The organism is Shewanella sp. 1CM18E (assembly GCF_023161665.1).
Classification (GTDB): domain Bacteria; phylum Pseudomonadota; class Gammaproteobacteria; order Enterobacterales; family Shewanellaceae; genus Shewanella.
Window position 1 is genome coordinate 74,016 of sequence record NZ_JALNTW010000007.1, and the last position, 57,671, is coordinate 131,686.

Annotated in this window: 39 protein-coding genes and 3 tRNA genes (1 of these 42 only partly in view); 13 read left to right on the top strand and 29 right to left on the bottom strand. The window is 42.3% G+C overall.

The annotated features are described in order from the left end of the window. Position 1 precedes the first annotated feature (1 nt). The 5 genes from MSG37_RS11215 to MSG37_RS11235 form a co-directional block, all read right to left on the bottom strand. A tRNA-Met gene (locus MSG37_RS11215) sits at positions 2–75 on the bottom strand. A gap of 38 nt (positions 76–113) precedes the next feature. Then, positions 114–190 (bottom strand) — tRNA-Val (locus MSG37_RS11220). A gap of 13 nt (positions 191–203) precedes the next feature. Continuing rightward, positions 204–280 (bottom strand) — tRNA-Met (locus MSG37_RS11225). 527 nt (positions 281–807) lie between these two features. After that, complete coding sequence (locus MSG37_RS11230; RefSeq protein ID WP_248470755.1) at positions 808–2,076, bottom strand: MFS transporter; 1,269 nt, start codon at positions 2,074–2,076, stop codon at positions 808–810. A 398-nt stretch (positions 2,077–2,474) separates the two neighbouring features. Continuing rightward, positions 2,475–2,972, bottom strand: coding sequence for a VF530 family DNA-binding protein (locus tag MSG37_RS11235; protein WP_248470756.1), 498 nt, complete (start codon positions 2,970–2,972; stop codon positions 2,475–2,477). Positions 2,973–3,374: 402 nt separating this feature from the next. Here MSG37_RS11235 and MSG37_RS11240 point away from each other — a divergent pair, with 402 nt between their 5' ends. Next, positions 3,375–3,899 carry a D-lyxose/D-mannose family sugar isomerase gene (locus tag MSG37_RS11240; protein ID WP_248470757.1) on the top strand — a complete coding sequence of 175 codons (525 nt, stop codon included), beginning with the start codon at positions 3,375–3,377 and terminating at the stop codon, positions 3,897–3,899. Positions 3,900–4,037: 138 nt separating this feature from the next. Here MSG37_RS11240 and MSG37_RS11245 read toward each other — a convergent pair whose 3' ends face one another. From MSG37_RS11245 to MSG37_RS11265, 5 genes are all read right to left on the bottom strand, one after another. Next, on the bottom strand, positions 4,038–5,039 hold the full coding sequence (locus MSG37_RS11245) for a substrate-binding domain-containing protein (protein ID WP_248470758.1): 1,002 nt from the start codon (positions 5,037–5,039) through the stop codon (positions 4,038–4,040). Positions 5,040–5,141: 102 nt separating this feature from the next. After that, positions 5,142–6,179 carry an ABC transporter permease gene (locus MSG37_RS11250; RefSeq protein ID WP_248470759.1) on the bottom strand — a complete coding sequence of 346 codons (1,038 nt, stop codon included), beginning with the start codon at positions 6,177–6,179 and terminating at the stop codon, positions 5,142–5,144. A gap of 9 nt (positions 6,180–6,188) precedes the next feature. After that, on the bottom strand, positions 6,189–7,673 hold the full coding sequence (locus MSG37_RS11255; protein WP_248470760.1) for a sugar ABC transporter ATP-binding protein: 1,485 nt from the start codon (positions 7,671–7,673) through the stop codon (positions 6,189–6,191). Further along, complete coding sequence (xylB, locus tag MSG37_RS11260; protein ID WP_248470761.1) at positions 7,673–9,169, bottom strand: xylulokinase; 1,497 nt, start codon at positions 9,167–9,169, stop codon at positions 7,673–7,675. The genes MSG37_RS11255 and xylB overlap by 1 nt, the downstream gene beginning before the upstream one ends. 3 nt (positions 9,170–9,172) lie before the next feature. Continuing rightward, complete coding sequence (locus MSG37_RS11265; protein WP_248470762.1) at positions 9,173–10,207, bottom strand: NAD(P)-dependent alcohol dehydrogenase; 1,035 nt, start codon at positions 10,205–10,207, stop codon at positions 9,173–9,175. A 333-nt stretch (positions 10,208–10,540) separates the two neighbouring features. Between MSG37_RS11265 and MSG37_RS11270 the strand changes: the two genes are divergently transcribed. Together MSG37_RS11270 and MSG37_RS11275 are read left to right on the top strand one after the other, a co-directional pair. Beyond that, positions 10,541–11,530 carry a LacI family DNA-binding transcriptional regulator gene (locus MSG37_RS11270; RefSeq protein WP_248470763.1) on the top strand — a complete coding sequence of 330 codons (990 nt, stop codon included), beginning with the start codon at positions 10,541–10,543 and terminating at the stop codon, positions 11,528–11,530. Between the two features lie 244 nt (positions 11,531–11,774). Continuing rightward, positions 11,775–13,379 carry an ABC-F family ATPase gene (locus MSG37_RS11275; RefSeq protein WP_248470764.1) on the top strand — a complete coding sequence of 535 codons (1,605 nt, stop codon included), beginning with the start codon at positions 11,775–11,777 and terminating at the stop codon, positions 13,377–13,379. Between the two features lie 86 nt (positions 13,380–13,465). Here MSG37_RS11275 and MSG37_RS11280 read toward each other — a convergent pair whose 3' ends face one another. Together MSG37_RS11280 and MSG37_RS11285 are read right to left on the bottom strand one after the other, a co-directional pair. Beyond that, positions 13,466–14,116: a CatB-related O-acetyltransferase gene (locus MSG37_RS11280; protein WP_248470765.1), complete on the bottom strand. Its 651-nt coding sequence runs from the start codon at positions 14,114–14,116 to the stop codon at positions 13,466–13,468. Between the two features lie 454 nt (positions 14,117–14,570). After that, positions 14,571–17,657: a UvrD-helicase domain-containing protein gene (locus MSG37_RS11285; protein WP_248470766.1), complete on the bottom strand. Its 3,087-nt coding sequence runs from the start codon at positions 17,655–17,657 to the stop codon at positions 14,571–14,573. A 366-nt stretch (positions 17,658–18,023) separates the two neighbouring features. On the opposite strand from MSG37_RS11285, the gene MSG37_RS11290 reads away from it, so the two are divergent. Together MSG37_RS11290 and MSG37_RS11295 are read left to right on the top strand one after the other, a co-directional pair. Further along, on the top strand, positions 18,024–18,368 hold the full coding sequence (locus MSG37_RS11290; protein WP_248470767.1) for a hypothetical protein: 345 nt from the start codon (positions 18,024–18,026) through the stop codon (positions 18,366–18,368). A gap of 662 nt (positions 18,369–19,030) precedes the next feature. After that, positions 19,031–20,113, top strand: a complete 1,083-nt coding sequence (locus tag MSG37_RS11295; protein ID WP_248470768.1) for an AI-2E family transporter — start codon at positions 19,031–19,033, stop codon at positions 20,111–20,113. A gap of 100 nt (positions 20,114–20,213) precedes the next feature. On the opposite strand, the gene MSG37_RS11300 is transcribed toward MSG37_RS11295, so the two are convergent. Further along, positions 20,214–20,648 (bottom strand): DUF1090 domain-containing protein, encoded by a 435-nt coding sequence (locus MSG37_RS11300; protein WP_248470769.1) that lies wholly within the window; start codon positions 20,646–20,648, stop codon positions 20,214–20,216. A 241-nt stretch (positions 20,649–20,889) separates the two neighbouring features. Between MSG37_RS11300 and MSG37_RS11305 the strand changes: the two genes are divergently transcribed. Beyond that, positions 20,890–22,461, top strand: coding sequence for a glutathione synthetase (locus MSG37_RS11305; RefSeq protein ID WP_248470770.1), 1,572 nt, complete (start codon positions 20,890–20,892; stop codon positions 22,459–22,461). Between the two features lie 165 nt (positions 22,462–22,626). Here the strand turns inward: MSG37_RS11305 and MSG37_RS11310 are convergent, their stop codons facing one another. The 12 genes from MSG37_RS11310 to MSG37_RS11365 all read right to left on the bottom strand — a co-directional run bounded on the left by MSG37_RS11310 (position 22,627) and on the right by MSG37_RS11365 (position 40,114). Continuing rightward, a complete protein-coding gene (locus MSG37_RS11310; protein WP_248470771.1) occupies positions 22,627–23,226 on the bottom strand; it encodes a hypothetical protein in 600 nt (199 codons plus the stop codon). Between the two features lie 258 nt (positions 23,227–23,484). Further along, positions 23,485–24,684, bottom strand: coding sequence for an HNH endonuclease signature motif containing protein (locus MSG37_RS11315; protein ID WP_248470772.1), 1,200 nt, complete (start codon positions 24,682–24,684; stop codon positions 23,485–23,487). After that, the gene (locus MSG37_RS11320) at positions 24,681–25,454 is read right to left on the bottom strand and encodes a class I SAM-dependent methyltransferase (RefSeq protein WP_248470773.1); all 774 of its coding nucleotides are present in this window, start codon (positions 25,452–25,454) and stop codon (positions 24,681–24,683) included. Before MSG37_RS11320 ends, MSG37_RS11315 begins: the two co-directional genes overlap by 4 nt. Before the next feature lie 275 nt (positions 25,455–25,729). Then, on the bottom strand, positions 25,730–26,962 hold the full coding sequence (gene prpF, locus MSG37_RS11325) for a 2-methylaconitate cis-trans isomerase PrpF (protein ID WP_248470774.1): 1,233 nt from the start codon (positions 26,960–26,962) through the stop codon (positions 25,730–25,732). Positions 26,963–27,310: 348 nt separating this feature from the next. After that, a complete protein-coding gene (gene acnD / locus MSG37_RS11330) occupies positions 27,311–29,935 on the bottom strand; it encodes a Fe/S-dependent 2-methylisocitrate dehydratase AcnD (protein ID WP_248470775.1) in 2,625 nt (874 codons plus the stop codon). Between the two features lie 208 nt (positions 29,936–30,143). After that, positions 30,144–31,283 carry a 2-methylcitrate synthase gene (gene prpC / locus MSG37_RS11335; RefSeq protein ID WP_248470776.1) on the bottom strand — a complete coding sequence of 380 codons (1,140 nt, stop codon included), beginning with the start codon at positions 31,281–31,283 and terminating at the stop codon, positions 30,144–30,146. Positions 31,284–31,464: 181 nt separating this feature from the next. After that, entirely contained in the window at positions 31,465–32,343 is an 879-nt protein-coding gene (gene prpB, locus MSG37_RS11340; RefSeq protein WP_248470777.1) for a methylisocitrate lyase, read from the bottom strand. 149 nt (positions 32,344–32,492) lie between these two features. Further along, positions 32,493–33,161 (bottom strand): GntR family transcriptional regulator, encoded by a 669-nt coding sequence (locus tag MSG37_RS11345; RefSeq protein ID WP_108946655.1) that lies wholly within the window; start codon positions 33,159–33,161, stop codon positions 32,493–32,495. Between the two features lie 273 nt (positions 33,162–33,434). Continuing rightward, positions 33,435–34,919, bottom strand: coding sequence for an efflux transporter outer membrane subunit (locus tag MSG37_RS11350; RefSeq protein WP_248470778.1), 1,485 nt, complete (start codon positions 34,917–34,919; stop codon positions 33,435–33,437). Next, a complete protein-coding gene (locus MSG37_RS11355) occupies positions 34,916–38,011 on the bottom strand; it encodes an efflux RND transporter permease subunit (protein WP_248470779.1) in 3,096 nt (1,031 codons plus the stop codon). The genes MSG37_RS11350 and MSG37_RS11355 overlap by 4 nt, the downstream gene beginning before the upstream one ends. Before the next feature lie 10 nt (positions 38,012–38,021). Continuing rightward, the gene (locus MSG37_RS11360; RefSeq protein WP_248470780.1) at positions 38,022–39,134 is read right to left on the bottom strand and encodes an efflux RND transporter periplasmic adaptor subunit; all 1,113 of its coding nucleotides are present in this window, start codon (positions 39,132–39,134) and stop codon (positions 38,022–38,024) included. Between the two features lie 89 nt (positions 39,135–39,223). Then, positions 39,224–40,114 carry a LysR family transcriptional regulator gene (locus tag MSG37_RS11365; protein ID WP_248470781.1) on the bottom strand — a complete coding sequence of 297 codons (891 nt, stop codon included), beginning with the start codon at positions 40,112–40,114 and terminating at the stop codon, positions 39,224–39,226. Positions 40,115–40,536: 422 nt separating this feature from the next. On the opposite strand from MSG37_RS11365, the gene MSG37_RS11370 reads away from it, so the two are divergent. The 4 genes from MSG37_RS11370 (at position 40,537) to MSG37_RS11385 (ending at position 48,625) form a co-directional block, all read left to right on the top strand. Beyond that, a complete protein-coding gene (locus MSG37_RS11370; protein ID WP_248470782.1) occupies positions 40,537–42,774 on the top strand; it encodes a multiheme c-type cytochrome in 2,238 nt (745 codons plus the stop codon). An 883-nt stretch (positions 42,775–43,657) separates the two neighbouring features. Beyond that, on the top strand, positions 43,658–44,437 hold the full coding sequence (locus MSG37_RS11375; protein ID WP_248470783.1) for an XRE family transcriptional regulator: 780 nt from the start codon (positions 43,658–43,660) through the stop codon (positions 44,435–44,437). Beyond that, a complete protein-coding gene (locus MSG37_RS11380) occupies positions 44,434–45,648 on the top strand; it encodes an EAL domain-containing protein (protein WP_248470784.1) in 1,215 nt (404 codons plus the stop codon). Before MSG37_RS11375 ends, MSG37_RS11380 begins: the two co-directional genes overlap by 4 nt. A gap of 250 nt (positions 45,649–45,898) precedes the next feature. Further along, on the top strand, positions 45,899–48,625 hold the full coding sequence (locus MSG37_RS11385; RefSeq protein ID WP_248470785.1) for a bifunctional acetate--CoA ligase family protein/GNAT family N-acetyltransferase: 2,727 nt from the start codon (positions 45,899–45,901) through the stop codon (positions 48,623–48,625). A 173-nt stretch (positions 48,626–48,798) separates the two neighbouring features. Here MSG37_RS11385 and MSG37_RS11390 read toward each other — a convergent pair whose 3' ends face one another. The 4 genes from MSG37_RS11390 to dmeF all read right to left on the bottom strand — a co-directional run bounded on the left by MSG37_RS11390 (position 48,799) and on the right by dmeF (position 53,520). Continuing rightward, positions 48,799–49,851 (bottom strand): GGDEF domain-containing protein, encoded by a 1,053-nt coding sequence (locus MSG37_RS11390; RefSeq protein WP_248470875.1) that lies wholly within the window; start codon positions 49,849–49,851, stop codon positions 48,799–48,801. A 100-nt stretch (positions 49,852–49,951) separates the two neighbouring features. Then, positions 49,952–51,583 (bottom strand): phosphoethanolamine--lipid A transferase, encoded by a 1,632-nt coding sequence (locus tag MSG37_RS11395; protein ID WP_248470786.1) that lies wholly within the window; start codon positions 51,581–51,583, stop codon positions 49,952–49,954. 524 nt (positions 51,584–52,107) lie between these two features. Further along, positions 52,108–52,527 (bottom strand): MarR family transcriptional regulator, encoded by a 420-nt coding sequence (locus tag MSG37_RS11400; protein ID WP_248470787.1) that lies wholly within the window; start codon positions 52,525–52,527, stop codon positions 52,108–52,110. Positions 52,528–52,554: 27 nt separating this feature from the next. After that, entirely contained in the window at positions 52,555–53,520 is a 966-nt protein-coding gene (gene dmeF / locus MSG37_RS11405; protein WP_248470788.1) for a CDF family Co(II)/Ni(II) efflux transporter DmeF, read from the bottom strand. A 451-nt stretch (positions 53,521–53,971) separates the two neighbouring features. On the opposite strand from dmeF, the gene eco reads away from it, so the two are divergent. The 3 genes from eco to MSG37_RS11420 all read left to right on the top strand — a co-directional run. Continuing rightward, positions 53,972–54,541 (top strand): serine protease inhibitor ecotin, encoded by a 570-nt coding sequence (gene eco / locus MSG37_RS11410; protein WP_248470789.1) that lies wholly within the window; start codon positions 53,972–53,974, stop codon positions 54,539–54,541. Between the two features lie 460 nt (positions 54,542–55,001). Beyond that, positions 55,002–56,936, top strand: a complete 1,935-nt coding sequence (locus MSG37_RS11415) for a PrkA family serine protein kinase (protein WP_248470790.1) — start codon at positions 55,002–55,004, stop codon at positions 56,934–56,936. A gap of 48 nt (positions 56,937–56,984) precedes the next feature. Next, positions 56,985–57,671 carry the 5' portion of a YeaH/YhbH family protein gene (locus MSG37_RS11420; RefSeq protein WP_248470791.1) on the top strand. It continues 582 nt past the right edge of the window, so 687 of the gene's 1,269 nt are visible here — the first part of the coding sequence; the start codon lies at positions 56,985–56,987; its stop codon lies off the right edge, out of view.

The window sequence follows — 57,671 nt, forward strand, 5'->3', positions numbered from 1 at the left end:
GTTGCGGGAGCTGGATTTGAACCAACGACCTTCGGGTTATGAGCCCGACGAGCTACCAAACTGCTCCATCCCGCGACAGGATAATAGATTTTTAGATTCTTCTATAAAAGAATTGGTACAACCGAGTGGATTCGAACCACCGACCCCTACCATGTCAAGGTAGTGCTCTAACCAACTGAGCTACGGTTGTATCGTACATGAACTGGTTGCGGGAGCTGGATTTGAACCAACGACCTTCGGGTTATGAGCCCGACGAGCTACCAAACTGCTCCATCCCGCGACTGTGTTCTTGCTGTTCGTTTGGCTGTTGCCTTGGAACGAGCGCTATAGTATGGCGATAGCGTCTATGTTGCAAGTAAAAAAACACAAATAGCTGCCAAGCGGTGATTTGATGGCCAACTTGCGTGGTGTTTAGGCATTTTATCGCATTTTTTAAGTAAAACAATTACAAACAAGAATGTTTTAAGGCAAATTTTAACCAAGAATCTAGGCGGTCAAAGTTAGACGAGCCTATTTTTACTCGTCATAACAGTGTAATTTCGTTATCCCGTTTGATTTATATTACATACCTGCTTACGAAAACACCGTTTATATACACTTAAACACCGATGGATCCCTTTTAAATTATTCGTGATGCTTTTGGAGTACTGTCAAAATCCATCAAACTGCGCTTTATTGGCTATTGATAGGAGCCTTATTTAATAGCTATTGTGATCGCCAGGTAAATACGTAACTAAACTCTATTACGCCCTGCAACTAAAAAGCCACCCTAAGGTGGCTCAAATATTCTAATAAAGCATTTAAAGACTAAATCGATGTAATAGGTTTATCAACTAACGGTAACTCACTATTCTTATTCGCTTCACTATTATCTTTAGAAAGCTTAACTTCCGAGACCGGCCTATCATCAATCGGTAAATGTAGTAACGCTGCGATAAAGGCTAGTACTACGGTTGACCACCAAATTGGCTCGTAACTACCGTAATGGTCATAAATTCGTCCACCAACCCAAGCGCCAAGGAAGCTACCCACTTGATGGGTAAAGAACACTAAGCCATAAAGTGTAGATAGATAGCGGGCGCCAAAAATCTGCCTCACTAAACCAGAAGTCAAAGGCACTGTACCTAGCCAACAAAAACCAATCGCAGCGCCAAATATAGCAGCGGTATTGTCAGTCACAGGCAATGTAACAAAGGCTGCAATAACTGCGGTCCTCACCAAATAAAGCGCGCTCATTACATAACGCTTGCTAAACCTGTCGCCCATCACGCCCCAAAAGTATGAGCCAAAGATATTAAATATACCGACATAGGCTAGAGCTAATGCTGCGGTCGAAGCATCTAAATGTTTATCAGCAAGATAACTCGGTAAGTGAGTTGCAATAAACATCACATGAAAGCCACACACAAAGAACCCCATATGAATTAACCAATAATTACGATTAGTACACGCCTCTGTCAGTGCCTGCTTTAATGTTTGATCGTCTAATTGCTCTTTATTGTCCTCATTACTTTTAGCTGTTTTCATAAACGAAGCAAAAGCGAACATAAAGCAACACAGTAGTGCAAATACCTGCAACGCCGTTTGCCAATCAAAGTGGCTTAATAAGCTTTGTGCGCCAGGGATCACTGCGAACATACCGAACGAACCTGCAGCTGTAGTTAAACCAAATGCTTTAGCCGTGTGCTCAACCGGAACCACTTTGGCCACGGCCCCTAACACAACAACATAACTTGTCGCACTTAAGCCCAAACCAATTAGCATACTAATAGAAATATAAAACATCTCTGAACTGGTCGAGATTGAAGTTAATAACAACCCCAGTCCGTAAGCCAAAGCACCAAACATAATGACTTTTTTCGAGCCAAACCTATCGGCAGCCATGCCGGTAAAAGGCTGGAAAACACCAAACAGTAAATTTTGCAGCGCGATAGCAAGGCTGAAAAACTCACGGCCAGCATCGAAGCTCATTGAAATCGGCATCATAAAGATCCCAAAAGATTGGCGGATCCCAAGGCTAATAATTAAAATCCCAATACCTAGCCAAACCAAAATAGGAAAACGAAAGATACTCATAGTTGCACTCCTCTATGTAGCGCTTCGGTGCTAGATTGATGCTCGTCGCTGTGTTGGTTTGCTAAATCGTTTTTGGGTATTTGGTGACAGCCAACTTCCGCGCCATTATCGCTGAATGCATTGAGCAAAGGTGGATAGTTATTTACTAACAACAAAGTCAACATTAACGCAGTGGTCATGCGGAGTAGCTGTGCAGATATGGATTGAGAGCGCATCGTTTTACAAGGTTACTTAAAAAGGAAGCGCATGCTACTGATTAGTCGACCATGAAACAAATGAATAAATAGAATCAATACTATGCACTAGATGCATATATTAACTTACAAGAAAGCAGGCAATAAAAAAGGACCTATTAGGTCCTTCAATCAAGCAATTACAACGTTTGCATTAAATAAAGATTACTTACCCCAAGGGTTTGTAGGATCTTGTGACGCTGCAGGACGCTTTGGTCCATTACGACGGTTTTGAGCATAACCATCTTGTGCTCTTGGCTTATCGTTACCAAAACGTGGACGTGCACCGCTCTTTTTCATCGCTTTGTAATTAGCTTCAGCTTTAGCTCGCATCTCTTCTACAAGCTCAACCGTTAGTTTCTCAGGCTTACGTGGCACAATACCATCGGCGTAACCGCGCTCACGCGGCTTAAGTTCCATTTGCGCAGCCGTGCCCTTTGGCATGCGCTTAAAGCGATAAAGATAAAATGCTTCAACACGTTCTCTAGCCCACTCGGTTTTCTTTAAAAACTTAATGCAACCAGCCATATTGGGATTAAGGTTAAAACATTCCAATTTTAGCGCAGCGTAAAGCACTTTATAGTCATAAAACTTCACCAGTTCTGTTAGCAAAGTTTCTAAGTTTAAGCCGTGGAGTGGATTATTCTGTTGGTGTTCAATCATGGGGAGTCCAAATATCGCAGAACATGTGCAAACACATGCATCTATAAAAAATATTCAATCAATGAATACTTAGACTGCTCAGCGAGCAGCGCAAAACAATGGGCTAATAATAACAAGAAATTGCACATATCACCCATAAAATCGTCTGGCTTGTTTGAATTTTTACAAAATGCGTTTGTTTGCATTGTAAATGCACAACATAATTTGCCTATCAAGCGACGAAAGCAGTAAGTGATTTCAGCTGAATATCTAGGCTAAATGGTAGTGATTCAACACCATAATCAGTCAAGCTAGCGCATCCTTGTGACCGACTCTTCATTGTTATTAAGCATATATTTAAATTTCTTATACGCCATATTATCTTATGCGCGTACAAGCTATTGCATATAAAGAGAATCAAGTATGGTAAAGGTCAACGACCAAGTATTGGAATTGTTAGGGCTATCAGGGATTTTTCTCACAAAAGTGGAGACAGAAAACCTTGAAGTTACTGATTTTGGTTTAAATGACTTTCATCATACCGGGTTGATTATACATACCTATATCAATACAGAACGTTGCTGCGCAAAAGAACTCATTATGCTGCCAGATCAGATCTGTCCAGAGCATACTCATCCAACAGTTGGTCAAAGGCTAGGTAAAGAAGAAACTTTCCGCTGTCGTTACGGTAAAGTGAGTATTTTCATTGAAGGTAGCATCACTGCAAACCCGAGCGTTACCCTGCCTAAAGACATCGAGCATTACACCGTTTTTCACGAAGTCATTTTAGAAAAAGGTCAACAATTAACGTTAACACCTAACTCTAAGCATTGGTTTAAAGCACATAGTGACGGGGCTGTAGTGTCTGAGTTTTCTACCAATTCAAATGATGCAGCCGACCTATTTACTAACAAAGCCATTAATCGCGCTAGTCGAGTACAATTATAAATCACGTACAATTGTAAATACGCGTCGTCTACACTGGTAATATAAGATAAAAAAACGGGCGTAACTCACTACGCCCGTTTGCCATTTTATGACTCGCGCTAACAATACTGCTAGCTAAGCCTATACAACTATCAAAGGCTATTTACGCATTTCAAGTAACTGGTCAACATTCTGCTTGTTAACAACAGTCCATGGAATGTCGTAACGCTTAGACAAGCCATTATTCCAATTTAACTTATCAGCATATTGCTGCCATACACCTGATGCAGGCTTGTATTGCTCCCCAATCACATGACGCAATGCCACATCGATAGAGCCCTGCATTTGACCATTCGCATCTTGTAAAATTGAGGTCATTTTATCGCTTTTAACAGCGTGAAGTGCATCGGTTACGCCGTCAATACCGGCAATAACGTAGTTATCAACTGTGTCACCAGAGCCTTCAATCGCTTCAATCGCTCCTAATGCCATTTCATCGTTTTGACCAATAACACCACTAATACGGCCTTGATGCTTCATCAACCAGTTTTCCATCAAAGTCATGCCTTCAGCACGTGACCAGTTAGCGGTTTTACGCTCAAGTACTTTAACTGCGCCTTCAGGACATTCTGCAATGGCTTTTTCATTGCCTTGACCACGTTGGATCTCCCCAGAACCACCTTTTGGTCCTTCAAGAATAACCACACTGCCCTTACAACCAATTTGCTCCATTACATACTTGGCTTCTAAGTAACCGCCTTCAACGTCATCTGAAACCACTTCAGCAGTCATTTGATCGGTATTTAAACGTGCATTGGTTACGATAACAGGGATGCCAGCTTCATTTGCCATATCCACTACATCGATATTGGCGTCAAAATCCATCGGGTTAATAATAATCGCATCATGATTGGTACGAATCGCAGTTTCTGCCTGGTTGTTCTGTACTAACGCATCATAGCGGCCGTCATACATAGTGATTTTCACTTCACCAGACTTCACTAACGGATGGTTATAAGCAGCTTGCTCCATTAGCTGTACAAACTCAGCCTTCATGCCATACATTAACACCGCAATTTTAATATCATCTTTAGCAAAAACCGAGCCAGACGACAGAGCTAACGTAGCGCCGAGTAATGTAGAGATCATGGTTTTTTTCATTTCAATCATACCTTTTGTTTTTAATGCGTTACCTTGGTAACGCGATTAGTGTTAAGCACCGATGTTAGTAATCGTTTTAAGTGGTGCTTAAACCGGTTTAAATTAACGAGATTGCTTTCTAGATGGGTCAAGCATTACCGCCGCCACAATCAGTAAGCCTTTAATAATTTGTTGGTAGTAAGACTGCACGCCTAATAAATCCAGACCATTATTCATCACCCCAATGATCAACACGCCAAATAAGGTACCTGTAAGAGTGCCAAGTCCACCAGCCATAGAAGTACCACCAATGACTACTGCAGCAATGGCGTCAAGCTCATAACCAAAACCAGCACTGGTTTGAGCAGAGCCTGTACGAGCAGTTAGGATCAAACCAGCAATAGCCGCCATCACGCCACATAAGGTGTAAACGGCAACTTTCACTTTATGCACGTCAATGCCTGATGTCTGCGCCGACTTTTCATTACCACCAACCGCAAATACATAACGACCAAACACAGTTTTATTAAGCAGGAACCAAGCAGCAATAAAGATCACCGCAAAAATCACCACAGGAGTAGGAATACCAAAGGTGTAGCTATTGCCTAAGGCTCTAAAGCCTCTATCAAGGGAGGAAACAGGGTTGCCATCAGTAGTTAGCATTGTCATACCGCGGGCAACAGACAACATACCCATGGTGACGATAAACGCCTGTAGACGGAATTTAGAAATGATATAACCGTTTAAGAAACCGCATATTGCACCAATACAGATAGCAACCATAAGTGGTAATAGAATTGGAGAGTCAAAACTACCAATAAGCATGGCTTCAGAGTTGGTAACAAATCGCGCGGCAACAATACCTGCAAGAGCGAGTACCGAACCGACAGACAAATCGACACCAGCTACAATAATCACAAACGTCATACCCACGGCTAAAATGCCGTTAATCGAGACCTGACGTAAAACTGACAACAAATTGCCTTGAGTTAAAAAGTAATTACTGTCCCACATACCATTGTGGATACAGATCTCACCTAATACGGCAATGGTCGCGCAAATAAACAAAAACGCAAACACGATGCCGTACTTATGTAAAAGCGGTTTTAAACGGTTAACAGGTAATCTCAAACTTTTATCTGTTGCTACAGATGTATTCATTTTTCTATCCTAAGAAGCAAGACTTAATAACAGTTGTTGGGTAGCGTCAGCCTGTGATAACTCACTGACAATTTGCCCATTTTTAAACACAATAATGCGGTCACTCATGCCGATAATTTCAGGCAATTCAGAAGACACCATAATGATCCCCTTTCCTTGCAACGCCTGCTCAGACATGTACTTATAGATCTCTTTTTTGGCACCCACGTCGATACCACGAGTCGGCTCATCAAGCATAAGCAGTTGAGGGTTAGTCAATGACCAGCGTCCAAGCACCACCTTTTGTTGGTTACCGCCAGAAAGGTTGCCAACGATTTGCTCTTTATTGGGTGTTTTAATCTTAAATAGGTCAATCATTGCATCAATTCTCTGTTTCTCTTGTTTTTCATTCACAACAAAAGAAGCCGAGCATTGTTCAAGTGAAGAGATTGAAATGTTGTCGCCAACAGAACTGCTCAATACTAAACCTGATGATTTTCTATCTTCGGTAACATAAGCCATACCGGACTTAATCGCCTGACGGGTCTTAATCTGGCTAAACTCTTTATCATCAAAATAGATGGTGCCATGGCTAAATTCATCAACACCAAAAATCGCATTAAGCACTTCAGAACGACCGGAACCGACTAGACCGTAAATCCCGAGGATCTCGCCTTTGTTGACTGAAAATGAAATATCATTGAATTTTTTTGATGTGAGATTTTTAATTTCTAAAAGAGTTTGTTCACTAGGCTGATTAAACTTTGAAAACTCTTCGTTTATCTGGCCACCAATGATCTGCTCAATCAACTCATCACGCGTAATATCTGTGATCAAACCTTCGCTGATATAAGTGCCGTCTCTAAATACGGTGTAATTACTGCAGTTTTCAAAGATTTCAGATAAACGATGTGACACATATACAATCCCCTTACCTTTGGCAGCTAAGGATTTAATCGCCTTAAATAGCTTCTTTGAGTCCTCTTCACCAATCGCTGATGTCGGCTCATCGAGAAATACGATATCGGCATTGGAGTGCGACAGTGCTTTTGCAATCTCTACCAATTGTTGATGGGCAACACTTAACGTGTGCAGCATGGCATTAACCGGAATATCAAACTCCAGCTCATCCATTAGTGCCTGCGCTCGTTGGTTCAAGGTTTTAAAGTCCACGATACCAAAACGATTACGCGGCTCTTGGCCAAGATAAATGTTTTCCGCAACAGTAAGGTTTGGAATCATGCTCAGCTCTTGCTGAACAATAGTGATCCCGGCATCTAGCGCCTCTTTTGCATTGGCGAACACTTTAGGTTCGCCATTGACCATAATGCTGCCTTCATCTGGCTGTAAAAAGCCCATTACGATACTTAAAAAGGTACTTTTTCCCGCGCCATTACCACCACATAATGCGTGGATCTCACCAGCATTAAGAGTAAAGTTAATATGCTTAAGTGCTTTAACTTCACCAAAAGATTTCTTTACCGATTTGACCGACAATAAAGCTGGAGAGCTCATTAACACTCCCCCTGTAATTGCGGATATTGACTGTTTAGCGTTGACACATATCTTTGATACGCTAATTGGTACGCTGTAACGTTATTCGCTATGGGTAGAGTGCGGCTAGTTTCATCCAGCACAACGAGATCATCAATGGCATCAAAGCTAATTGCGCCGTTTAGCGCCCAGCTAGCTTGAATAGCTGCGCCCAGAGCTGCTGCTTCTTCGACCTCTGGGCAAATCACTTCACAGTTCATCGCATCGGCAACCATTTGTCGCCAATTAGCGGATTTTGCACCGCCGCCAATCAGTCTGATCTGCTCAATACTGATCCCAGCATCACGCAGTAACTCTAAACCGTATTTCAGGCCGAAAGTCGCACCTTCAACCACAGAGCGTACAAGATTGTCACGAGTAAAGTTGGCGGCATCTAAACCATGGATTGACGCTTTGCCATCAGGTAATGCTGGTACGCGTTCACCGTTAAAGAACTGCAAGAAGCTGATATTACCCGCGCCAATTTCAGAAGCGTCAAGAGACTGATTAAACTCAGTCAAATCCATATTGAGTAGGTCTTGCACTAAGCTAGTGGCAGAGGTCACATTCATGGTGCAAATAAGCGGCATCCAACCATTAGAGCTTGAGCAGAAGTTGGCAATACTAGGATGCTTTAACTTAACCGGTACGTCAGAAAAGGTGTAAATCGTGCCAGACGTGCCAAGTGACATGGTAATGATGCCATTTTGAACATTACCAGTGCCGATAGCGCCCATCATGTTGTCGCCACCACCACAAGACACCACAACGTTATCGCTAAGGCCTAAACGCGCCTTAGCAGCACCACTAACAAAACCAGCCGGTGTACTTGCATTGTTTAACTTTGGTAACGCCTTAAACAGCGCGCCACTTGGGTCGATAAGCTTACAAACTTCTTCATCCCAGCAACGCTTTCGCACATTGAACAAGCCCGTTCCAGAGGCATCGCCATATTCAGCGCTATACTCGCCCGTTAACCAGAAATTCAGGTAATCATGCGGTAACAAAATATGGGCGATTCGAGCAAAGTTTTCCGGCTCATTTTGCTTCATCCAAAGAATTTTAGATGCGGTATAACCGGTTTCAATTCTAAGTCCTAGCAGCTCAATACACGCCTCAGCGCCGCCTAACATCTCTAGCAATTGCGCATTTTGCGCTGCAGTTTCAGTATCGCACCAAAGCTTAGCTGGGCGGATCACTTCACCACTTGCATCTAATGCCACTAAGCCGTGTTGCTGACCTGACACCCCAATAGCAGCAATGCTTTTAGGATCGATGTTAGCCGCAGTTACAGCACTTTCAAACGCTGTCACCATGGCATCTACCCACCAAACAGGCTGCTGCTCACGGCGACCATTTGACGCCGAGATCAAATCGTGTGGCGCTGAGCATTCTGCCAATACTGTTGCGGTGCTCAAATCCAACAAAATGACTTTAGTACCTTGTGTGCCACAATCGACACCCGCGACAATACTCATCGCTTACTCCATCTCAATCATGATCTTCACATCAGAAGGGTTCGCTTCTAATGCTCGAGCATAAGCGGCGAGCGAGTCGGCAAACTTATAGGTTTTACTAATAAGCGGCTTAACGTTTAACTTGCCCGACGAAATTAAATTAATCGTTTTTGGGTACATGTTGGCGTAACGGAAAATCGTCTTAAAGGTGATCTCTTTTACCTGAGCAGCAACAATATCGAATTTCACTGGCTCTACTGGCATCCCGACTAACACGACAGTGCTATTTGGCGCTGCATGCTGACAAATTCCCGTGATTACCGCTTCAACGCCGCAACATTCAAATACTACGTTTACGCCGCGGCCACCGGTTTTAGCTGCAACGATAGCTGCAACGTCTTGTTTTAAGCTGTTTACAACAGTGATCCCTTGATATTCATTAACAGTCGCCAGCTTTTCATCGACAACATCAACAACAATCACTTCAGCGCAGCCACTGGCTAATGCCGATAACGCACACATAACGCCAATCGTACCCGCGCCATAAACTAGGCCAATATCACCAGGCTTAATCTGTGCTTTTGTCGCAGCTTGCATACCAATCGCTAAAGGCTCAACCATTGCGCCCTCTGCATAACTCATATGCTCAGGAATTTTAAAAGTGAACGCTGCTGGATGAACCACATATTCAGAGCAGCAACCGTCATATGGTGGGGTAGCCCAAAACTGAACGTCTGGATCCAGGTTATAAATGCCTTCCATAGTTTCTGCAGACTGAGGCTGTGGTACACCTGGCTCCATACATACTCTGTCGCCCACATTCAGATGCTTAACATTGCTACCAACTGAAGTAACAATACCTGCGGCCTCGTGGCCTAAAATCATTGGTTTTTCTACAACAAAATGACCAATGCGACCATGGGTTAAATAATGCACATCTGAACCACAGATCCCCACAGCTTGAATTTTGATCTTAACGTCATTCGCGCCAACATGTTCTGGAGTGGCAACTTCTTTTAAAACCAGTTCATTGACCTGTTCAAGTACCAAAGCTTTCATGTAATGCTTCCCTTTTGATATTTTAATGTTATCGATGTCATTAACACTTTCCATTAAGATAATCTTTTGCGGCAATGACGACTGCGTTTAAACTCACAAAATCTGCGGGATACAGCTATAACAATGCAAATAACTGTTTTCATAATTAAAAACAATCAGGGAGTGCTAATACTTAAAAGTGTAACTTTATGACATCGATAACATTTTATTACTGTTATAATGACAAAAACTCAAATATGATTGTTAACAGATCATTAGATAACCAACTAAGGCGTTTGCTCGTTTCACCGCTCAGTTATTCAATCAAGCGGTAACCACAGCCCAGAGAATAAGATGAAAAAAATTAAGCTAGCAGACATAGCTAAAGTTGCTAATGTGTCATCAATTACCGTGAGTAGAGCCCTATCAACACCTGAGAAAGTCAAACCTGAAACTTGTGAGAAGATCCAAAAGATAGCTAAGGAGATGGGTTATATCCCCAACTTTATGGCTAAAGGATTAAAGTCACGCTCGCAAACGATTGGTGTGATCGTGCCAACTATTATCAACCCGTTTTTTGCCAGCGCAGTAAAGTCCATCATCCGCAGCGCCAATAAAACCGGTTATAACTGCTTATTCTTCAGCTCCGACGAATCGCAAGAAATGGAGCAAAATGCAGTTAATACCCTAATGAGCTATAACATTGACGGTATTATCATTGCGGTGATCTCAGAAGATGAGCATTACACTCCTGATTACTTTGCCACTTTAAAGAAGTTATCTATTCCTGTGGTGTTATTAGACAGACACATAGAAGCACCACATGTCTGCGGCGTGTATTTAGATAACGTTGACTCAGGTTACAAGTTAGGTAAAGAAGTCATATCAAAACAATATCAACGTGTATTGATAGCATCAGGCTCAGCAAACTCAAAAGTTGCCAACTCAAGGCTTGCAGGGCTTAAGATGGCTGCAGAAGAAGCCAATTCAAACGTTCAAATCGATGTGATAAAAGCTGACTTTAATACCGAACTCGCTAAAGAGTTAGTAGAGCAATATCTTGCCGAACTAAAGCCCGATGCCATTATCGGCTTGAATAACCAAATCACCTTAGGCGCGCTAGAAGCCAGTGTGCAACACAACTACCGCCTAGGAACAGATATCCATTTTTATAGTATTGATGAAATCAAAACCGCAACTCACTTTGGGATTGCGATCCCTTGTATTAGGCATGATGTTGAAGAATTTGGTTACCACGCCGTAACCCAACTTATACGCGCTATTGAGACTGAAGACTGTGACAAGCTGTCTGACATCATCATTAGAGGCACTGTAATTAAATAATCGCTATTTCACATTAACGCCTGCACGGACCAATAATCATTGTTGCCCTACCCTATAAAAGCGTTGCTCGCGATGAAAACAAGGCCAATCAAATAAATAAGCCTTGATTCATCGCATGATTGCTCGACATCTAAGCACTGACCTCTGTATAATCCGCCGCTGTTTTGCCTCTCGAACAGGATTGCCTTTGGCAGTCTGTTAGCGTCTTGGCTTTCACTCTTTATTAATCACTCAGGATACTCTTTTGATCTCTACCGCAAATATCACGATGCAGTTTGGCCCAGAGCCATTATTCGAAAACATTTCCGCTAAGTTCGGTAACGGCAATCGCTACGGCTTAATCGGCGCAAATGGTTGTGGTAAATCCACCTTTATGAAGATCTTAAGTGGTGAGCTTGCCCCTACTTCAGGCAACGTTTCTATTACTCCAGGTCAAAAAGTCGGTACCTTGAGCCAGAACCAGTTCGCATTTGAAGAATTCAGCGTCATTGATGCGGTAATTCAAGGTGATGCAAGACTATGGGAAGTTAAGCAAGAGCGTGAGCGCATCTATTCACTACCAGAAATGAGTGAAGAAGACGGCATGTACGTAGGTGAGCTAGAAAGCGAGTTTGCTGAAATGGACGGCTATAGCGCTGAAAGCCGCGCCGGTGAAATCCTGCTTGAAGCGGGCATTGAAGAAGATCTGCACTTTGGTCTAATGAGCCAAGTTGCCCCAGGTAAAAAGCTGCGTGTACTTTTGGCACAAGCATTATTCTCAAACCCAGATATCTTGCTACTTGACGAACCAACCAACAACTTGGACATTCATACCATTAACTGGTTGGCTGAAGAGCTAAATAAGCGCAAGTGCACCATGATCATCATCTCGCACGACAGACACTTCTTAAACACTGTGTGTACCCACATGGCAGATATCGACTACGGTGAGCTACGTATTTACCCAGGTAACTACGAGTATTTCATGGAAGCGTCTGCACTTATTCAAGAACAGCTATTAGCCGGTAACGCTAAAAAAAGCGCAGAAATGACTGAACTACAAGACTTTGTTAACCGCTTCGGTGCTAACGCATCTAAAGCGAAACAAGCAAGTTCGCGTGCTAAGAAGCTAGAGAAAATCAGTTTAGACGAAGTAAAAGCATCAAGCCGTATGACGCCATCACTGCGTTTTGAAGACGGTAAAAAGATGCACCGCCAAGCACTAGTAATGGAAAACGTTGGTCATGGTTTTGACGGTAACCAGCTATTTGATGGTGGTGATTTAATCCTTGAAGCCGGCGCTAAGCTTGCTGTTATCGGTGAAAACGGTGTTGGTAAATCAACCTTCCTACGCTGTTTAGTCGGTGAATTATCAAATAATGTTGGTGAAATTAAGTGGTCTGAAAATGCATCTATCGGTTACTGTCCTCAAGATAGCAGCAAAGACTTTGATAACGACCTTAACCTATTTGACTGGATGTCACAGTGGCGCCTACCAAAGCACAATGACTTAATGGTTCGTGGCATGTTAGGCCGCTTATTATTTACTGAAGACGATATCAACAAAAAAGCACATAACTGCTCTGGTGGTGAGAAAAACCGTCTATTATTCGGTAAGTTAATGATGATGGATATCAACGTACTGGTTATGGATGAGCCAACTAACCACATGGACATGGAAGCGATTGAAGCACTAAACAATGCGCTTAAAGTGTACCAAGGTACGTTGGTTTTCGTGAGCCATGACCGCGAGTTTGTATCATCATTGGCAACACGCATTATCGACGTAAAAGATAAGAAGCTAGTTAACTTCCAAGGTACTTTCAACGAGTACATGGCAAGCCAAGCTGAGAACGAAACGAAGAAGTAACTTAACCGCTTACGCTTAATCAAAAAATGGCGCTAATCTTTGAGATTAGCGCCATTTTTGTATAGCTTGGTTAAAGCAAACAATTATCACTGATTATCTAGGTGGTACTGATATAAACCTGCAATATCAGCGCTGCACATTAATGCCATCGCACCTTGTAACTTCTCAAGCGGCCAATCCCACCACTGAATCTGCAAGAGCCTTGCAATGGAGTCATTGTCAAAACGTAGTTTCACCAACTTGTTACTACCAACCACCACGCTATAAGGCGCGACATCTTTAGTGATCACAGCTCTTGCTCCGATTACTGCACCATCACCTATGGTCACGCCCGGCATGATCATCGCTTCACTGCCAATCCACACGTCATTGCCAATCACGGTATTGCCCGCACGCTCAAAACCGCTTTTTGCACCGTCGCCAAACTCATCGGGTGCAAATGGATAAGTAGAGATCCAGTCCATGCGGTGGCCTTGATTACCTGCCAGCATAAAACAAGCACCCGAGGCGATTGAGCAGAATTTACCGATTATCAGCTTGTCGACTTCACCAAAAACACCCGCTTCCCACACATCAATCGTTGAACCGTCACCTAAAAGGTAACGCACCGCTTGATCTTCAAAAGATTTACCATGGTAAAAACCCGAGTAATAAGAATATTCACCCACTTCAATATTCGGGTTAGTAATTTGCTGCTTGAGCTTTTTAGACTCAAGCCAACTTGTAAACGTATTCATAAATCACACCTAAAAATTCCACTTTCACGAGCAACTTATCTACTAGCCAACAGTTAAAATATCCTGTTTAAACAAACTAGAAAAAGCCCAATAAAACTTACTACCATCAAAATAAATCACATAAAACAACCACAATTACCAAAGTGTTCAAATCGCCATAAAACCGCGATAGAACACTGATATAACCGTCTTTAATAATCGAAAAAACGCTCTATCAACAAAAATACAAGATACAATCCGTATAGCAAACTAGTAAAAGTGGGCTCAACTAACAATTACCAATCAAAAAAATTGAACAGCAAACCTATACGGCAAAAGCCATCAGAAGGTTTACATTTGACTAACCCACTAATTAATCAACTATTAAACCAACTTACTAACACCAAACATCAAACATCAAACATCAAACATCAAACATCAAACATCAAAGCTAACCATCTAATATAGTTGACTATTACGCCACTCTTTTCCTAGCGCCACCTTGAGGAGTTTTAACGCTATCAGCTAGCTTGCAAGTATATTGGCAGCTTTTAGGGTCAGCTTTTTTATAGGCACTACATGCCAAAAATTGTTCACCAGTTTTACTGTTGGTACGAGTTTTTAACTTACCGGAATTGCACTGCGGACAAATACCGATTTGATGATTGCATGCCTCAGAGCTACAAATAAAGTGGTGTTGATTACGCACCAGAGGCGCAGTTTTACACTCAGGGCAAACCTCTACCTTAGTGTCACAATAGTCTTTACCGAGTGAGCAAGTGTAAAACAGCCCAAAACGCCCTTGTCGTGGAATAAGCTTACCCTCTTGGCAGCTTGGGCAACTCGCTTGATACTGATATAAGGCTGCTAGTTCACTGCTGATAATGTTTACATCACCAGTATAAGCTTGCAGCTCTTTAATAAAACTCGACTCTTTACCAAGTTCAGCTTGCACAAATACTCGTTGTTTAGCGCGAGACAAGGCAACATAAAACAGGCGGCGCTCTTCGCTATCTTTAAAGCTATCAAGGGCCGGCAACATCACATCTAAAATCGGATCGTTATCGATTTTGCTAGGGAAACCATATTTGTCGTCATTCACATCAAGCACAATCACAAAATCAGCTTGTTTGCCTTTAGAGGCATGAGCTGTCATTGCAGAAATGCTCAATTGTGAAAAACGCTGCTGCCAAATATTTAATTCCTTTAAACTGCTTTTAAATCGGCTTATCAACATCACCGTCGCAGGCTGATCTGCAACTTGCTCAATAATACTGGCAAACGCCTGCTGCAGCGCCGCCTCTTTAGTATTGATGAGCAAACACACCTCTGGATTATCACTCTTACTATGGGTAGTTAGTTGCTTGCTTAACTGAGCTGGGTTTACTTGAATAAATCGTGACGCTACTTTTTCAATTTGGTTATTAAACCTAAAGGTTTTGTCTAACGTTACCGTTTGCGCAGCACCAAAAATTGCTTCAAATGCTGTTGTTAAGCTTAAGTCACTACCCGCGAAGCGGTAAATTGCTTGCCAGTCATCACCCACACAAAAAAGAGCACAATTAGGACTAGCATCTCTTAAGGCTTTAACTAACTCAGCGCGCTCAGCGGATATGTCCTGAAACTCATCGACCATGATGTATTTAAAACGAAAACCATCAGCAGTTTGTTGATGAAAATCTTTGTTAGCCACTAACTGATTTGCCTTAGCAATCATATCTGAAAAGTCGAGACTGTTATGCTCATTAAGATACGCTTGATATTGCTTAATCACCCAACTGAATAAGTGTAAAAACGCGCTCCAGCGTTGCTGGTTATAGTTGGCTAGTTGTTTGTTTTTGCGTTTAGCTGTAGCGGTTAGCTTGGCGTGCAAACGAGTATTTAAATCGCCTTTATGACTCGTTTCAGTAGATTGCTGTGCTTGAATTGTATTATCAACAACAGGTTTGAAAGAGGACTCAGCTAACTTCGCCAACTTTACTTTTTTTAGCTGGGCTAAGCTCATCCCAGATGCTTTAAACAAACTTACAAAGCTTGCCATCAAGCGGCTTACGTTGCGGTAAACGCCTAAAGCTTTAACCTGGCTAAACACTTCCTTGGGTGAAATAGGTTTAAATACCTGACTTTGCTCAAGGCCTAATTCATCAGCTCGCGCGCATAGCAGCTCCTCTAAACTACTTTCAAGTTTGCCTGCATCAGCTTGCCAACTGAATGTTTGCATCAAATAGCTACCATGCTGTTGATGTAAGGCTATTTTCCACTCACGGCTTTGATTATATGCGTCCTTATCAATATCGGCTCGAGTATTACCCTGCTTATCAATACCAAAATGCTCAAGATAGGCGTCTAGAACCGGAATATAGAAGTCCGGTTGATACACACTTTTACCCGGCTCGCTAACATCACCCGGATATTTAGGTTCGTAATCAAACTGAATTCCGTGAGTATAAAGGTAATTACAAATTACCAGCTCCTGAAAGCTTTTCACTAAATCGCCAGATAGTGCTCTTATTTCGTTGTTTTTCAGGTAGCTGCGATATTGGCCTTCTGAGCGAAAATCGAGTTCATTTCGTTGCGGGTACAAATAGCGGCCAAAATACTCAGCAACCGGATCGGCCATATCAGGATCAGCAACAATGCAATCAATTTGGCTATCAATAAATTGGGTAAATTGCTTTTCATCGCTGGCCAATACCGACACCTGAGTCGAGCTTTTTAAATAGCTTTGAATGATCTCTTTACCAAGCGCATGAAAGGTACTGACCTTTACCGCTGTTAACTCAGGGCTAGATAACACACGTTGACTTAACTCCTGGCGTGCATCCTTACCATAAGCCAGCATTAAAATGTCATCAGGCTTAGCCAAGCCTTGATTAACTAGATAAGCGGCTTTGGCCGCCATGGTACTAGTTTTACCCGTCCCCGCCCCGGCGATAACAAGCGTATTGTTTTCATCAATGACACAAGCTTGCCGTTGTAACTCGGTTAGCGGATGCGCTTCAATCGAATCAAATAAGCCTTTATGCACTTTTAACTGCTGATTTTGCCACCACTGATTGTATTTAGTGGTAAACATATCAGGCTGCTTAATAAACTTTACTAAACGGCAATTAAGCAAATTGATATCAAAGCCTAGTGTCTGAAAATGCTCTGTTAACGCAAGTTTATCTACAGCACCTTTGTATTTCTGCTGTAAACGACGTTTATCTGAATCACGTAAATAACGCTGGTGGGCACTAAACTCTTTGTCAAAATCTGCTGCGTCTAGTAGCAACAAATCAAAAGCTTGCTGAAGTTCGGCTCGATGAAATGCCAAACGATTATCAAGTGCCAAACGCAGTAAAGGTTTACAGTGAGTAAAATGAAAAAAGCGAAAACGCTGCTTGCCCCACACCAATGATAAAGTGAACCAACCGCGTCTAACCTCAACGGTTTGTGACAAGTCTGGATAGGTATAAAGCTTACCGTTTATCGATAAGCCTTGATCGCACAAATGGGCGCTATTACAAAAGAGCACGCCCTGTAAAAAACCAAACTGTACAGAATGTCGCCTAAGCTCCATCAACTACCTCAACACAACAAAATACCGCGTCATATTAACAACTAAAGCCGGACTCAAGTAGCGCTAATTTGCTTTTCGATTATAAAATAACACCTTGTAAAACCGAGATAAAATGGCCATTAAATCAGCAAAAGGCGCAAATATCGCCTTTTTAGCTTTTTTTACATATAAAATCGGCTTTTCAAGCGTGATAAACCACACAAAATCAACCGCAACGCCTTTAATCAAGCGCAGCATCACATACCTAATAATATGTAAATGCTAGCCTAATCCCACAAAGTATGGCGGCAGATAAATAATAGAAATGCCATGCAAGATCATTTAGAACACTGACCAAAGATGGATGAGAAAAGGGTTTACCATATTATGAAAAAACTACTAATTGCGGGTCTTTTAAGTTGTGCAGTAGCAGGTCAAGCAAGCGCTGAAAACCTAGATCAAGAAACAGCACTTGGCATGGCAAGTCTTATGATTTGTACCACATTCTATGCTGAACACGACATGCAAATTGAAGGCGTGATTGTTGGTCAATCTATGATGTCTCATAAAAATGCTGGTATCGAAGAGATGATCATGTCTAAAGAAACTAGCCAAGCACTAGACCAATACATGAAGAACTTCCAAGCCGCTAACAAAGAGCAGCAAATCAAGATCTGTGACGGCGCAATTAAATTTGCTCGTGAAAGCACATTTGTAAAAGTGCCTGAGTAATTAGCTCACTTGCGAGTTATTTAACTTAGTCAGCTAATCGCAGACCATTTCCCCAGACATCGCCTTAATAAGAATCAAGGTCAAAACTGGTGAAAAGCATTTTAAGGCTTAGCAATTATGCTAAGCCTTATTTGTTCGTACTGTCTGTTGGAGAGCTGTATGATGGTTTATAACAGCGCTTTCAAAATAAATGTGGTCGCTATTTTAAGCAAGCATAAGCTGAGTAACACTGTACTTTTAATACGGCCAACCCCATATGATGACCCATTAAAGTCAAATTCAGCGCTTGCCAACACTTGGTAATCGACAAACCAAAGAGTTTGCAGCGTTCATCCTTCACCATTCCAAACTGTTCCATATCATGCTTTTAAGCTCGTGCTTTACGGTGCCTAAGCCAGTTTCTTAATCACTATCAAACGGTTTGGTTGTGAGCTCATTGGCGGTAATACACAAAGACACACGGGGAATAGTTACCATCAAGCTTATTTGCCTTGAGTTAGTTTGACTAGAATCGCTTTGAGTTGGTCAAATTCTTATACTAATTGGTATAACAGTACTTTATCATCTTAAATTGTGTCGATAAGCGTTAGCTGCTAACTAAACGCCACAGCAATGCCAAACAATTGAGGTTGGTTACAATATGTATTTTGGAGCGCTATTTGATGGACAGCTTTAAGCTCAAACCCCACCACGCCATATTACTCTTTGCATTAGCCATTGCGTTATACGCATGCTACTTACTCGTTTCACCATATTTAGGCTCTATCATTCTGGCGGCAATTGTTGCGTTATTAGTGTTGCCACTGCATACAAAAATTGAAAGCTATATGCCTGCAAGGCCTAATCTGGCATCTGTGGTCTCATGCACCTTAGTCACTGTGGTGGTGTTGTTGCCGTTGCTCTTTGTCACTATTGCGATAATGAATGAAGGCATCAACTTTATGGGTAATGCCTATGACTGGTTGACTGATGGCGGCGCCAAGGCATTTCTATCTCATCCTTATATTCAAAGTGGCCTTAGCCTGCTTAATAAATGGCTACCGTTTGAAAGCTTAAAAGTGGATGAATTGGTACAGCAAGCAGCAGTAAAAGTCACCCAGCTCAGCAGCAGCTTTTTGTCTGCCAGCACCGGACTATTGGGCGATGTGGCCAATACAGTTTTGAGCTTTTCTCTCATGCTATTTGTGCTGTTTTTCTTCCTTCGAGATCAACAAACGATTGTGAGCAGTATCCGCCACATCATTCCATTATCACGCTCTCAAGAAGAGTTGATTTTTAATGAGGTTAAAGTTGTGGCTAAATCAGCGGTTTTTGGCGCATTTTTAACAGCTCTAGCCCAAGGTGCGCTGGGCGGTATAGCCATGGCTATGGCAGGCTTTTCCGGTTTATTTTGGGGCAGCATGATGGCCTTTGCGTCATTTATCCCCTTTGTAGGCACCGCCATGATCTGGCTGCCAGCATCAATTTATCTGTTTATTACTGGCGACTGGCAATGGGCACTGTTTTTAATCGCGTGGGGAATACTGGTTATTGGCTCGATTGATAACTTTCTAAGACCTTGGCTGATGCAAGGCAGTACAGGTATGAGTACCCTACTGCTGTTTTTTTCTCTGTTAGGTGGCCTACAACTGTTTGGCTTAATCGGCTTAATTTATGGTCCGATTATCTTTGCAGTTACCTTAGTATTAGCCCGCTTGTATGAAATCGAGTTTAAAGATTTTATTGAGCAACAAGATAAAGCATAAAACGGCTATTCACGATTTTTGTTTGCAGTCGTTAAGTAAATGCATAGCCCCACCAGTTGGGGCTATTTTCGTTATCCATTAACAGCGCCTTTGGTAACACCTATTTATTCTCCTCCAAGCTTGCTAACTCTTGTTCAAGCTCAGCCAGCTTAGTGTTTTCGCTCAGCAGTTTTTGCTTGTACTTATAGGTCTTGTCTAAATTACGCTCCTCCTCTGCTTCTTTTAAAGAGGCTTGATACTTATCTATTTGCTGTTTTACATCAGCAATCTCAGCAGTGAGATCTTGCTTTAGGGCGTCTGTGGTGCAATGGGTTTCAACATTTTTCAGCGCTGTTTCTAACCCCGCTACCTTATGACTATTTCCATGAGCCTTTGCCATAATAATCTGCTTTGAGATCTCACATCGCTTTTTGTCACAGCCAACCATAGTGCTGCAATCTTGATGGTGATCAGCAAAAACAAGCTTTGTAGGCAAAGCAAAACTCAATATACAGGCTGACATAGCCGCTAACGCTACAACTGAGGTGTTTTTCATCTAAATATCTCCGGTTCATTATCAATGAGCTCATACTGCAAAACTGCTCTCGCTATAAGTCATATAGTCACTAGATCATCAAACGTCCATTTAACAACAAATGCTAGTTGTTGTTCCGCGCCAATAATTCGACCTAATTCGAAATATTAGTTGACAATAGTCACCCGCAGACCTATATTTCGACTTTTGCGGAAATAAATTAACGTAAGATCGGATTAACACAGCAACTAAGGGGGACATCATGATTAACCACACAAGCAAACAAGCTGCACAAGATGCGATTGAGTGGGCGTTAACCCATGGCATGGCATTAAAAACCACGCCATATTCTGCTGTGCACACCGCCTTTAGCCTAACGCCGACACCTATATCAACGGCGCGCTATAACAAGCTAACCGCATCTGTTGGCCTGTTAGGTAAACTCGTTCACTTAGTATCAGAAGATCATGGCTTTCTTAGCCAAGCGATTGCCCCAATCACCAAGGGCGATCCTTTCTTTAATGCACTATTGGAGATGCATCAAGCGATTCACCAAACTAATCAACAACCCATTCAGCAACTTTCTCAGCAAGAGCCGCAAAGCGCCAAACGCATGCCACTGCTAATTATGCGTAGCGACTTTATGGACGATGCGGCTTTAGGGCCAAAACTGATTGAATTTAACGGCATCGCTGCAGGTATGGGGCCATTTGGCCAACGTATACATGAGCTACATACATTTTTGCAACTGCAAGCGCCTGAAGCGTTTAATGAATGGTCAGCACTAGTTTCTACAACAACCGCAACATCAGCATCTACATCAGCTTCAACAAACGCCAAACTGGTTGCTAACCATGCGCTAGCGAATTTGGCCCAAGGTATTGCCAAGGCAACATTTAAGATTAAAGCCGAGTTCACAGCTGTCAAACCGGACACAAGCGTTCTAGCCCCAATTGATAGCACAACCAACGCGCCAACCTTCTTGATGGTTGTGCAAGCCGGTGAAGACAATGTTTACGATCAACATTTGTTAGAGCATGCGTTACAAGCCAAAGGCATTCGAACCATTAGACGCACCTTTAGAGAGTTACAAGGCAAACTTAAAACTGGCGATAACCATAGACTATTACTGGACGGCGTCGGCGCAATCGATACTGTCTATTTACGCGCAGGCTACCAGTATTGCGACTACCACGCCAATGACATCATCAGTCGTGTTTGCTGTGATGCGTTAATGCAAACACGGATCTTTATTGAAAAACACCGGGTAGCCGTAAACGCCACAGTTAGCCAACAATTGGCCACCAGTAAACGGGTACAAATGTTATTATCCTCTATGCAACCAGCAGCCCTAACCCGTTTTGGCTTAACGCTAGATGAGGCAATAGCCGTTAAAGAATTACTCGGTGAGATGATCGCAGTTACCAAAGACAGTGCCGCTATCGTAGCTAAAAGCAATAATAATGACTGGGTGCTTAAAAACCAAGGCGAAGGCGGCGGCCACTGCATATTTGGCGACGACATTTTGCCAAAACTTGCCGCGCTTAAACCAAGCGAATATCAAGCCTGGTCACTAATGCGTAGACTGCACCCAACAGCAAGAGCAACAACCGCGTTAACCGTGCGCAAGGGGGAGCTACATAAAGTCGACGATCTTATCAGTGAAATCGGCATGTTCACCGTACATATTGATGGTAAACCAGCGATTACTGATCTCAATAGCGAGCAACAAGCTTACGCAGGATACTTGATTAGAAGTAAATCGGCCCGAACCACCGAAGGTGGCGTACACAGCGGCATGGGTGTGTTGGATTCGCTGGTATTTAGTGGTTAAGGCTGACGTTTAAATAAAAACATAGCCAACAAAAGTTGGCTATGTTTGTGTTCTAACGCATTTATGGACAAAAATACGTTAGGGTATCTGGTCTATCATGAGTGACTTAGATGAGAATAAGTATCTCAATTTATCTAATTAGGTCCGATCTTTTTATTCTGTAGACTACTGAACCGCGACTATTGGTAGGCCGTGACAGGTTTTATTGTCTTTATTTAATGGATAGGTTTTCATATGCATATTTAAAGCATCTCGGCCTCGATAGTAAGTTTGTCTCTCTCTGCAGATCGGCTCACCTTTGATTACCGTGCCATTTGGCTGTCGAATCCAATTGTCCTCACAGTTGACCCAATTGTTAGTATGAATCGTTGTGTTGCGTCTAGCTGTGACTATCGTACATTCGCCAGCTTTTACATTTACGGTGTTATATCGATACTCGTTGCAGTTTTCTGTGTCGCAAGCGGAAGATACCCAATAAGCAACTATGTATTTCCCAGGTGGCACTAATACAGAACCTGCCATTCTGTGAGTTACTAGTGCTTCCCCCTTTTCATTTGTGACGCTTTGTATGTACTCCCTTTCTTCGCCCCAATACTCATGTCGTTTCGGATTTGAATAAGAGTCATGATTGCTCATATAACCTGCACCTGTACTGATTAATCCTACCTCTCTGCTCGTTTCCCCAATGCCTGGCCAATTTTCTTGACTATGTATGCTACAACCTGTGATAAAAAGTGGCAGAGTGCAGGCAATTAATGCTTTCAAGTAGTTCATCCCAACCTCGATATTTATTCATTAAACTTCATGTATACTTTTTTAGTGTCTCAGAAGTTGTTTTGTTTCTGGTATAGTGGCACATCTATTTTGTGCAACTCCTTTATATATTTCAAAATCGAAATTTCGTTTCTATCATTAGATAAATGATGCGAGTGATATGTGGCCGCTAGCTCGTTTTGAGGCAGAAATGCGTTAGAACTAACTTCCCCAATCACTAGCTTCGCCAACTTCAAATTCTAAAACCCACTATATCAACAGAGCCTTACCACCACCTTTTAAAGTCTCAAACTCCTTACCCGCTAGCCACAATGGCGAATCACTTTGGTGCGCTAATTGATATGCCCAAGCGGTGATCGCTTCAGAGCGTGAACTATCACAAATAAAATACTGGCTGAGTTCCGATGTGATTTGTTTAGCATTTTTAATGATGTTTTGCTCAAACCAGCGCTCTTTATGGCGCTGGGCTGCAAGGTGATCGCGCTTGGCGTTATTACAACTGCGGTGTGCTAATACAAAGTTGTGGCCGAGGTCGTTTGGGTATCTTGCCCATGGGATAAAGTGATCCACTTCGGCTGCATTGCTGCCATCGTTTTTTAGCGATTTATTACAGTAAAAACATTTACCTTGTTGGATCTCGGTTAGCAGCGGTCTTGCACTGATTATGGAGTTTCTGTCACTGCCAAACAGGAACTGCGACAAGTCACCTTTGCCGCCGAGCACTGCAAAATTTGCCGGAAATGCATTGACTTTTTGCGTCCAATGGTTTCTTGCAAGCGATACCACTAAATCGTAAAAGCGCCGAAAACAAAATGCGATGTCTGGGTTGAGAACGATGTGCTTTTGCGATTTGTCATGGGGGTAATAGAAGCACTCTTCTTTACCAGCTAATAACTGTAAGCGCCAAAGTGGGCCTTGCTTGAAAGTGTTACGGGTCTTAGTCAGCAACGATTTCCAATGCTGACTTTGCTTTAACTGGCCAATAGTACGTATGCCCTGCTGCCGCATGGCTGCTAAGTCTTGTACTAAAGCAGATTGGCTACCTGAATTTTGCAACAATACAAATGCTTCATCTGCCACACCGTGATAAGGCAACGAGTGTTGCCAATATAGTTCGATAAACTTCACCACTAACTCATCTATGGTGATCACACTGTCTAATGCATCGTGCAGATTGGCGGTAACATCGCTATGCAATGGCCGCTCAATACAAATGTCTGCTAGCGCGTGCAGCAAAGCAAACTTATAAGTCGCGGTAAATTCGCTCTCAACCAATAAGCGTTGTAAGTAAATGATAAAGTTAACTTGGGTTTGCGCATCAATATCGGCGCTTTTACCTGAGCTTATAACAGGGCTTACTACAGAGCTTATAGTTGGGCTTTTGAGCTGGGCTGAATCAGGCGATGGCATAGTAGTATCGCTTATTGAAGAACTTGGAGTTTGCTTCATTTGGCCTGCTCCGCCGTTTTTAAGCTGTTGGCATCAAACTGCACCGTGGCTTTTGCTGTTACTGTTGTGCTGAACTGTATGACGACAGTGTCCCAACTCACCTCAGCGCGGCCAAGTTTGTCTGATTCTGCGCTGATACTGTCAATGATACTTAACCCTAGCTGCTGACTTAATAAAGCTAGTTCTTGAATACTGACGCTATGCATTACCCGTTCATCACCACTTGGCCCATGGCGCAAGGTAATAATGAGCTTTCCTTGCGGTGCTAATAGCTGACTGAGTTGTGTCAGTGCAGTTAAACGCTCAGCGCTAGGAATATGCATCCACACCGCGCTAAGTAAAATAAGGTCAAATTTAATATTGGTTGCAGTCACCTGTTTAAGTTCAGGTAGTGTATCTTCGAGCCAAATAACGGCTAGGTCTTTGGTATGTTGCTTACCGATGGCCGCAAGTTCTGTTGCTGGCTCTACTGCATAAACTGTGACTTGTTGCTGTGTATTAGCAAGCTCGGCTAAATATTTAGCATCTCTGCCAGTACCTGCACCAATATCGAGTATCTGAAGCTGTTTGCTGTAGGCAATTGCATTGGCTTGTGTTGCCAGTAAATTAATTGAAGAGTTAGCTGCAAGCGCGACAAAAATATCAGCCAAATGATAAGACCAGCTTTGGTGAACCTCAGTAAACGGCTTGGAATCATATTGCTGAGCTAACTGCTCGGCATTGCGATTATAAAAGCTAAGATTCGGGTCGGGTTGCAACTTGGGTGTCACCTATTCATTCCTTTGATAAGCACTTGCGTTGCAAATGCGCCTGTTCCATTGCTTTGGCTCGTGTAGTTTACATGGCTAAAAGTTAGCTTGGCGACAACCTAACACGCTATTGATTTAAAAGGAATAATTAGATGATAAATATAAATAAAACTGTGGGCTGTCTTACATAAACAAAAGCTACAAAAATATAGGATACAAAAATTTGAGTAACAAAAGCGGAAGTCACAAAAAAGCCACAACAACTGTGGCTTTGTTAATATTAAGCAAACGCTGATTTACCCTTGCGGCACTCTCACCCAACCTTCCATAAGTACGCGGGCGCTGCGGCTCATAACCACTTTGTTTACCTGCCAGTTGCCGTTAACCTCTGCGGCTTCAGCACCAACTTTTAAGGTGCCTGATGGATGCCCGAAAGTGACAAAACCTTTGTCATCGGCTTTGCTGATAGCTTCTTTACCCTTAGCTGCAGCGAGGCTTACAAGGGTGCCGGGAATTGCGGCTGCAGTGCCAATAGCGACTGCGGCTGTGCCCATCATTGCATGGTGCAGCTTGCCCATAGATAGCGCGCGAACATTAAGGTCAATATCCGTTTTGGCAATTGCTTTACCACTTGATGAGGTGTAATCAATAGGCGCTGCAACAATAGCGACTTTTGGTGTGTGTTGGCGGGTGGCGGCTTCATCGATATGTTGAATCAAGCCCATTTGCACTGCGCCATAAGCGCGAATGGTTTCAAACATTGCAAGCGCCTTGGCATCGCCGTTTATGGCCTCTTGCAGCTCAGCACCTGTATAACCTAGTTCGCTTGCATTGATAAACACAGTTGGAATACCTGCGTTAATCATAGTGGCTTGTAATACGCCGCTTGGAACAATCTCGGTTGGTACAATTAGGTCGTCGATTAAGTTACCGGTTGGGAACATAGCGCCCTCACCGTCTGCAGGGGCTAAAAACTCAACTTGCACCTCAGCTGCAGCGAACGTGACGCCATCTAACTCGAAATCACCAGTTTCTTGCACTTCACCATTGGTGATAGGTACATGAGCAATGATGGTTTTTTGGATGTTTTTTTGCCAAATTCTTACTACCGCAATGCCGTTGTGAGGAATGCGGCTACTGTCTACTAAACCGTTGCTGATAGCAAACGAGCCAACGGCAGCGGTCAAGTTGCCGCAGTTACCGCTCCAGTCAACAAATGGTCTGTCGATAGCCACTTGACCAAATAAGTAATCTACATCGTGATCGGCTTTATCACTTTTAGCGAGGATCACGGTTTTACTGGTACTGGATGTTGCGCCACCCATGCCATCTGTGTGTTTACCGTAAGGATCTGGACTACCAATGACTCTCAGTAACAAGTTGTCTCGGGCGCTGCCTGCAACCTGCGCATCAGCTGGCAAGTCGGTTAAGTTAAAAAACACCCCTTTACTGGTGCCGCCGCGCATATAGGTGGCTGGCACTTTAATTTGTGGGGCGAATACTGGTTTTTGATCCATTGTAGTGGTCATCTTTTTTCCGTTTGAATGCTTTTGATTGAAAGGCAAGTGCTCGACACCCAATAACCTAAGCTGATGTTTTAATCTGATTGCTACTTGGTTTGTATTCAGCTATTACGATAAGTATCAAGTGTGCTGAATAGCCGCTTAAGTAGCCTTATATCGTTACTAAGATGAGTTTCGATGACGTGGATGTCATCGCAAAACCTACATGGACGTACTTGCGGTGTCTCATCTAGGTAACGATATATGGCGGACTCTAACCTAAGCTAAAGGCTCTGCACTAGGTTGAAGACTCCTAGCTAGCTGAAGGCTCTTATTCGTTAGTTGAGGACTCTTCATTACGTTGAGGACTCTTCACTAAGTTGATGACTCTAAAAAATCTTGGGCGAAACGTTGCAGTATGCCACCAGCTTCGTAAATAGAGACTTCATCTAGGGTGTCGAGTCTGCACTTAACTGGGATCTCAACGGTTTCACCATTTCGGCGAGTCATGATCACTGTTAGCAATGCACCCGGCGTTCGCTCGCCATGTACGTCAAAGGTTTCGGTACCATCAATTTGATAAGTATGGCGGCTGTCACCTTGAGTAAACTCCAGCGGTAATACGCCCATACCTACAAGGTTAGTACGGTGAATACGCTCAAAACCTTCGGCTACAATCACTTCAACACCCGCTAGGCGTACACCTTTTGCTGCCCAGTCTCGACTTGAGCCTTGGCCGTAATCTGCACCTGCAATGATGATCAGCGGTTGCTTGCGCTCCATGTAGGTTTCAATCGCTTCCCACATGCGCGATTCAACACCTTCTGGTTCTATGCGAGCGTAAGAGCCTTGCTTGACTTCAACTTCACCATTACGGCCAGCTTGGGTCACCATTTCGTTAAACAACTTAGGGTTGGCAAAAGTTGCACGCTGCGCGGTTAAGTGATCGCCGCGGTGGGTAGCGTATGAGTTAAAGTCCACCTCTGGTAAGCCCATTTTATGTAAATAGGCACCTGCAGCACTGTCGAGCATAATCGCGTTTGAAGGCGATAGATGATCGGTGGTGATGTTGTCACCGAGAACCGCTAACGGACGCATGCCTTTCATGGTGCGCTCGCCTGCTAATGCCCCTTCCCAGTATGGCGGACGACGAATATATGTACTTTGTGGACGCCATTCATATTGAGGATTGGTGTTGGTGCCATATTCAACTTTAATATCAAACATCGGCTCGTACACTTGGCGGAACTGCTCTGGTTTTACGCTCTGAGCAATAACCGCGTCAATCTCTTCATCTGATGGCCACAAATCTTTGAGTAAAATATCATTGCCGTGTTCGTCTTGGCCTAAGGCGTCTTTTTCAATATCAAAGCGAATCGTACCGGCAATGGCGTAGGCAACCACTAAAGGCGGCGATGCAAGGAACGCTTGCTTGGCGTATGGATGAATACGACCATCGAAGTTACGGTTACCACTGAGTACCGCGGTGGCATATAGATCGCGATCGATAACTTCTTGCTGAATAACCGGATCTAATGCGCCGCTCATACCGTTACAGGTAGTACATGCAAAGCCAACGATACCAAAGCCAAGGGCTTCAAGCTCTGGCAGTAGATTGGCATCTTCTAAATACAGTTGCACCGCTTTTGAGCCGGGTGCCAATGAGGTTTTCACCCAAGGCTTACGGGTTAAGCCTTTAGCATTGGCGTTACGAGCAAGTAGACCAGCAGCAATCACGTTACGTGGATTAGAGGTATTGGTACAACTGGTAATGGCGGCAATAATACACGCGCCATCTGGCATTAAGCCTGCTTCTTCTTCCGCTTTGTTAGCATAAGGCGCACTAATGCCCTTTTCTGCTAAGTCGGCTGTTGATACACGGCGATGCGGGTTAGACGGCCCTGCTATGTTGCGGCCTACACTTGATAAATCAAAACGCAGCACACGCTCATATTCGGCGTCTTTTAGGCTATCCGCCCACAGGCCTGCTTGTTTAGCATAGGTTTCCACCAGCTTAACTTGCTTGTCGTCACGGCCAGTTAGCTTTAAGTAATCAATGGTTTTTTCATCGATATAGAACATAGCTGCTGTGGCGCCAAACTCTGGGGTCATGTTAGAGATGGTTGCGCGATCGCCAAGGGTTAAGTTGCTTGCACCTTCGCCAAAGAATTCAAGATAAGTTGAAACGACTTTTTCGTTACGTAAAAACTCGGTGATTGCCAGTACAATGTCGGTGGCGGTAATGCCGACTTGACGCTCGCCCACCAGCTCTACGCCTACAATATCTGGCAAACGCATATAAGATGGTCGGCCTAGCATAACGCTTTCAGCTTCTAAGCCACCTACGCCGATAGCGATGACACCTAAGGCATCCACGTGCGGTGTGTGGCTGTCGGTGCCAACTAACGTATCAGGAAAGGCTACGCCACCCCGTGCTTGCACAACTGGCGACATTTTCTCTAAGTTAATTTGATGCATAATGCCGTTACCCGGCTGAATGACATCAATGTTCTCAAACGCAGTTTTGGTCCAATTGATAAAGTGGAATCTATCATCGTTACGTCTGTCTTCAATGGCGCGGTTTTTTTCAAATGCATCTTTTTCAAAACCAGCATGTTCTACCGCAAGCGAGTGATCCACAATCAACTGGGTCGGCACCACTGGATTTACTTTTGAAGGGTCGCCGCCCTTTTCTGCGATAGCATCACGTAAACCGGCTAAATCCACTAGTGCGGTTTGGCCGAGAATATCGTGGCACACCACGCGTGCAGGATACCAAGGAAAATCTAAATCACGTTTACGTTCAATGATCTGTTTTAGGCTAGCGGTTAATGTGTCTGGCGAGCAGCGACGTACTAAGTTCTCGGCATAAACACGAGAACAATAAGGCAGCTTGGCGTAAGCACCTGGGCTAATAGCATTCACGGCCGCTTCGGTGTCAAAATAATCAAGCTCGGTATCCGCTAATGCTTTGCGGTATTGGGTATTTAATTGGGTCATAAGGCGTTCCAATTTTGTCGTAATGGTTCGAGGTGCTAGAGCGTTCGCAAGCTCACTGCTAAGACGCTACGCTTTTAGGTCCTAGGTCCTAATTCCTGAGTTCTAGCTTCTATGGCGTTGCAATATTTTCACCCTAACAAAAACGATATTTACAGTAACTTAGATAACAAAAGGCAGTATCAACTGCCTTTATCGTTATCTACTATGATTATCTTTCACTGATAGGAGTGACTTGACGTGGCTCGCTACCGGTATAGTCTGCGCTTGGGCGGATAATACGGTTATTTGAGCGCTGCTCCATTACGTGGGCAGCCCAGCCTGTTAGGCGTGAACAAACAAAGATAGGCGTAAATAACTTAGTTGGAATGCCCATAAAGTGATATGCAGAAGCATGGAAGAAGTCAGCATTACAGAACAGCTTTTTGGTGTCCCACATAAACTCTTCACAAGCGACTGAGATATCGTAAAGTGAGGTATCACCAAACTCATGTGCTAGCTTTTCAGACCAAGCTTTGATGATCACGTTACGTGGATCTGACTCGCGGTAAATTGCGTGACCAAAACCCATGATCTTCTCTTTACGTGCAAGCATGCCTGCCATTTGCTCTTTTGCATCAGCTGGCGATGTGAACTTTTGGATCATATCCATTGCTGCTTCGTTAGCGCCACCGTGCAGTGGGCCGCGCAATGTACCGATTGCGCCAGTGATACATGAGAACATGTCAGATAGGGTTGATGCACATACACGAGCGGTAAAGGTTGATGCGTTGAACTCATGCTCAGCGTACAAAATTAGCGACACATCCATTACGCGGCGGTGTTGCTCAGATGGCGCTTTGCCATTTAGTAGGTGTAAAAAGTGACCACCAATTGAATCTTCATCAGTCACACAGTCGATTTCAACGCCTTCGTGAGAGAACTTGTACCAGTAACACATAATGGCTGGAAACGCTGCTAGTAAGCGGTTAGCCGCTTTGTTTTGCTCGCTAAAGTCGTTTTCAGGCTCTAAGTTACCTAAAAAAGAACAACCAGTACGCATCACATCCATTGGGTGAGCGTCAGCTGGAATCCGTTGTAAGACCTCTTTTAACGCTTTTGGAAGATCGCGCTGAGCGAAAAGCTCAGTTTTATAGTGATCAAGTTGAGTTTGATTAGGTAATTCACCGTTAAACAGTAAATAGGCCACTTCTTCGAACGATGCGTTATCGGCAAGATCTGCAACGTCATAACCGCAATAGGTTAATCCTGAACCTGACTTACCTACTGTACATAGGGCTGTTTCTCCGGCGCTTTGTCCGCGTAGACCTGCTCCACTCAGTTTTTTTGAAACATCAGTTTTATCAACCATTGCTCTCTTCCTTTTATTTGTTTGCCCGTCAGGGTTAACTGCGGGCTTTTTATATTTATTACGTTAGCGCTTATCCATCACGCTAACGTTTGCAAGGTACTGCCTTTTTTATAAATCTTTGATTGTAAATCGTAATCGATAAACACTTAAGCTATTGATTTTGCGTTCCATTAAACTTGATTTACAGATTTTTGCCTTCAGCAAATAGCTTATCTAGTTTTTGCTCATAATCGTGGTAACCCAAGTAATCGTATAGATCCATACGGGTTTGCATTGAATCAACAACCGCTTTTTGATCGCCATTTTCTAAAATTGAGGTGTACACCATCTCAGCTGCTTTATTCATGGCTCTAAAAGCACTTAGCGGATACAGCACCATAGATGCGCCCCACTCGCCTAGTTGCTCTTTATTCCACAATTCTGTTTGGCCAAACTCGGTGATATTGGCAAGAATTGGTACATCAAGGGCATCGGCGAATGCACGGTAATGCTCTTCAGTTTTCACTGCTTCTGCAAAAATGCCGTCAGCGCCCGCTGCAACATAAGCTTTAGCACGGGCAATTGCCGACTCTAGACCTTCTTGAGCAAATGAGTCAGTGCGCGCCATAATGAAAAAGTCAGGATCTGTGCGAGCATCAACCGCGGCTTTAATGCGATCGACCATCTCTTCGGTAGACACAATCTCTTTGTTTGGACGGTGACCACAGCGCTTTTGCGCCACTTGATCTTCCATATGCACTGCGGCTGCGCCGGCTTTTTCCATGTCGCGGATAGTTTTAGCAATGTTAAACGCGCCGCCCCAACCTGTGTCGATATCAACCATTAGCGGTAAGTCACAAGCAGAAGTAATGCGTTGCACGTCAACAATCACATCGTTTAGTGAAGTCATGCCCAAATCTGGTAAGCCGTATGACGCATTTGCCACGCCGCCGCCAGAAAGATAGATGGCTTGGTGACCAATCTTTTTCGCCATCATGGCTGAATAAGCATTAATGGTACCGACAATTTGTAGCGGCTTATTTGCCACTAATGCTTCGCGAAACTTCTTACCTGCGCTCATGGTGTATTCCTTATAGTTATTTGCTTGAAATATCAGCTTTTAAAAGGCGATATTCCAAGCTCACTGACAATTTTTTTATCTGTTATTAAATATGTTTATCTGTGCCTTACTGTTTTAAACGATTGTAGCGTTAGCAATCGGCTGCAATATCACTGCATCGTGTGTTCTAGTTTGTTTTCTATGCTCGATTTTGAGTACAAGATATGACGCCGCATTAGCATTTCAGCCAGCTCGGCGTCACGGTTACAAATGGCCTGTACTATGTGTTTATGTTCATCAAACGCCGTGGTTACTCGAGGGCCGCTCATACCTAGCTGCACGCGATACATACGTACTAAGTGATAAATGCCATCGAGTAGCATTGAAATCAGATGCTTATTTTTACTGCCTAAAATTATTCGATAATGAAAATCGACATCGCCCGCCTCTTGATAATATGACTGACCGGATTTAACTTCGTTGAAGTGGCTGCTTAGCAACGATTGCAGATCGGTTATTTCCTGATCGGTCATATTTAATGCGGCAAGTCTGGCGGCCATACCTTCAAGAGATTCACGTACTTGATAAAGCTCAAGTAAGCCTTCTGCAGTTAGGCTAACCACTCTGGCGCCAACATTGGCTTTGCGCTCAACTAAATGGCTTGCCTCTAAGCGATTTATCGCTTCGCGGATCACTGCACGACTAACACTGTATTTTGTCGACAACTCTGTTTCACTTAACTTTGAGCCCTGCACTATCTCTCCTTCAACTATCTCTTTACGCAGTTGAAAAAAGGTTTTATCGGCACTAGTAATGGGCTGTTCGTTAAAAAATGTCATCGGCAATTTGAATATTAGCGCTTAATGGATTGTCGACAATCTAGCCATAATTATATTTATAGTCAACAGTAAACCAACAAATTGTCGACAAAGTAGGAGTAAAGTCTAAGGGACAGCATGCGCACTTTTTCAGCAAAAAGGCGCAAAAGGTTTACAGTTTTAGCGGATATTTTGTGCAGGTAGGCACATGTGCATTGAGTCATTTGAAGCACAGAAAAAATGCAGCACCTTTCGGTGCTGCATTGTTACTCATTCTTCTAACTATAGCTGTTGCTATAACATTGAGGATTTAGCTGATGGCGCTATAAGCCAATCTCCCCCGAGGGCTTTGTGCAAACCTATAGTTAAGTGCGCTGTTTGCAGTTTTGCCGCAACAACTCTGTCTTTCAACATATTTTGTTGACGCTGCGCATCTAGAATCGATAAATAGTCACTTAGGCCAGCCTTATACAAAGATTTCGCTTTGTTGACCGCATTGGTGGTTTCAGTTTCTGCCTCTGTGACTAATTTTACATACTCTTGGCTATGGCCATAGCCTTGCAATAAAGTCTCTACTTCACCAAAAGCGGCAATCACCGTATGTTGATACTTAAGCACACTGGCATCAAAGCGAGCTTGTTGCAGATCCACCATGGCATCGCCTCGACCACCGTCAAACACATTCCAGCTTATGCCTACGCTACCCAACCAAGAAACAGAGCCGCTGCTAAACAGATCGTCGAAATCTTTTGCTAATACGCCCGGAGCCCCCGTTAAGAACACTTTAGGGTATTGCGCGGCAATTGCAGCGCCTTGCTCTTGATTTAACGCTGCCATTTCACGTTCAGCGATGTTTATATCAGGCCTGCGGCTGAGTAGATCAGACGGTAGCCCCGTTGGAATAACACCTTTAAAGCTCGGTAAGTCAGCTACTTGATTAAACCTTTGCGTCACTTGCTTTGGTGTTTCGCCAAGTAAAATCGCTAGGCGCTGTTTGTGCGCGTTTTCGGCAATATCCAGTTGTGGTACTACCGCTCGAGTGGCAGCCAGCATGGCTTTGGCCTGCGCTTCATCAAGTTTTGAGCCGTAGCCGCTTTTAACCATCAGCTTGACTAAATCTAATGTGTGTTGTTGATCCGCTACGGTATTGAGCGCTATTTGCTTACGCTGCTGTGCACCTCGCATTTGTAAATAGTTATGGATAACATCAGAAGTGATTAAAGTGGTTAAGCCTTGGCGCACTATCACCATTTGCTCTTTACGAATCGCCGCTGCATTTGCTTGGCGGTCGATACGACCAAACAGATCCGCCTCCCAGGCAATGGTCGCTCCCGCAAAAAAGGCACTGTTATTGTCATCAACAAGACCAAGTTCTTGACCCGTTACCGGGTGCGTTGCGGTGATCGCGCCGCCCAATAATGGATCATTATCGCTTATTTGATAATTACCAAAGCCTGCGCCTAAGTTAACTGTTGGCACTTTAAACGACTCAATTGCACTTTGATAAGACTGCGCCATTTTTATCCGCTCTGCGGCTATTTTTAACGGTATAGATTGGCTTTGTGCATCCACAACTAGCTTGTTAAGTACCGGATCGTTAAACGCCGTCCACCAAGCATGCTGTTGAGTGCTATTAAGCTGCCCAGCTTGTGTGCCTGCAGTCCCTTGAAACAAATATTCGCTCTCAAGATTGGTGGTTGGCACTTGATAATCAGGGCCTACTGCACAACCTGATAGCATTAATGCGATAGCTAGTGGCGCAAATGTCAGGTATTTCATAATTGTTGCTCCAAAGCTGGTTGCGGTTCTGGCGTATTAGGTTTGTTGTTGGCATTTTTGTTTACTAGCGCTTTATCTGAATTCTTATAAAACAGGCAGTAAAATGCCGGCATGATGAATAACGACAACATGGTAGCTGCAGCTAGTCCGCCGATAATAGTGGCAGCCATTTGATCAAACAATCTATCGCTCAGTAAGGGGATCATTCCCAGTGCGGTCGTTAATGCGCCCATAGATATCGCCATGGTACGATTCAAAGTCGCTTCTTGTACTGCTTGTCTCAATGGCTTGTTTTGACTGCGTTCCAGCTCAATTTGATCCATAAGCACAATACCATTTTTAATGATCATTCCAGCTAGAGTAATTGCGCCAATTAACGCCATAAACCCAAAGGGTTTATCCAGTAACAACAAGGTCCAAGTAGCGCCGATAGCAGCTAGCGGCAAGGTAATTAAAATAATGGCTGGCTGCTTAAAACCATTAAACATCGCCACCAAAATCACTACCATCATCAGCAAGGCTTTGGGCATTTGGCTCAAAGTGTCGTTAATTGCACGATTCTCATCGTAATACTCTCCGCCCCATTCAAACGAGTAGCCAGCGGGTAGATTAATCGCCTCGATTTTATCTTTGATCTGATTACGTGCCTCTGCTGGCGTGATATCAAACACGTCTGCTTGAGCGGTAATAGTCGGCACGCGATTGCGTCGCCAAATCATGCTTTCTTCAGCTTTAAGCTCAAAGCCATCTACAACTTGCCCGAGTGGCACACTGTGAATGCCGAGTAATGAACGTACAGGTAGGGTTTCGAGGTAACTGAGATCGGCGTTCGCACTTCTAAAGCTAATGGGAATAAGTTGATCGCCTTGGTTTAACGTACCAATCGTTACGCCTTCTGTTGCGCGCTTAATCGCCAATGCAATATCGGTACGGTTTAACCCTGCTCTGCGTGCCTGCTCTTGGTTAATGATTGGTTCAATCACTTTACTGAGTTGACGCCAATCATCGCGGACATATTTAATGTTGGAGTTATCGTTCATGATCACTTGAGCTTGGTCTGACAGCTGATGCAGCACTTGTGGATCAGGCCCGGTAAACCTTGCTTCAATACTAAATTTATCTTTGGTGGCCAGTTTAAGCGCTCTAAATCTTGGTTCAGCATTAGGAAAGTTCTCTGCAAGCCATAAGTCGCCGCGCTTGGTTAATTGCTTAATGCCCTCATAATCCTCAACATTAATGACAATTTGACCGTAGCTGGGGTCAAATGGTTCTGGTTCTACAGTGACAGAAAATCTTGGTGCACTGGCGCCAACATAACTAGAAATAGTCGTCACTTCCGGTTGATTTAGCAGCCATGATTCAATTTTTTTCATATCACTAGATGTCTTCTCTATTTTGCTTCCATTAGGTAGCCAGTAGTCAAGAAACACCATAGGTCTATCTGAGCTTGGAATGAAATTGATAGCAACATAGGGTACAGCAATCGCAGTGATAAGCAGTAAAGGCATAACCAGAGAGATGGCTTTGACTGGGTTAGTGACTGTCCAACCAACTGCAGCTTGATATCGATTTGGCTTAGTGGTTTGCTGCGCTTTTTTAACATTGGGCTTTATCCATAACCAGCAAAGTAATGGTGTGAGCGTGACTGCAACTATCCATGAGAATAACAGTGACGAGCAGATAATAAGAAACACAGAGCTTGCAAACTCACCGGCATCTGTTTGCGAGAATAACACTGGGCTTGACCCCATAATTGCAATCACAGTTGCTGCAAGTAATGGTTTTGCGGTTTCTTTTACCGAGTCTATTGCAGCTTTTGTACGCTCAATACCCTGATTTAACTTAACCACGAACAGATCGGTGATCACGATTGCGTTATCCACCAGCATACCTAGGGCCAAAATAAAGGTGCCTAGTGACACTCGCTGCAGATCAACGCCGGCGATATACATGTAAATCAGCGTCAGTAAAATGGTAAACAGTAAACTGCCACCCACAATCGTTGCGCTTTTAAAGCCCATAAACACTAACAGGACGGCAAATACAATCACCACACTCTCAAGCAAATTAATCACAAAATCGGCGATTGACTTCTCTACCTCGTCAGGCTGAAAAGCAATAGTGCCAATTTCAATACCTAACGGTAGCTGTGCTTGATAATCTGCAATAATTTGAGTCAAGCTTTCACCTAGGCTGACTACATTAATGCCGTCTACAGGGCTGACTGCGAGTGTGATTGCCTCTTGGCCGTTATAACGGCTATAAGTGTTAGCGGGTGTTTTATAACCTAGGCTTACGTCGGCAATATCACCGAGTCGTAATAGTCCGCTGCTGTATTGGCCTACTCCGCCTTTAATGGTGAGATTTTTTATATCGGTTACTGACTTAAAAGCGCTACTTTGATCGACACGTATACGCTCACTGTCGGCGGCAAAGCTACCACTGTCAAAGGTGAGGTTTTGAGTGGCGAGCTGATTGATCACTTGTACCGCCGATAAGCCATATTGTGCTAATCGCTCTTCGGGTAAATCGATATATACGGCTTGGCTTTGCACCCCATGCAGCTCAATTTTTTTGATCCCTGCTACGGTTTTTATACGGCGCTGCAGCTCTTTGGCGTATAGCCTTAGCTCTTCAGGTTGCGCGTTTTCACCGTACACACTAAATAGCATGCCGTAGACTTCGCTAAACTCATCTTGGACTATACTAATTTGCGCGGTTGCAGGTAGTGTCAGCTTCACATCATCGACTTTACGCCGTAATAAATCCCACTCCTGTGGGAGATCTTTTGAGTTCGTCGTCTCTTTTAAATCAATGAAAATCATCGAGCTATCAGGACGTGATAGTGAGCGCAGCTTCCACATTGAGCCCATTTCTTGCAGTTTAGTCTCAATTTTATCGGTTACCTGTAGTTCAATCTCTTTGGCCGATGCACCTGGATACAAGGTCACGACAACAGCACTTTTAACCGTAAATGCGGGATCTTCAAGCTTACCTAGCTCAAAGTAGGAAACTAAGCCTACGATTGTGCAAAGCACACTGAAAAACAGCACAAACACTCGCTGCTTAATGGCAAATTCAGCTAAATTCATCTTGGCTCTCCTAATAGCTAAATGCTTTGGTCACGGTGTTGCTAACGACTTGATCAGCTTTTAGGTAATGCACTCCCGCCGTTACCACAGCATCACCAACGGTTAGCGCACCCGTTAAACACGCACTATTACTTTGTAATGAATCCAGTGTCACAGGTGTTTTTACGGCTTTATGCTCTTTAATCAAATAAACGCTTTGGTTACTGCCCTCATTGATAATAGCGCCGTAAGGCACACAAAAACTGGCTGATTTGGCATCAAAGCCCACTTCAACACTCACCGCTTTACCGGGCAGCGCATTGGTCGTTTGATTTAATACAAACTCAACTTGATAGGTTTGTTTGATTGGATCCGCGAGCGCATCTTTAGCGCTCAAACTAGCCATAATGGTTTTAGTCTCGCCATGCCAACTCACCTTTGCTGCTTGTTGTGGATCTAGGGCTAACATGAGATTTTCTGGCACATCAATAACGGCTTTCATTTCACCAAGTTGATGCAGTGAAAAAAGTGGGTTTCCCGGCGCTGTTTGCTCAAAGGCTTGTTGAGTTTTAGAGCCAATCACGCCGCTAAATGGGGCTTTTAGCTCTGTGTAGGCTAAGGCGTCTTGTGCTTTTTGTAAGTTTTGCGTCATCACATCCAGCATGGCCAGGCTGCGCTTATAGCCGCTTTTTGCGCGATCAAGGTTTACTTGAGAAATCGCATCATCAGCAATGGCTTGTTTAACACGCTTAAGCTCAGCTTTAGCAAGTTGAAAAGCTGCTTCGGCCTCAGCTTGGCGTGCTTTTAGTTCGATAACATTAACTTGATAGTCGTGGGGATCTAACCGCGCTAACACTTGACCTTTTTCAACGCTATCACCAGTTTTAACTAAAATCGCTGCAATGGTTCCAGGCACTTTAAATGCAAGATGAGCGGTGTTGGTGGCTTCTAACACGCCAGAAAAACGCCTGACATTGGTTTGCTGTGAATCATCAAGCAATATGACCTGCACCGGGCGCTCAATCTTTTTAATGGCGGTTTGGCTGGTTGCTGTCATGGCTGGGGCATCGCTACAGCCATTTAGCATTAATAACGCCAGCGGCACGACTGACAGTGGGATAAGTGTAGAACCTGAGATCTTCATCTCTCTCTCCAAATAGATTAATTGGAGAGAGTGTAAGTGTTTAACTTATTGAAATAATCTGCCAGTAATGCACCACACTGTCACGATAATTAAGACAATGCAGTATAGAGTGGAATTTCTTGTAATAAAAAATCAATCAATAATCGAGTTGGTAAACTTATGCCTTTACGGTCTGGATAGATAAGCCAGACATCTTCTTTTTTCGATTCATATTCAGGTAAGATCCGCACTAAGCTTTTACTTTCAATCGCCCATAACGCAAACAGCGGCGGCATAAAGCCAATACCCTGACCACCAACAATCGCACGGCGAATAAAGCCCATGTGATTACAGCTAAAGTTGCATTTTACTTTGACTTTGTCTGAGATCAGGTCCCAATGATCGTCCAAAGTGCCATCAGGCCAGCGATAACATATTGCTTGGTGCTCAGCGAGTTCAGCTAAGGTTTTAGGCGCGCCATGCTTTTCAATATAATCTGGGCTGGCATACATTCCTCGACCAAGACTCAATAATTTTCGCGCAACAAAACCAGAATCTTGGATTTTGCCAGCATGCACCACAAAGTCGAGACCTTGGCTGTAGATGTCGTTTACGTAGTTATTAGTAAAGCGCAGATCGAGTTCGATATCTGGGTATAAACTTTGAAACTTTGCCAGTACAGGTTGCAGTGCTTCATCGCTTTCGGGTAAGAAACCGAGTTTAACTTTACCCACGGGCTTTTCATCTAAATCGAGTAATTTGTTCTTTGCTTGTTCAAAGCTATCAAGCACATTTAGTAAATCGTGATAGTAAGCTTCACCGTGCTGCGTCAGCCTTAATTGGCGAGTTGTGCGGAAAAAAAGCTGGGCGTTCAATGACTTTTCAAGCTCGCCAATCCGCCTACTGACGTTAGCTCTTGGTAGATCAAGCGCGGTTGCTGCAGCAGTAAAACTGCCAAGCTCCACCACTATGGTAAACAACTTTAAATCTTCTATGCGCATACTATCGGCCTACCATAGGTAAATTGGCTTTCTGCCATTTTTTAATTGCTAAAACTGTAACGGGTTTAGCTATCGGAGCATAGTTAGTCTTTTATGCCTGTGCAGCAGCGCACAAAATAGTCTTGGTTTTACACTTGCAACAATAGACAAGCGCCTAATGATCGGCGATGTTAGTCAATAAGTTAGCTAGGCATTTATTTAAGCGGCGACACGTTTATCGTTAGTAAAATAGACGAACTCTAAAATGACTAAATAGAGCTGGCTTTATCAGTCACAGATATGACTTAGTTTCCGGTTTAGATTCAAGAAGAACCTGCAGCTTTATAGATTTGATAAAAAAGGATGTAACTATCAAAGACTTTATAAAAACATCTCTCCTTGGTGCGCTTACGAGCTCTGTATTGATTTGCGTATCGATTTCAATGGCTTATTCTGCCGATTTTGTTGGCTCGTTTAGCTGCAAAACGTGTCATCAACAAGCATTTGATGATTGGACTGGCTCTGATCACGATATGGCAATGAGGCATGCAAACGCTGACAGCGTTTTTGGCGACTTCAATCAAGTCAGCATTAATCATGCAGCGGCTAATGCTAAGTTTTTTACTAAAGATTCAAATTACTGGGTGAGGCTAGCGAACCGCAGAGGCCAAGCGACGGATTATAAAATAAGTTATACCTTTGGTTACTATCCGCTGCAGCAATACATGGTTGAATTTGAAGATGGCCGAGTACAACTTATTCCTTTTGCTTGGGATAACCGAACAATCGAAGATGGCGGCCAAAAGTGGTTTTATCTTTACCCCGATAATAGCGAGCAACATCAAGACTTTTATTGGCTTAATGTTGGTCAAAATTGGAATCATATGTGTGCAGATTGCCACTCAACCAATGTAAAGAAGAACTACAACCAAGCAACTGATTCTTTTAATACTCGATTTTCTGAAATAAACGTGGGTTGCGAAGCCTGCCATGGCGCAGCAAGCGAACACCTGGTCTGGGCGGCAACACAAGCTGAGCAAACATCTGCCACAAAGCAAGTTGCAGACCTAGCCAGTGAAAAACAACAATCACACTCAATAAAAGGTTTTGGCTTTAATCGCGACCTTTCAAAACCTGTACAAAACTGGACACGCTTAAGCAGCGAAGCACCTACTGCCAAACCTAATGGCTTTAAAGCAACACAGCAATTACAAATCTGCGCCCAATGCCATAGTCGCCGCTTACAAATCAGTGATACTAATGCACTTGTAGAGCAGCCATTTGCCGATCGTTATCAACTTAATCTTATCGCGCAAGCCCAATACCATGATGATGGCCAAGTGTATGACGAAAACTATGTTTACGGTTCATTCTTGCAATCGAAAATGCATAAAAATGGTGTCGTGTGTAGTAACTGCCACAACCCCCATTCAACCGAAACTCTGTTAAAAGGTAATGCACTTTGTAGCCAATGCCATAACCCTGCTGAGTTTGATAATAAAAAACATCATAATCATGATGATAACGCCGGTGCTCAATGTGTAAATTGTCACATGCCAGAAACCACTTATATGCAAATTGACGATAGGCGTGATCATAGCTTCAGCATTCCAAAGCCTGCAAATACCCAAAGACTCGGCTCACCAAATGCATGTAATCAATGCCATCAAGATAAGTCCGTTGACTGGGCAATAACCCATTCAAGCAATTGGTATCCTGAGTTAAACACTTTGCAACCACAACATTTTAGTAGCGCGTTTGCCAATGCTAGAGTTGGTAATCCACAATCTGTGGATAGCTTGTCTTATTTGTCGCAAGACCACCAGCAAGCCAATATTATTCGCGCCGCAGCCATTGAGCGCCTAGCGCAATACCCTGGAAGAAATGGTGTTGTTGCAATTGCGCGAGCTGTTAAGCACCAAGACGACATGCTCCGATTTGCCGCTATTGAAGGCAGTCGCTCCTACTCCGTTAACGAGCGCTGGCAAATGATTGCTCCGCTATTGACCGATAGCGTATTAGCAGTAAGAACCCAAGCTGCGGCAGCGCTGGCGAACTATTGGCCAGAACTCACTAAAGATCAGCAACAGATGCTGCAAAAGCCGTTAGCTGAATATATAGAAGTATTAGCCTTTAATGCCGACAGAGGTTTTGCGCAAACTAACTTAGGTAACCTTTACGCAAATCAAGAGTTAATAAATAAAGCAGAGGCAAGTTACCTCAACGCGATAAAAGTACAACCTAACTTTGCACCAGCTTATAGTAATCTTGCGGATCTTTATCGCGCCCAAGGTATTGAAACGAAAGCAATGGAAATATTAAAGCAAGGAATTGCTGCTCAGCCCAGCTCCGGCACACTGTATTTTAGCCAAGCACTTGCGCAATTAAGAGTGAAGCAAACGCAAGCAGCACTTAGTAGCTTAAAAAAAGCGACACAACTTGAACCCAATAACGGCCGCTTTTGGTATGTGTACGGTGTTGCACTTACCCCTGCAGCTATAGGCGAAGCTGGCAATGCATTCAATCGCGCTTATCAAGTTAGTGGTAATCCACAATACCTTTATGCGCTGTGCGAGCTCATGATCAATAATCGGTCACCACAAAGCCTTCAATGCTTAAGTAAACTTAATCCATTAGTACCCGAGGATGTTTTAGACAGTTTGAGAAGTAAATTACCTTAATTATAACCGCCAAATTAGTGTAATGATATCGTTACACTAATTACAGGTCTGACAACTAGGTATTTTCGAATAACATCACCAGTAGGTTGTTTTAATGAAACTTATCATCAACGAGCCAAAAGCAACTTAAATATTAAAGCTTGACATTATATTAATTTTTTATGACACGCAAAATTTATCGTCTATTCGAATCAAGTGATTGAATCTAAGAAAGTGCCTTTATAATTAATACTAAGATAGATTAAAACATTACTAAATCTAACTATTTAAGTAAAATCAGCCCCCCTAAAATTAAGTATACAATTACCTATGTATTCTCTAACGGGTGACACTTTTATAATATATGTATCCATATACGAAAATGCACTCTCCCTTAGACTCCCCTATAAAATAGTGTTTTAATCAATATTATCAAAAGTAAGCCCTATTTTATATCCCATAGGCATACAAATTCAGTCAATAAAATTATTTGCCGTGTCATTAACTCTATATGTATTTTAAACTCACAATTCAGTCACAAATGCTGGCAAAAATTATGGTAAACAGATGAATAATGAAAGAGTTACAGGACTCTTTTTTAATAACAACAGCCATAGGATGTGGGTTACATATACTGTATCACTTCCAGAGGAAATTAATGGCGTTAATAAACAACAATATTTAGGGATATTAAAATATCTAAGAAAAAATAATGGAACACGATATGACGTTTACAAATTACTGTTGCACAAAAAACAAACGAAACCATGTATTTTCAACCTTTCTTAAAAAAATACGAGCAAACAATGTTATTTCTCAGGAACAACTCTGTTTGCAACTCAGACAACATAGCAGCTTATTTTACAATTTAGATTCCATTACGGTTAGCAGGTGGGAGAGAGGAGTGAATATTCCTTCTCTTGCAAAACAAGCTGAAATAGTTGAATTGTATGACAATGAGTTAACTTGTATTTATGCCTGCGACAAGCAATTTATTCAAGAATCGAGTCATTTAATTAAAAGTGATTCTGAACAGCAAAAATCTATTCACCCTTACTATCGAAATGATGAATATCATATCCAAACTATCGATATAAGGGATGATCGGTTTTATCTGGTATTAAAAATGATCCTACGGTATGAGGGAAATCCGACTTTACAATTAAACCCACCATTAGAAGAATTTGACAGTCTAAACGATTTAAAGATTTCTGTGGCAACGGCGTTTAATGGCCAAATTATTGGCCACAGTCTTTTTCTAACAACGACTGAGAATGTGGTAAAGGAAATACAAGAAACAAATAAAGACTTAAGAACCATTATAAGCTCTAGTAACAGAAATGAGCATGACGCAATGCTGGTATTTTCCTCTTCTGGTGCAACCAAACAAGTGGAGAATAGCATTATGTCAACTTACCTTAACCAGTTCTCACAACAGAAGAACATGCGCTACTTTTGCTTCTATACCTGTGATGGAAACCTTGTGCGTAAGTTAAGTTCGGCAAAATTAAAGACATATAGGCTTACCAAAGTGGAGTGTCAGGACAGAGTCGTCAATATAAGATCTTATTTCCTAAAACGCTCGGAGTTAATGGCTAATCGCTTTTTATTAAAGTTGGCAATAATTACGCCGCAGCAACTCGGTAATTTATTAGGAACAAATAAAAACGGAGCAAGCTCATGAAGATCCTAATTGTAGATGAATGTGAGTTTGTACGGAACTCAGTAGAGAAGCAGTTTACTGATGTACTGAAGGGCTTACCTATCATATTTCAAAATACCGAATGTAGTAAATCAGCAATTACCACACTAAAAAGGGCAAAAAATTCAGTATTAAGAAAAATAAACTTAATCATTATAGAATTAAATTTAGCTATCGATAACAAGCTTGCGCTAATGAATTACATGGTTACAGTAAAAGATAACTTTACTCCGGTTATTATTATTGGAACGGCCGATAAATGGGTTTTCGAACTCGTTGGGAATATCGCCTTGAGCTTTAACTTGAACCTGATCGCCAGCGTTGATAAGCCTTTAATAACAGATGATATTTATAATATCATTCAAAATAATAAGCACATATTTGGCACCGAGAAAACTGTTTGCTGGTCGATACCACCTTGCGAAACAGTAGACATAACAAACAACCTTAATAAAGAAGGTTTGTCTCTTTATTACCAGCCAAAAATTCATATCCAAACCAATCGAATTGTCGGTTTTGAAGCGTTATCTAGGATCTGTGTCGATGACAATATCATGCTTAATCCAGATTATTTTCTGCCTATTTTAGAAAGGGAAAAATTGACTTGTAAGTTAACAAAACTCGTACTTGAAGATGCACTGCTCCATTGGGAAACACATACAAAGCTCAAAGATTATCAGTTATCGGTCAACATAAGTGCAAATGACATGCTAAGTGAAGTTTTAGTCCGCGACATCATACGCCAATATAGACAACATAAAGATATCGCTTTAACACTTGAATTAACTGAGTCATCTCCAACAGAGAATGAAGTTCTAATTCTTGATGTAATCAAGAGGTTTATAACCAATGGGATCAAAGTATCACTTGATGACTTTGGCAAAAGTTATTCTAGTTTAGACAGGTTAGACTCTATTCCTTTTGACGAGATTAAAATCGACAAAAACTTTGTTTCAGACTTAGACATTAATAGTCAGCATCAAGCTATTGTGGGTGCTGTCATTGAGCTTGGAAGTAAACTGAAAATAAAAGTTACTGCAGAAGGAGTTGAAACATCTTCAGTTTTAGAGATGCTGGAGAGTATGAACTGCCGGTATGCACAAGGCTATTACTATAGCACACCAATAGCCGCACCAGAGTTAATAGCTTGGATTGATAATTATAATAAGCAATTTCACTTGACTGATACTTAGTGTATTAATTTAACTAAGTATTTCATATCGATAAAAATTTAAATGCCTTTCTTATGCTCACCTGCAATTAAAAAGAAGGTGCAACAGCGCCGACTTAAATAACGACAATACGACTCGTTAGGCTAAGTTAATAACTCATGTATTTGTGGGTACGGCCAACATTACCCATTTTGAGTTTTTAACTATTGTCCTATGGTAAAAGCGTACGCCTCATGTAAACTCATAACATACTGACTTATAGGATAAGTTCATGAGCCAACGTACGCTTCATACCCTTTTTAGACCCACATCAGTTGCCATTATTGGCGCCTCAAATCGGCCTAAACGTGCAGGTAATGTGTTAATGAAGAACCTGCTCTCAGGTGGGTTTTCTGGCCCTATTATGCCAGTTACACCTAAATATGAAGCTGTTCTTGGCGTTTTGGCTTATCCCAATATCGAAGCATTACCGTTAAAACCCGATCTTGCCATTGTTTGTACCGCGGCGAGCAGCGTGCCAGCAATTATTGAGACCTTAGCTCAATTTGGCTGTAAAGTTGCTATTGTTATGGCCTCTGGCCTTGCAGATGAATTCACTGAAGATGGTACAAGCTTACTTACCTTAACCCAGCAAAATGCACAGCGTTACGGCATGCGAATTCTTGGACCTAACAGTTTAGGGATGATTCTGCCTAACTTAGGGTTAAATGCCAGCCTCGCTCACACCGCTGCCCTCCCCGGTAAAATTGCGTTTGTGTCGCAATCAGCGGCAATTTGCACCACGGTTTTAGATTGGGCAAATAACAAGGGAATTGGTTTTTCATCATTTATTTCCCTTGGGGATGCCAATGATATTAACTTTGACGAACTACTCGACTATTTAGGCCGAGATTCAAAAACAGATGCCATCTTACTTTACATCGACTCAGTAAACGAAAAACGTCACTTTTTGTCAGCAGCCCGAGCTGCATCACGTAATAAACCTATACTCGTGATTAAGTCAGGCCGTAGCATCGAAGGCACTAGCGCAGCTAAACTGCACACTGGCGGGCTTACTGGTAACGATGCGGTTTACGAAGCAGCCTTTAGACGTGCAGGTATGCTAAGGGTTAATGATTTAATTGAGCTTTTTGCTGCAGTAGAAACTTTAGCTCATTCGCGACCATTACAAGGCGAACGTTTAGGCATTATCAGTAACGGTGGCGGCCCTGCGGTACTTGCTCTTGATGAACTCATCTTAGGCGGAGGCAAGCTGCCCCCGCTTTCTACTGAGATTTATCAGCGCTTAAATGAACTCTTGCCAAAAAGTTGGTCCGGACAAAATCCGGTTGATATTGGTGGTGATTCAGATGCTATTCGCTACGCCAAGTCACTGGAGATCTTAATGGATAGTGATGATCTTGATGCTATCTTAGTGTTACATTCACCATCTGCTTTGGGTGAAAGTGTCGAGATCGCTGAAGCCATTGCGGCAACCATTTCAAATCATCGAAATCGACACAAAATCAATGTATTAACCAATTGGAGTGGTGAAGACTCTGCCTATGAAGCGCGTAAACACTTCTCTAAATCTCGTATTCCAACCTACCGTACACCTGAAGGTGCTGTCGGTGCGTTTATGCATATGGTTGAATATCGTCGTAACCAAAAACTGCTACAAGAAGTCCCTCAATCTATCCCGGTTAATATTCCTGCCGACAGCATTACCGCACGAGCTAAGTTACAACAAGCAATTGATAGCGGAAAAACCCTGTTAGAAACCCATGAGTCAAGGGGGATATTAGACGCATACGGATTGAATACAGTTGATACCTGGTTTGCAAATGATGCAAAACAAGCTATTGAATATGCGCAACAAGCAGGTTATCCCATTGCGCTAAAAGTACAATCGCCTGATATTCATCATAAGTCTGATGTTCATGGTGTGATGCTTAACCTCACGTCCGATCTTGAAGTTAAACAAGCTGCAAACGCCATGATAGAACGCGTAATGTCGCTTAATCCTGACGCAAAAATTGAAGGTCTAATTGTACAGAAAATGGCACTAACAGCCGGTGCACAAGAGATCCGCGTAGCCGTTGCGAACGACCCAGTATTTGGCCCTGCTATTTTACTTGGTGAAGGTGGCTCTGAATGGGAGCCTACCAAAGATGCTGTGGTTGCCCTACCACCATTGAACATGACACTGGCGCGCTACATGGTTATTCAAGCGCTTAAAACTCAAAAGATCCGCGATAGACGTTTACCACGTGGGCTTAACATGAACGCGCTTTGTGTAATGCTTACGCAGATCTCACACTTAATTATTGATTGCCCTGAAATTGCGACGCTCGATCTGAACCCAGTACTTTGCGCAGGCGAAGAGATCACCTTGCTCGATGTCAATATTGGTTTAAATGCAGAGCCAATTGACAATGCCTCACGTCTGGCTATTTCACCCTATCCAAAAGAGCTTGAAGAAACTGCACAACTTAAAAACGGCAACCAAGTGATGCTGCGCCCCATCCTTCCCGAGGATGAACCTAAACATTTAGCCTTTGATAATTCACTTTCTGATGAAGATAGATATAAACGCTATTTTGGTGTTCGCTCGAAGATGACTCATGAAGAGATGGCGGTATTAACCCAAATTGATTACGCCCGTGAAATGGCTTTTATCGCAACCGCTATTGGTGATGATGGTGAGGAAACCACATTAGGAGCGATTAGAGCATCTATCGATCCTGATAACACAGAAGCAGAATTTGCGATGGCGGTACGCAGTAATTATCAAGGTCAGGGCCTAGGTAAAATGCTACTTGAAAAGCTGGTTCGTTATTACAAAAATAACGACACTTTAGTGTTAACCGGCTTTACCATGTTTGAGAATCGCAATATGGCCAGCCTCGCTAAAAGTTTAGGTTTCACGGTAACCTTTGATATGGAAGAGCGTTTAATTCATATGCATATGGATTTAAAAACGACTTTAGATGAAAGTGCTCAAGCTGATGGCCAGTAGGCAGTATTTAAAGGTTTTCTTAACTCAATACTTTTTCAACCTCTAAAGCATAAGGTTAAGAGCAGCAAAAAAGAGAAAGATAAAAACACGCTTTATCTTTCTCTTGTGCTGTCGTTTATTACTAGTGCTATTTATTAGGCTGCTAGTTATAAAAAAAGAATAGCTGACACACTCTAAATTAGTGTTTCAACCACCGCCTCTCCCATTACGCAGTTACGACCTGCCGCTTTAGCCCGGTATAAAGCTTCATCAGCACGTATAAAGTAGCTGTCTTTATCATCATGTGGTCTCAACGATGCGACGCCAACAGATACAGTAATATTACCTAGCGGAAGTTTTTTCTCTTTACCTATGGTTAAGTTTCTATTGGCTATTTTTCGTCTAAGATTTTCTGCTACTTTGTGTGCATCTTGATGGTTAGTATTGGGAAGTAAGATAACAAACTCTTCTCCACCATAGCGTGCGACAAAGTCATCGCCTTTCACACCATTTTTTAGCGCTTGCGCGACATAAGCCAGTACTTTGTCGCCAATGAGATGACCGTGGGTATCGTTAAACTTTTTAAAGTAGTCAATATCAACCACTAATAAGCTACTTTCAAAGTTGTCATGATTAAAACTATCTATGTGGCTAATCACTTCTTGATCAAAGGCACGACGATTATTGAGTGACGTTAGCTGATCAGTCAGTACCTCAGATCTAAGCTCAAGCATTTCAGTCCTGAGCGATTCGACTTCTTGGTTCATATTGCTAAGACTCATATCCATCTGATTATTTGCATGGATAATTTCATCTAGCTCACTAGTTACACCATCGACGAGTCTTTGTAGTAAAACCGGATCAGAGTTATTTTTCAAAGCGGAATCGAACTCAGATAATGACGCTGAAAAACGTGATGTGCCTTTACTCATACTGGCAATCTTGGAAATTAAACTATTAATAAGTACCTGAGTTTCGATCTGAACACTTTCAATAATGTCCGGATAATGCATCTGAATATAATTCTTATATAAGCTATTACAGATCTCAGGAGTGAACTCAACCTTATTCTCTAAAAGGCCATCGATAGCACGCTTTAAATCCAGGTTTATCCCTTTATAGTATTCGTACCATACCGCGTAATTATCAGGGGTTACAGGAATACTAAGCTCCGACATCTTAGGAACTGCATGACGCAAAATTTTTGCCGATAACTCAGTTTCTGATAAATGTTGTGCCATATCCATAAATTTAGCCATCCCTTATTGATATCCATACCAATCAATAGTTTAAACAAGAAGCTAGATGTTGCCAGCTTCTTTATGAAGAAACTATATCTTATAATTATTACTTTCTACAACGGGCAAATATATCCGCGTTAGGTTGATACACTTCGCTAGTTATATTCATTAAGCCAAGCAAGCTATCAAACAGGTTATCGTGAGAAAATCCTCCCGCTGCCGCTTGTTGCTTTAGACAAATTAAATCCAAGTTGTTTTGCGCCGCAAACTCCGCAGAAAACCAAGCTAAAAATGGAATATGAGTTTGCTCCTTAGGCGCTAAGGCGTAAGGTGCACCGTGCAGATACAAGCCACTTTCGCCTAATGATTCACCGTGATCCGACATATACAGCATCGCCGTATCAAACTTATTACTCTCGCGTTTAAGGCGATTTACAACCTGTGAAATAATATAATCCGTATACAAAATAGTATTGTTATAGGTATTGAGCAACTCTGATTGTGTGCAATTTTGTATATCGCTGCGTTGGCAATCTGGCGTAAAAAATCGATGTTCTTCGGGGTAACGCTGATAGTATGTCGGACCATGTGAACCTAAAATGTGCAGCACAATAACTGTATCTTTGGCACTAATATCAGCTAATTGATGATCTAACTCATCCACTAATACTTGGTCGTAACAAGACTCCCCGTTACACCACTTTGACGTATGAGTATTATCAATTAAAAGATGCTTAATATTATTACAAACGCCTTTGCATCCACTATCATTATCCAACCATTGCAACTGGATCCCCGCATGAGACAATACGTCGATTACATTATCTTGCGCCTTTGCTCTACGCTCATCATAATCTTTCCTATCCATTCTCGAAAACATGCATGGCAATGACACAGCTGTAGCCGTTCCACATGAGGTGGTGTTATTAAAAACTAATAAATCTTGGTCTTGGGTATGTGAATTCGTTGGTTGTTGGTAGCCATAATAGGCATAGTTCATTGCCCTTGCGGTTTCTCCGACAACCATAACCACTAGATTAGGCTTATCTTTTTGCTCTAAATTATCACTAGTATTCTTAGCATCTAAACCAAGTTGTTGATATTCCAGCGGTGTTTGTAGGTAATTTAGATTAATAAACTTAGCTGTAGAACCAATGAAGTATGTGGGAATAATTGAGCGTTTTATTAGGCTATTATTACGACCAAATGCTAAATAGTTTTCATAATAGAAAGCGGCTATTAACAAAATGCCAGCAAGCATAGCTAACATAAAGAGTGCTTTACTGAGTAACTCTTTAGCAAATGGTTTATAGCGTATATTAACTTTGTAGATAAGAAAGGCAGGCAAAACGCCTGTTACGATAAAGCTTAGAATTGATACCCAGTTCAAGTAAGTTGAAGCCTCAGACTGATTCGTTTGAACCAGATTCTCAATCATACCGTAGTCAAAAACCGCCCCATACTGAAATTCGGCAAAAAATACATTGGCTGATACAAGGGTTAGCAAAATGAAAAAAGGCTTGGTTAAGTATTTCAGCGTAAACAAGCTAAAAACAAAAGATAACGCGAACACCAAAAAGAAAGGCACAGTGGCAATAAACAGCATATTGACGTCTGCTTGTTTGTCGATACCGTGTTTGACGACATTGAAAAAAGGAATATTGAACACGCAAACGTAATAAAGCGCCAATATAAATGTGAATTGTAAACTGTTGAGATTTTTAAGACGTGATAGCACTGAGGTTGCTCACTTAATTAAGACAGGTTATAAGGAAGTTTGGCCCTCCTTGCCATTAGCCTAAGTAGGCGGTTCCAAAGTAATTTTAGCACTCTAGTGGTTTTCCACAAAGTAAACATTGCAACATTTGCCACATTAGATATCAAAATGTATCAGGTTTAATAGTGCGAAGAATAACAATTTATATTACTTGGCATTGGAGTCCGTACCCAACTCTACATTTTTAGCGATAAATATAAATCATTGAGCAGCAGCGAGTACTTTTGAATTGTAGTGCTAGCAAATAGACTCGCTCTTAAGCCGCACTAACATGTCAGCTTTTAAGCCGCCTGTTTTGTTATAATCTTTAGTACGAGAATTGGTGGCATTGCCAAAGTTAACCAAAATTGAGGCAATATCATCAAGAAATTAAGCTGAATAGCATTCACCGCATACATGCATTTTCAAAGCTTATAAAAAATGGATAGCATATAAACATATACATCTATTTGGTTTACTTAAGCGACTCATCGCTATAAGTTCAGCTAAAACTCTTTATTAATCCGTTCAAAAAAGTTCAACAACTGTGCTCGCTCTTCATCGCTAAATTTAGCGGTTAAGTCTTGAGTTAACTGCGAGTGAAGTTTATCGTGCTCAGAAAACATCTCGTAGCCACTATCGGTCAGTTCAATAAGTATCGAACGTCTGTCATTACTGTGCGGCACACGTATAACGAGCCCAGCATCAACCATTTTATCAATCTGAACAGTCAAGGTACCAGTTGTGATACCTATCTTCTGGGCTAATTCTTTCATACGCATAGGTCCATTAAGACCTAAGATTTCTACCGTATGAACTTGAGGTAAACTAAAGCCCTTATCTTTAACAACTGCCATCTCCCAAGATGATAACTTCTCGTAAAACTCTATCATTGCATGGTTTAAACTATCATCTTGGTTTTTCATCTATTTCACTCTAAAGGGGCAACAAGTTTATTGTGCCTCAGGCGACAGATTAACTTCAAGAGTGACATGAGATAAGCGCTCAAAATGTGCAATCTTGGCTTTATAATCGACTGAATCTAAGCCTGTTTTAGATTCAAGTACAAAACTTGCCGCATAATGATCAGCGCTAACCTTCCAAATATGAGTATCCGCGACTCGTGTACCGTCATGCTCAAGCACAGCGACTACCTGCTCAATGTATTCTTGTTCAATACTAGCATCTAACAAAACCGGACCCGTTTGCTTAAGTAATCCCCATGCCCAACGGCTAATGATTATTCCGCCCACAATACCCATTAACGGATCTAACCAGTTTAAGCCATAGTATTTACCCATCAGCAGCGCGATTATTGCTAATACCGATGTTAAAGCATCAGCCAAAACGTGGAAGTAAGCAGCACGTAAATTATGGTCGTGACCATGAGAATGGCTATGATCGTGACCATATGTGCATCCATGAGAGTGCTCATGCTCGTGACCATGAGAATGACCGTGGTGATCTTTTAGTAAAAAAACACTTGCTACATTCACGGTAAGTCCGATGATTGCAACGAATATGGCTTGGTTAAAAATGATCTCATGCGGGTTCAATATTCTGGTTGCGGATTCGACCAACATCACCAACGCCACTAGACCAAGTGCAATCGCGCTAGTGTAACCGCCTAACACTGTAACCTTGCCAGTGCCATATGAGAACTTGCTCGAATTGGCATTTTGACGTGCGTACCGATAAGCGAAAAGCGTGATTAGAAATGCTGCTGCATGGGTTCCCATATGCCAGCCGTCAGCGAGTAACGCCATTGAGCCGTATACCGTACCTGCAACAATCTCGACGACCATAGTTACTACTGTCAGTAGCAACACATAGGCTGTATTACGTTCACCAGCGCTATTCAAATTTGAAAAGCGCTGTTTATGCGCACAGTTAAATTTTTCTGTTTCACTCTCAAGCATGTTAGTACCTTACTTCTTATTTTTTAGGTCATACACAACGTTCATTTTAAGTTGAACCTCAAATTAATCGATAGCCAAATTGTTTGACCATCAAATTAAGTTTGCAACTTAGACTAACCCAACACAAATAAGAAAAGCCATTACGTGACATAAATCACAATCTAGGTAGCATGTCATTCTTTGATAAGTATTAAGCAGATCCTTTAAATGAGTAAAACTGGGTGAAGATTTTTGGAAAATAAAAACAACTAGTGTCTGCAAAAGCATAAACAACCTCTGCAAACATAAAAGTTATCAAGCCTATCCTATTGTTATTAAATAAAATTCGGCTTAGATTTTGATATTAAGAAGCAATGTAGAAAATTAATTCAATTTTTCTAACCCTTTTTTAAATATCTGCCGTTTATAGAGATATCAAACATAGATAAGACCTATTCACTTTGGAGAACTTATGACTACTTTTACTAACACAACAAAACAACTTGGCCGTACCTTACTGACAACTTCGTTAATCTTTGCCGCATTTTCTTTTAATGCAAACGCCACCAGCCCTTTGCACCCTTCAGGACTTAACCAAAACATGTTAACTAGCCAAACTTACACCCAAGAAAATTATCAGGGATCTGACGCCATCAAAATGTATCCAAAACCTGAAAATGGCCAAGTGCAACACATTCTGACCCTGCCAAAGCTTGATAACGAAAGTGATTACATGATTGAGATTGAAATAGGCCAATCAAGAATGGTTGATTGTAATAAACATAGTTTAAATGGAGACTTACAGCAGTTAACGGTTCAAGGATGGGGTTACAATTACTACCAAGTAAACAGCATCACCGATGGTCCAAGCACTATGATGGCCTGTTTTGATCAAGCAAAAACAGAGCAGTTTCTTACAATCCGCAGCGACTTAATGCTGAAATACGATAGCAGAACAGCAAAAGTATTCTACCTACCGGAAAACACCCAGATCCGTTACCGCGTATGGCAAGCTACGTCAGAGTTTGACTACTCTAAATAAGGTAAAGCTTTGCGGATATTAGGGCTCGACTAAAATATGACTTAGCATAGATGTTGTTTGATTAGTCAACTTTAGTGACTTATAAGCGTCGATTAACAGGCAATACGTTTCTCGTTTAAAATACAACCAAGTAAGCAATTGACTTACTTGGTTTATGTGACTTTGTTCCGCATTTTCAAAACAAACTATCGATACTTTAGCGGCTTTATCTATTTATATTTCAACACGCATTTTTGATTATTTGGGAGGTAAACATAAAGCGGTCGCACATTAGAAATGATAATGCTTAGTCTATTTTCATAAAAAGCTATCAACTGCAACTATTGCATTTGCAACTATTTCTTATTGTTTTTATTTACTTTTTTACTACAAAGCTCCCATTTTACGACTAACATTAAAGTTAGGAGGCAAATCCCATTGACCTCTAATCTTATCATTTGTGCGTTTCAGGGGGCCGGTTATGAGTATATTTGAGCATTACCAACAGCGCTATGAGAAAAAACTCGACGAAGAGTATTCATTAGAAGACTTTTTAAAAATCTGCAAACAAGACCGCAGCGCGTACGCATCTGCTGCAGAACGATTATTGATGGCTATTGGTGAGCCAGAGGTAATTGACACTTCAAAAGATCCTGTATTAAGCAGACTATTTTCAAACCGCTTAATCTCTCGCTATCCAGCATTTAAAGATTTCTATGGCATGGAAGAAGCCATTGAGCAAATTGTGGCTTATTTAAAACATTCAGCTCAAGGCTTAGAAGAGTCAAAGCAGATCTTATATTTACTCGGCCCCGTGGGTGGTGGTAAATCATCGTTAGCAGAAAAACTTAAAGCTTTGATGCAAGATGTTCCTGTATATGTGTTAACCGCTGATGGCGTTCGCAGTCCGGTAAACGACCACCCTTTTTGCCTATTCAACGTCGATGAAGACGGAGATATTTTAAAGGGCGAATACAACATCCCCGAGCGCTATCTGAAAACGATTATGTCACCTTGGGCGGTTAAACGTTTACATGAATTTGGCGGTGATATTTCAAAATTCAAAGTGGTCAAGGTTTACCCTTCAATACTCGACCAACTCGCTATAGCCAAAACTGAACCTGGAGATGAAAATAACCAAGACATTTCATCACTGGTGGGTAAAGTAGATATTCGTCAACTTGAGCATTTTGCGCAACATGATGCTGACGCCTATTCGTACTCTGGAGCACTATGTCGAGCGAACCAAGGCATGATGGAGTTTGTTGAGATGTTTAAAGCACCAATTAAGGTGCTACATCCACTATTAACTGCCACTCAGGAAGGTAATTATAATGGTACAGAAGGCTTATCTGCCCTGCCTTTCTCTGGCATTATTTTAGCTCACTCCAACGAGTCAGAATGGACTACCTTTAGAAACAACAAAACTAACGAAGCATTTTTAGACCGTGTTTATATCGTTAAAGTGCCTTATTGCCTCAGAATTTCGGAAGAAGTTCGAATTTACGAAAAACTACTTGCAAATTCAGAGCTTGCTAATACGCCGTGTGCACCAGGAACCCTAGAAACCCTGGCACAATTTAGTGTGTTATCAAGGGTCATCGCGCCAGAGAACTCCTCTATTTATTCTAAAATGCGCGTATACGATGGTGAAAGCTTAAAAGATACTGACCCTAAAGCTAAGTCATATCAGGAATATCGCGATTACGCTGGTGTTGATGAAGGCATGCTAGGCCTATCCACTCGATTTGCTTTCAAAATTCTTTCGCGAGTATTTAATTTTGACCATACCGAAATAGCTGCAAATCCAGTGCATCTGTTTTATGTATTGGAACGTCAAATAGAGCAAGAGCAGTTCCCGTCGGAAATGGCTGAACGTTACTTAGAGTTTTTAAAGGGATACCTAATACCTAAGTATGTTGAATTTATTGGTAAAGAAATTCAAACAGCCTATTTGGAGTCTTACTCTGAATATGGTCAGAATATTTTTGATAGGTATGTTACTTATGCTGACTTTTGGATCCAGGATCAAGAATATCGCGACCCTGAAACAGGTCAGCTTTTCGATAGAGCCGCTTTAAATGCCGAGCTTGAGAAAATAGAAAAGCCTGCGGGAATTAGCAACCCTAAGGACTTCCGAAATGAAATTGTCAATTTCGTGTTGCGTGCTCGCGCCAATAACGAAGGTACAAATCCACTTTGGACAAGCTATGAAAAATTACGAACGGTAATTGAGAAAAAGATGTTTTCGAATACTGAAGATCTATTACCAGTTATCTCTTTCAATGGTAAAACCTCGACGGATGATCAACGGAAACACGATGATTTTGTCAATCGTATGATGGAAAAAGGCTACACCCAAAAACAAGTAAGACTGCTTTCAGAGTGGTATTTGAGAGTAAGAAAGTCTTCTTAAAAAGCCCAGGGGGGAGTTTACTCCCCCACTATCGGCTAGGAGGTGCGCATGACAAGTTTTATTGATAGAAGACTTAACGCCAAAGGTAAAAGTACCGTCAATCGTCAACGATTTATTAATCGTTATAAAAAGCAGATTAAAAAAGCGGTAAGTGATGCGGTAACCCGCCGCAGCGTGACTGACGTTGATAAAGGCGAAAAGATCAGTATCCCTACTCGCGACATTAGCGAGCCTACATTTCACCAAGGTAACGGGGGCGTCCGTGAGCGCGTCCATCCGGGTAATGATAAATTTGCCCGGGGCGATCAAATTGAACGTCCACCAAAAGGACAGGGACAAGGTGCCGGACAAGGGGACGCATCAGACTCTGGCGAAGGCCAAGATGATTTTGTGTTCCAAATATCTAAAGATGAATACCTAGAGCTTCTATTTGAAGATCTTGAGTTACCTAACTTGCAAAACAATCGATTAAATAAACTCGTGGAATACCAAGTTTATCGAGCGGGTTTTACCAATGATGGCGTTCCTGCCAATATTAATATTGTACGCTCCCTACGCTCATCACTTGCTCGTAGAACTGCGATGACTTCCACTAAGAAGTCCAAGCTAATTGCATTAGAACGTGAGCTTGAGGATCTTGAAAATACCCCTGGCTCAAAAGCTGAACGTATATTGTCGCTTAAGGCCGAAATCAAAGATCTCAAAGAACGGATCAAGAAAGTGCCATTTATTGAT

What these genes read in the sequence shown, in the direction of transcription:
- MSG37_RS11350 (WP_248470778.1), bottom strand. Translation starts at nt 34,919, where the DNA reads ATGAAATACCTGACATTTGCGCCACTAGCTATCGCATTAATGCTATCA.
- MSG37_RS11235 (WP_248470756.1), bottom strand. Translation starts at nt 2,972, where the DNA reads ATGATTGAACACCAACAGAATAATCCACTCCACGGCTTAAACTTAGAA.
- prpF (WP_248470774.1), bottom strand. Translation starts at nt 26,962, where the DNA reads ATGACCACTACAATGGATCAAAAACCAGTATTCGCCCCACAAATTAAA.
- dmeF (WP_248470788.1), bottom strand. Translation starts at nt 53,520, where the DNA reads ATGCTTGAGAGTGAAACAGAAAAATTTAACTGTGCGCATAAACAGCGC.
- eco (WP_248470789.1), top strand. Translation starts at nt 53,972, where the DNA reads ATGACTACTTTTACTAACACAACAAAACAACTTGGCCGTACCTTACTG.
- MSG37_RS11255 (WP_248470760.1), bottom strand. Translation starts at nt 7,673, where the DNA reads ATGAGCTCTCCAGCTTTATTGTCGGTCAAATCGGTAAAGAAATCTTTT.
- MSG37_RS11415 (WP_248470790.1), top strand. Translation starts at nt 55,002, where the DNA reads ATGAGTATATTTGAGCATTACCAACAGCGCTATGAGAAAAAACTCGAC.
- MSG37_RS11295 (WP_248470768.1), top strand. Translation starts at nt 19,031, where the DNA reads ATGGACAGCTTTAAGCTCAAACCCCACCACGCCATATTACTCTTTGCA.
- MSG37_RS11355 (WP_248470779.1), bottom strand. Translation starts at nt 38,011, where the DNA reads ATGAATTTAGCTGAATTTGCCATTAAGCAGCGAGTGTTTGTGCTGTTT.
- MSG37_RS11345 (WP_108946655.1), bottom strand. Translation starts at nt 33,161, where the DNA reads ATGACATTTTTTAACGAACAGCCCATTACTAGTGCCGATAAAACCTTT.
- prpC (WP_248470776.1), bottom strand. Translation starts at nt 31,283, where the DNA reads ATGGTTGATAAAACTGATGTTTCAAAAAAACTGAGTGGAGCAGGTCTA.
- MSG37_RS11300 (WP_248470769.1), bottom strand. Translation starts at nt 20,648, where the DNA reads ATGAAAAACACCTCAGTTGTAGCGTTAGCGGCTATGTCAGCCTGTATA.
- MSG37_RS11370 (WP_248470782.1), top strand. Translation starts at nt 40,537, where the DNA reads ATGGCTTATTCTGCCGATTTTGTTGGCTCGTTTAGCTGCAAAACGTGT.
- xylB (WP_248470761.1), bottom strand. Translation starts at nt 9,169, where the DNA reads ATGAGTATTGTCGCGGGTGTCGATTGTGGCACACAAGGTACTAAAGTC.
- MSG37_RS11245 (WP_248470758.1), bottom strand. Translation starts at nt 5,039, where the DNA reads ATGAAAAAAACCATGATCTCTACATTACTCGGCGCTACGTTAGCTCTG.
- MSG37_RS11230 (WP_248470755.1), bottom strand. Translation starts at nt 2,076, where the DNA reads ATGAGTATCTTTCGTTTTCCTATTTTGGTTTGGCTAGGTATTGGGATT.
- MSG37_RS11385 (WP_248470785.1), top strand. Translation starts at nt 45,899, where the DNA reads ATGAGCCAACGTACGCTTCATACCCTTTTTAGACCCACATCAGTTGCC.
- MSG37_RS11240 (WP_248470757.1), top strand. Translation starts at nt 3,375, where the DNA reads ATGGTAAAGGTCAACGACCAAGTATTGGAATTGTTAGGGCTATCAGGG.
- MSG37_RS11290 (WP_248470767.1), top strand. Translation starts at nt 18,024, where the DNA reads ATGAAAAAACTACTAATTGCGGGTCTTTTAAGTTGTGCAGTAGCAGGT.
- MSG37_RS11380 (WP_248470784.1), top strand. Translation starts at nt 44,434, where the DNA reads ATGAAGATCCTAATTGTAGATGAATGTGAGTTTGTACGGAACTCAGTA.
- MSG37_RS11270 (WP_248470763.1), top strand. Translation starts at nt 10,541, where the DNA reads ATGAAAAAAATTAAGCTAGCAGACATAGCTAAAGTTGCTAATGTGTCA.
- MSG37_RS11265 (WP_248470762.1), bottom strand. Translation starts at nt 10,207, where the DNA reads ATGAAAGCTTTGGTACTTGAACAGGTCAATGAACTGGTTTTAAAAGAA.
- acnD (WP_248470775.1), bottom strand. Translation starts at nt 29,935, where the DNA reads ATGACCCAATTAAATACCCAATACCGCAAAGCATTAGCGGATACCGAG.
- MSG37_RS11400 (WP_248470787.1), bottom strand. Translation starts at nt 52,527, where the DNA reads ATGAAAAACCAAGATGATAGTTTAAACCATGCAATGATAGAGTTTTAC.
- MSG37_RS11390 (WP_248470875.1), bottom strand. Translation starts at nt 49,851, where the DNA reads ATGGATATGGCACAACATTTATCAGAAACTGAGTTATCGGCAAAAATT.
- MSG37_RS11285 (WP_248470766.1), bottom strand. Translation starts at nt 17,657, where the DNA reads ATGGAGCTTAGGCGACATTCTGTACAGTTTGGTTTTTTACAGGGCGTG.
- MSG37_RS11365 (WP_248470781.1), bottom strand. Translation starts at nt 40,114, where the DNA reads ATGCGCATAGAAGATTTAAAGTTGTTTACCATAGTGGTGGAGCTTGGC.
- MSG37_RS11305 (WP_248470770.1), top strand. Translation starts at nt 20,890, where the DNA reads ATGATTAACCACACAAGCAAACAAGCTGCACAAGATGCGATTGAGTGG.
- prpB (WP_248470777.1), bottom strand. Translation starts at nt 32,343, where the DNA reads ATGAGCGCAGGTAAGAAGTTTCGCGAAGCATTAGTGGCAAATAAGCCG.
- MSG37_RS11360 (WP_248470780.1), bottom strand. Translation starts at nt 39,134, where the DNA reads ATGAAGATCTCAGGTTCTACACTTATCCCACTGTCAGTCGTGCCGCTG.
- MSG37_RS11280 (WP_248470765.1), bottom strand. Translation starts at nt 14,116, where the DNA reads ATGAATACGTTTACAAGTTGGCTTGAGTCTAAAAAGCTCAAGCAGCAA.
- MSG37_RS11250 (WP_248470759.1), bottom strand. Translation starts at nt 6,179, where the DNA reads ATGAATACATCTGTAGCAACAGATAAAAGTTTGAGATTACCTGTTAAC.
- MSG37_RS11315 (WP_248470772.1), bottom strand. Translation starts at nt 24,684, where the DNA reads ATGAAGCAAACTCCAAGTTCTTCAATAAGCGATACTACTATGCCATCG.